Source organism: Chryseobacterium taklimakanense (genome assembly GCF_900187185.1).
Classification (GTDB): Bacteria; Bacteroidota; Bacteroidia; order Flavobacteriales; family Weeksellaceae; genus Planobacterium; species Planobacterium taklimakanense.
This window is the reverse complement of sequence record NZ_LT906465.1, coordinates 632,135-689,805: the sequence shown is the minus strand read 5'-3', so window position 1 is coordinate 689,805 and position 57,671 is coordinate 632,135. Positions and strand designations below refer to the sequence as shown.

47 protein-coding genes and 1 pseudogene (2 of these 48 running past the window's edge) are annotated in these 57,671 nt (G+C 42.1%); 37 read left to right on the top strand and 11 right to left on the bottom strand.

The genetic code is table 11. The features are described from left to right. Positions 1 to 437: the beginning of an alpha/beta hydrolase-fold protein gene (locus tag CKV81_RS03375; protein ID WP_095070413.1), read on the bottom strand. 691 nt of this gene lie to the left of the window's left edge; the window shows 437 of its 1,128 coding nt (coding positions 1-437); it begins with the start codon at positions 435 to 437; the stop codon falls past the left edge of the window. A 175-nt stretch (positions 438 to 612) separates the two neighbouring features. Between CKV81_RS03375 and hemN the strand changes: the two genes are divergently transcribed. From hemN to CKV81_RS03310, 13 genes are all read left to right on the top strand, one after another. Continuing rightward, on the top strand, positions 613 to 1,995 hold the full coding sequence (hemN, locus tag CKV81_RS03370) for an oxygen-independent coproporphyrinogen III oxidase (protein WP_095074196.1): 1,383 nt from the start codon (positions 613 to 615) through the stop codon (positions 1,993 to 1,995). Between the two features lie 218 nt (positions 1,996 to 2,213). Continuing rightward, positions 2,214 to 5,123, top strand: coding sequence for a protein translocase subunit SecD (gene secD / locus CKV81_RS03365; RefSeq protein WP_095070411.1), 2,910 nt, complete (start codon positions 2,214 to 2,216; stop codon positions 5,121 to 5,123). Positions 5,124 to 5,236: 113 nt separating this feature from the next. Beyond that, positions 5,237 to 5,839, top strand: a complete 603-nt coding sequence (locus CKV81_RS03360) for a bifunctional nuclease family protein (protein WP_095070409.1) — start codon at positions 5,237 to 5,239, stop codon at positions 5,837 to 5,839. A gap of 46 nt (positions 5,840 to 5,885) precedes the next feature. Then, the gene (locus CKV81_RS03355; RefSeq protein WP_095070406.1) at positions 5,886 to 7,145 is read left to right on the top strand and encodes a nucleoside permease; all 1,260 of its coding nucleotides are present in this window, start codon (positions 5,886 to 5,888) and stop codon (positions 7,143 to 7,145) included. A 103-nt stretch (positions 7,146 to 7,248) separates the two neighbouring features. Beyond that, the gene (locus tag CKV81_RS03350) at positions 7,249 to 8,427 is read left to right on the top strand and encodes an acetyl-CoA C-acyltransferase (RefSeq protein WP_095074194.1); all 1,179 of its coding nucleotides are present in this window, start codon (positions 7,249 to 7,251) and stop codon (positions 8,425 to 8,427) included. Between the two features lie 151 nt (positions 8,428 to 8,578). Next, complete coding sequence (locus tag CKV81_RS03345) at positions 8,579 to 10,078, top strand: MFS transporter (RefSeq protein ID WP_095070404.1); 1,500 nt, start codon at positions 8,579 to 8,581, stop codon at positions 10,076 to 10,078. A 148-nt stretch (positions 10,079 to 10,226) separates the two neighbouring features. Next, positions 10,227 to 11,153 carry a mevalonate kinase family protein gene (locus CKV81_RS03340; RefSeq protein ID WP_095070403.1) on the top strand — a complete coding sequence of 309 codons (927 nt, stop codon included), beginning with the start codon at positions 10,227 to 10,229 and terminating at the stop codon, positions 11,151 to 11,153. Between the two features lie 60 nt (positions 11,154 to 11,213). After that, positions 11,214 to 12,110 (top strand): UbiA family prenyltransferase, encoded by an 897-nt coding sequence (locus CKV81_RS03335; RefSeq protein ID WP_095070402.1) that lies wholly within the window; start codon positions 11,214 to 11,216, stop codon positions 12,108 to 12,110. Position 12,111: 1 nt separating this feature from the next. Beyond that, the gene (locus CKV81_RS03330; protein WP_095070400.1) at positions 12,112 to 12,948 is read left to right on the top strand and encodes a CPBP family intramembrane glutamic endopeptidase; all 837 of its coding nucleotides are present in this window, start codon (positions 12,112 to 12,114) and stop codon (positions 12,946 to 12,948) included. A gap of 87 nt (positions 12,949 to 13,035) precedes the next feature. After that, positions 13,036 to 14,259: a TCR/Tet family MFS transporter gene (locus CKV81_RS03325; protein ID WP_095070399.1), complete on the top strand. Its 1,224-nt coding sequence runs from the start codon at positions 13,036 to 13,038 to the stop codon at positions 14,257 to 14,259. A 28-nt stretch (positions 14,260 to 14,287) separates the two neighbouring features. Beyond that, positions 14,288 to 14,650 carry a Sec-independent protein translocase protein TatB gene (tatB, locus tag CKV81_RS03320; protein ID WP_095070398.1) on the top strand — a complete coding sequence of 121 codons (363 nt, stop codon included), beginning with the start codon at positions 14,288 to 14,290 and terminating at the stop codon, positions 14,648 to 14,650. 1 nt (position 14,651) lies between these two features. After that, positions 14,652 to 15,215 carry a phosphatase PAP2 family protein gene (locus CKV81_RS03315; RefSeq protein ID WP_095070396.1) on the top strand — a complete coding sequence of 188 codons (564 nt, stop codon included), beginning with the start codon at positions 14,652 to 14,654 and terminating at the stop codon, positions 15,213 to 15,215. A gap of 65 nt (positions 15,216 to 15,280) precedes the next feature. Then, complete coding sequence (locus CKV81_RS03310) at positions 15,281 to 16,456, top strand: thioredoxin family protein (protein WP_095070394.1); 1,176 nt, start codon at positions 15,281 to 15,283, stop codon at positions 16,454 to 16,456. A gap of 30 nt (positions 16,457 to 16,486) precedes the next feature. Here CKV81_RS03310 and CKV81_RS03305 read toward each other — a convergent pair whose 3' ends face one another. Then, positions 16,487 to 16,960: a 23S rRNA (pseudouridine(1915)-N(3))-methyltransferase RlmH gene (locus CKV81_RS03305; protein ID WP_095070393.1), complete on the bottom strand. Its 474-nt coding sequence runs from the start codon at positions 16,958 to 16,960 to the stop codon at positions 16,487 to 16,489. A gap of 31 nt (positions 16,961 to 16,991) precedes the next feature. Between CKV81_RS03305 and CKV81_RS03300 the strand changes: the two genes are divergently transcribed. After that, on the top strand, positions 16,992 to 18,005 hold the full coding sequence (locus tag CKV81_RS03300) for a YihY/virulence factor BrkB family protein (RefSeq protein ID WP_095070392.1): 1,014 nt from the start codon (positions 16,992 to 16,994) through the stop codon (positions 18,003 to 18,005). 9 nt (positions 18,006 to 18,014) lie between these two features. Here the strand turns inward: CKV81_RS03300 and nhaA are convergent, their stop codons facing one another. From nhaA to acs, 3 genes are all read right to left on the bottom strand, one after another. Then, the gene (gene nhaA, locus CKV81_RS03295) at positions 18,015 to 19,169 is read right to left on the bottom strand and encodes a Na+/H+ antiporter NhaA (protein ID WP_095070387.1); all 1,155 of its coding nucleotides are present in this window, start codon (positions 19,167 to 19,169) and stop codon (positions 18,015 to 18,017) included. A gap of 15 nt (positions 19,170 to 19,184) precedes the next feature. After that, a complete protein-coding gene (locus CKV81_RS03290; RefSeq protein ID WP_095070383.1) occupies positions 19,185 to 21,389 on the bottom strand; it encodes a RelA/SpoT family protein in 2,205 nt (734 codons plus the stop codon). Between the two features lie 455 nt (positions 21,390 to 21,844). After that, entirely contained in the window at positions 21,845 to 23,752 is a 1,908-nt protein-coding gene (gene acs / locus CKV81_RS03285) for an acetate--CoA ligase (RefSeq protein WP_095070380.1), read from the bottom strand. A 445-nt stretch (positions 23,753 to 24,197) separates the two neighbouring features. Here acs and CKV81_RS03280 point away from each other — a divergent pair, with 445 nt between their 5' ends. The 4 genes from CKV81_RS03280 to carB all read left to right on the top strand — a co-directional run bounded on the left by CKV81_RS03280 (position 24,198) and on the right by carB (position 30,278). Continuing rightward, a complete protein-coding gene (locus CKV81_RS03280; protein WP_095070377.1) occupies positions 24,198 to 25,088 on the top strand; it encodes an aspartate carbamoyltransferase catalytic subunit in 891 nt (296 codons plus the stop codon). 258 nt (positions 25,089 to 25,346) lie between these two features. After that, the gene (locus tag CKV81_RS03275) at positions 25,347 to 26,453 is read left to right on the top strand and encodes a carbamoyl phosphate synthase small subunit (protein ID WP_095070372.1); all 1,107 of its coding nucleotides are present in this window, start codon (positions 25,347 to 25,349) and stop codon (positions 26,451 to 26,453) included. Beyond that, positions 26,446 to 26,799 carry a four helix bundle protein gene (locus CKV81_RS03270; RefSeq protein ID WP_095070369.1) on the top strand — a complete coding sequence of 118 codons (354 nt, stop codon included), beginning with the start codon at positions 26,446 to 26,448 and terminating at the stop codon, positions 26,797 to 26,799. The genes CKV81_RS03275 and CKV81_RS03270 overlap by 8 nt, the downstream gene beginning before the upstream one ends. 293 nt (positions 26,800 to 27,092) lie before the next feature. Then, the gene (gene carB, locus CKV81_RS03265; RefSeq protein WP_095070366.1) at positions 27,093 to 30,278 is read left to right on the top strand and encodes a carbamoyl-phosphate synthase large subunit; all 3,186 of its coding nucleotides are present in this window, start codon (positions 27,093 to 27,095) and stop codon (positions 30,276 to 30,278) included. A gap of 153 nt (positions 30,279 to 30,431) precedes the next feature. On the opposite strand, the gene CKV81_RS03260 is transcribed toward carB, so the two are convergent. The 6 genes from CKV81_RS03260 to CKV81_RS03235 form a co-directional block, all read right to left on the bottom strand. After that, on the bottom strand, positions 30,432 to 31,010 hold the full coding sequence (locus CKV81_RS03260; RefSeq protein WP_095074192.1) for a c-type cytochrome: 579 nt from the start codon (positions 31,008 to 31,010) through the stop codon (positions 30,432 to 30,434). Positions 31,011 to 31,097: 87 nt separating this feature from the next. Then, the gene (locus CKV81_RS03255; protein WP_157727357.1) at positions 31,098 to 31,577 is read right to left on the bottom strand and encodes a hypothetical protein; all 480 of its coding nucleotides are present in this window, start codon (positions 31,575 to 31,577) and stop codon (positions 31,098 to 31,100) included. Positions 31,578 to 31,625: 48 nt separating this feature from the next. After that, complete coding sequence (locus tag CKV81_RS03250) at positions 31,626 to 32,138, bottom strand: DUF6252 family protein (protein WP_095070357.1); 513 nt, start codon at positions 32,136 to 32,138, stop codon at positions 31,626 to 31,628. After that, the gene (locus tag CKV81_RS03245) at positions 32,135 to 32,623 is read right to left on the bottom strand and encodes a hypothetical protein (protein WP_157727356.1); all 489 of its coding nucleotides are present in this window, start codon (positions 32,621 to 32,623) and stop codon (positions 32,135 to 32,137) included. The genes CKV81_RS03250 and CKV81_RS03245 overlap by 4 nt, the downstream gene beginning before the upstream one ends. A gap of 121 nt (positions 32,624 to 32,744) precedes the next feature. Then, complete coding sequence (locus CKV81_RS03240; RefSeq protein ID WP_095070353.1) at positions 32,745 to 33,389, bottom strand: porin family protein; 645 nt, start codon at positions 33,387 to 33,389, stop codon at positions 32,745 to 32,747. A gap of 114 nt (positions 33,390 to 33,503) precedes the next feature. Next, entirely contained in the window at positions 33,504 to 34,160 is a 657-nt protein-coding gene (locus CKV81_RS03235) for a hypothetical protein (protein ID WP_095070351.1), read from the bottom strand. A gap of 177 nt (positions 34,161 to 34,337) precedes the next feature. On the opposite strand from CKV81_RS03235, the gene CKV81_RS03230 reads away from it, so the two are divergent. From CKV81_RS03230 to arsB, 19 genes and pseudogenes are all read left to right on the top strand, one after another. Next, a complete protein-coding gene (locus CKV81_RS03230; protein ID WP_169842765.1) occupies positions 34,338 to 36,281 on the top strand; it encodes a sensor histidine kinase in 1,944 nt (647 codons plus the stop codon). Between the two features lie 5 nt (positions 36,282 to 36,286). Continuing rightward, entirely contained in the window at positions 36,287 to 38,242 is a 1,956-nt protein-coding gene (locus CKV81_RS03225) for a tetratricopeptide repeat-containing sensor histidine kinase (protein ID WP_095070347.1), read from the top strand. Next, a complete protein-coding gene (locus CKV81_RS03220) occupies positions 38,232 to 38,864 on the top strand; it encodes a response regulator (protein WP_095070345.1) in 633 nt (210 codons plus the stop codon). The genes CKV81_RS03225 and CKV81_RS03220 overlap by 11 nt, the downstream gene beginning before the upstream one ends. 55 nt (positions 38,865 to 38,919) lie before the next feature. Beyond that, positions 38,920 to 39,516, top strand: a complete 597-nt coding sequence (locus CKV81_RS03215; protein WP_095070343.1) for a DUF2911 domain-containing protein — start codon at positions 38,920 to 38,922, stop codon at positions 39,514 to 39,516. A 179-nt stretch (positions 39,517 to 39,695) separates the two neighbouring features. Then, positions 39,696 to 40,721, top strand: coding sequence for a bifunctional transcriptional activator/DNA repair enzyme AdaA (locus CKV81_RS13650; protein ID WP_095070341.1), 1,026 nt, complete (start codon positions 39,696 to 39,698; stop codon positions 40,719 to 40,721). A 92-nt stretch (positions 40,722 to 40,813) separates the two neighbouring features. After that, complete coding sequence (locus CKV81_RS03205) at positions 40,814 to 41,350, top strand: GNAT family N-acetyltransferase (protein WP_095070339.1); 537 nt, start codon at positions 40,814 to 40,816, stop codon at positions 41,348 to 41,350. A gap of 204 nt (positions 41,351 to 41,554) precedes the next feature. Further along, entirely contained in the window at positions 41,555 to 43,138 is a 1,584-nt protein-coding gene (amaB, locus tag CKV81_RS03200; RefSeq protein ID WP_095070337.1) for an L-piperidine-6-carboxylate dehydrogenase, read from the top strand. Between the two features lie 55 nt (positions 43,139 to 43,193). Next, positions 43,194 to 44,531 (top strand): L-lysine 6-transaminase, encoded by a 1,338-nt coding sequence (gene lat / locus CKV81_RS03195; RefSeq protein ID WP_095070335.1) that lies wholly within the window; start codon positions 43,194 to 43,196, stop codon positions 44,529 to 44,531. Positions 44,532 to 44,672: 141 nt separating this feature from the next. Continuing rightward, positions 44,673 to 47,648: an amidohydrolase family protein gene (locus CKV81_RS03190; protein WP_095070334.1), complete on the top strand. Its 2,976-nt coding sequence runs from the start codon at positions 44,673 to 44,675 to the stop codon at positions 47,646 to 47,648. A 15-nt stretch (positions 47,649 to 47,663) separates the two neighbouring features. Next, a complete protein-coding gene (locus CKV81_RS03185) occupies positions 47,664 to 48,947 on the top strand; it encodes an amidohydrolase family protein (protein ID WP_095070332.1) in 1,284 nt (427 codons plus the stop codon). 71 nt (positions 48,948 to 49,018) lie between these two features. Beyond that, a complete protein-coding gene (locus tag CKV81_RS03180; RefSeq protein ID WP_095070330.1) occupies positions 49,019 to 49,249 on the top strand; it encodes a DUF2007 domain-containing protein in 231 nt (76 codons plus the stop codon). Positions 49,250 to 49,389: 140 nt separating this feature from the next. Next, positions 49,390 to 50,796: a TolC family protein gene (locus CKV81_RS03175; protein WP_185116913.1), complete on the top strand. Its 1,407-nt coding sequence runs from the start codon at positions 49,390 to 49,392 to the stop codon at positions 50,794 to 50,796. A 35-nt stretch (positions 50,797 to 50,831) separates the two neighbouring features. After that, on the top strand, positions 50,832 to 51,788 hold the full coding sequence (locus CKV81_RS03170; protein ID WP_095070328.1) for an HlyD family secretion protein: 957 nt from the start codon (positions 50,832 to 50,834) through the stop codon (positions 51,786 to 51,788). Between the two features lie 25 nt (positions 51,789 to 51,813). Continuing rightward, positions 51,814 to 53,067: an ABC transporter permease gene (locus tag CKV81_RS03165; RefSeq protein WP_095070326.1), complete on the top strand. Its 1,254-nt coding sequence runs from the start codon at positions 51,814 to 51,816 to the stop codon at positions 53,065 to 53,067. A 301-nt stretch (positions 53,068 to 53,368) separates the two neighbouring features. Continuing rightward, entirely contained in the window at positions 53,369 to 55,276 is a 1,908-nt protein-coding gene (locus CKV81_RS03160) for an oleate hydratase (RefSeq protein ID WP_095070324.1), read from the top strand. Between the two features lie 64 nt (positions 55,277 to 55,340). After that, positions 55,341 to 56,240, top strand: coding sequence for a 3-hydroxyacyl-CoA dehydrogenase (locus CKV81_RS03155; protein ID WP_095070322.1), 900 nt, complete (start codon positions 55,341 to 55,343; stop codon positions 56,238 to 56,240). Between the two features lie 116 nt (positions 56,241 to 56,356). After that, positions 56,357 to 56,692: an ArsR/SmtB family transcription factor gene (locus CKV81_RS03150; protein WP_095074188.1), complete on the top strand. Its 336-nt coding sequence runs from the start codon at positions 56,357 to 56,359 to the stop codon at positions 56,690 to 56,692. 39 nt (positions 56,693 to 56,731) lie between these two features. Then, a complete protein-coding gene (locus tag CKV81_RS03145) occupies positions 56,732 to 57,571 on the top strand; it encodes an arsenite methyltransferase (protein WP_095070320.1) in 840 nt (279 codons plus the stop codon). Between the two features lie 6 nt (positions 57,572 to 57,577). Continuing rightward, positions 57,578 to 57,671, top strand: a pseudogene (gene arsB / locus CKV81_RS03140) (ACR3 family arsenite efflux transporter) (it continues 947 nt past the right edge of the window).

The window sequence follows — 57,671 nt, the reverse complement described above, 5'->3', positions numbered from 1 at the left end:
TAAAGTACCGGGTAAGATTTGTCCGAGGTTTCATAATCATATGGCAGAAGCGCCCAGACTTTTCGGTATCGGTCGAGTTGTGGAATATAAAAATTCTCGGAAATCAGCTCCACGGTTGGGAAGAATTCTTCCTTGAATGGTCCCCAGTTCAAACGCCATTTTTCTACAATATCAGCGGTTTGCCCCTGCGATTTCTCCGCCTTTCGGTTTGGGGCGATGTTCCCGTAGGCGTCCAGTTCTACGTTTTCCCAGCCGCCCTTGGTGAATTTGTATTCTATTTTTTCCGGGAGGGTTTCGTCATCAATCTCTATGAAAAATGTATCGTGATCACTTTGTTTAAGCTGGAAAGCGCGGTCTTTAGGATTCCAATTGTTGAAATTCCCCGTGATATAAATTTCTCTGTCGTCCACGGCTTCAGTAGAAACGTTAAATCTCATCAGCTAATTTTTTGTGTTGGTAAAGGTAAATAAAATTTGTGGGAGGAGAGCGATGGTGTGGAGGTTGCCGCTGGAGCTGGAGCATGCCTCGGACCCGGCCACGGCACACAATCCACCGTTTTTACAAGTCCGAAAACAGAGCGGCACTCCCAAAACTTATTCGTATTTTTGCGGTATGAATAATTCACTCATCGATAAATATAATATTCCGGGGCCGCGTTACACTTCTTATCCTACAGTTCCGTACTGGGATAACGCCGGTTTTACTTTGGAAAAATGGGAAAATTCCGTGATCAGGGCTTTTAATGAAAGCAATGATGCCGAAGGAATATCCATCTATATTCACTTGCCGTTTTGCGAGGCGCTCTGCACATTTTGTGCCTGCCATAAGCGGATTACAAAGCAACATTCTGTAGAGACACCCTATTTGGAAAGCGTTTTGAAAGAATGGGATTTGTATGTGGAATTATTTAAAAAAGGAAATGAAACGGAGAGCACAAAGCCGAAGATTAAGGAACTTCATCTGGGTGGCGGTACGCCGACATTTTTCTCACCGGAGAACCTTAGAATTTTGCTTGAAGGAATATTTGCAAAATCAGATATTGCCGAAAATCCGGAATTCAGTTTTGAAGGGCATCCGAACAATACGACAAAGGAGCATTTGCAAACGCTTTACGATCTGGGATTCAGGAGATGCAGCTTCGGCGTGCAGGATTATGACCTTAAGGTGCAGAAAGCCATCAACAGGATTCAGCCGTTTGAAAACGTAGAAAATGTCACCAGATGGGCCCGCGAAATCGGCTATACCAGCATTTCCCACGATTTGGTTTTCGGGCTGCCGCATCAGGACTGGCAAAAAATGGAATCCACGATTCGCAAAACGATGGAACTGAAACCCGACAGGCTGGCATTCTATTCTTATGCTCATGTGCCGTGGATTAAAGGAGTTGGGCAGAGAGGTTTTGATGAAAACGACCTGCCCAGCGGTGAAGAAAAACGTAAACTTTACGAAAACGGTAAGCAGCTTCTCGAAGAACTGGGCTACAGGGAAGTCGGCATGGATCACTTTGCGATGGAACATGATGACCTTTATCAGTCGATGCTAAACGGTAAGATTCACCGTAATTTTATGGGTTATTCTTCCAGCAAAACCCTGTTGATGGTCGGTCTGGGAATGTCTGCGATTTCTGATTCGTGGTATGCCTTTGCCCAAAATGAAAAAACAGTGGAAGACTATCAAAAAAGAGTTGCAGAAGGCATCATTCCTGTATTCCGCGGTCATATGCTGGATGCGGAAGATCTGATCATCCGCAAACACATCCTCAATTTGATGTGCCGTCTGGAAACTTCTTGGGATACCCAGAATTTCATTCCTGAAATCGAAAACTCCATCGAAAAACTTAAGGAAATGGAAGAGGACGGTTTGGTGGAAATCTCTGAAAACCAAATTAGAATTACCGAAAAAGGCCGTGCATTCACCAGAAATGTAGCAATGACTTTCGATTTAAGAATGCTCAGAAATAAGCCGGAAACCAGAATTTTCTCAATGACGGTGTAAGGTTGAGGTTGAGAAGAGGCAAGGGTGAAAGATGTCAGAAAATTTAAGGAAAGTTTTGACTTGACAAGAGGTTAAAACTGCTATACTAAATTTATAAAATCCCGGGTTTATTCGGGATTTTTTCTGTTTTTTAATCTTTATAAATCATTTCTTAAAAAATTCTTAATTCGTTTGGAAATCGTTATATTTGCCGACTAAAATTTAATGTTGTAATTAAAATGCAAGGAAAAGGACTTATTACACTGGTAGCCATTGTTCTGGGGCTTATTTGCCTCAACGAACTTCTGCCAACGTGGTATTCAAGTAAAATTGAAAAGCAGGCGACAGCCGTAGCCGGAAACGACCCTGTAAAATACCAGAAAGAAATTGCCAGACTTTCTAAGGACACGCTTAATCTTGGCTTCACAGAGCTTTATTATTCAAAAGCCAAAGAAAAGGAAATGAAGCTGGGTCTTGACCTGAAGGGCGGTATCAACGTACTTTTAGAGATCAACCAGAGAGATTTGGTAAACAACCTTACCAATTACTCTGCAAATCCTGTCCTGATCGAGGCTCTTAACCGTACGGACCAGGTGCAGAAAAATTCTACAAAGTCTTACATCGACAATTTCTTCACTCAGTTTGATGCGGTAAACAAAGAAAAAGGTGCAAACCTGAAACTTGCAGATCCGGAGATTTTTGGTAACACAAACCTTACGGAAATTAAGTACAACACTACCGACGAGGAAGTAAGAAAAATCGTAAAAAACAGAATCGAACTTTCTACCGGAACTGCCTATGAAGTAATCAGAACGCGTATCGACAAAATGGGGGTTACGCAGCCCAACGTGCAGCGTGTACCTGGAACAGGAAGGATATCTGTAGAAATGCCGGGTGTGAAAGACATCGACAGGGTGAAGAAAATGCTTCAGACTTCTGCAAAACTTCAGTTCTGGGAAGTACAGCAAATTCAGGAAGTTTATCCTTATTTCCAGGAGCTCAATGCTTTGATCGCTGCAAAAGGTGATTCGATGGGTGTTGCCAAGACCACCAATTTTGAAAACCTTATTCAGCTCAATACCTTGAAATCAAACGGTGTAGCGAATGTAAAGCTTTCCGATACTGCGGTTGTAAACAAGATCCTTAACAGCCCAATTGCTAAAAGATTGAGGCCAGCCAATATAAAATACACCCAGTTCCAGTGGGGTTACAAACCTGAAGCGGGTGATGAAAATAATTTGGTGCTGTATGCCATCAGAGGAAACATCAATCAGAAAGCTCCTGTTGACGGGGCTGTAGATAATGCTGCAATCAGCTACGACGAGCTTGGCAGAGTGGTGGTAGATATGCAGATGGACAGCAAAGGTGCAAAAGACTGGGCAACATTAACAGAGAAAAACGTTGGCAAACCAGTAGCGGTAACCCTGGATAACGTGGTTTACACAGCGCCAAACGTTGTAAATAAAATTCCAAACGGCAGAACTCAGATTTCAGGAAACTTCTCTCAGTCAGAAGCTCAGGATTTGGTAAATGTTCTGGGTGCGGGTAAACTTCCTGCGGGTGCAAAAATTGTCCAGGCTGAAGTTGTAGGGCCTTCACTCGGTGCCGAATCTGTAAAAGCGGGTCTGTACTCCTTCCTTTTCGCATTTGCAATCATCATTGTTTACCTGATTCTTTATTACGGCGGTGCCGGTGTTTATGCGGTAATCGCGATGATCATCAACCTGTTCTTCCTCATGGGAATCATGGACTCGGTGGATGCTACCCTTACGCTTCCGGGTATTGCTGGTATCGTACTCTCGATGGCGATGTCGATTGATGCGAACGTAATCGTCTATGAACGGACGAAAGAAGAACTGTTCGCCGGCAAAAATATCAAGGAAGCCTATAACGAAGGTTTCAATTTCTCGCTTTCGGCAATTATCGACGGTAACGTAACTTCATTCCTTACAGCGATTGTGCTTTATATTTTTGGTACAGGGCCAATTAAAGGTTTTGCAGTTACTTTGGGTATCGGTATTCTGATGTCAATGTTTACCTGCGTACTTTTAACGAGGGTGATGATTTTCAGCAGACTTGCGAAAGGTAAAAATATTTCTGTCTGGACAGCTTTCTCTAAAAATATCTTCAGACACACCTGGTTCGATTTCATCGGGAAAAGAAAATATGCTTATATCTTCTCTGCAATTCTTACTGTTATTTGTCTGGCCTCAATAGCTACACAAGGATTCAAATATGGTGTTGATTTCAACGGTGGCAGAAGCTATGTCGTTAAATTTGATAAACCCGTGGACGCTTTGGCAGCTCAGGACGCCCTTGAGAAACAGTTTGTAAATAATGAAGGCGAAAAATCTGCGTTGGATGTGAAGACTTTCGGAACAGATAACCAGCTGAAAATTACAACCGACTACAGAATCAACGAAGAAAGCCTTGAAGCAGACCAGGATGTAGAAAATAAATTATTTGCCGGTTTGAAGCCGATGCTTCCTGCAAATGCCAGCCTTAAAACTTTCAAAGGTTCAGAAGATGCGCCTTTCGGAATCACAAGTTCCGTGAAAGTAGGGCCTACGGTTGCTGACGACATCAAAACAGGAGGTGCCATGGCTTTAGCAATAGCCTTGATCGGTATCTTCCTTTATATCTTATTCCGATTCAAGAGATGGCAGTTCTCCACAGGTGCGGTTGCATCATTGGTGCACGACTCGATCGTAATTTTGGGAGCTTATTCTTTACTTAAAAACGTGATGCCGTTCAGCATGGAAATCAACCAGGATTTCATCGCGGCACTCCTTACAGTTTTGGGTTATTCGATCAACGATACTGTAATCATCTTCGACAGAATCCGTGAATATTTACAGGACAGAAAAGCCCTTACGCTTGAAAACCTGTTCAATGATTCGATTTCCAGTACATTGGGCAGAACGTTCAACACGGCGTTCATGACTTTCCTGGTGATTTTGGCCATCTTCATCCTTGGTGGGGAAAATCTTAGAGGGTTTATGTTTGCCCTGTTGCTTGGGGTAGGTTTCGGTACGTATTCCACATGGTTTATTGCATCGGCAGTATCTTATGACCTTTTGAAGAAAAAAGGTGTGGAAGGTTCCGCGAAAGGAATGCAGGACCACAAAAAACCTGAACAGAAAAAATAAGTTTTTAAAATTTCATATTAAAAAGTTCTTCATAAAGAGGAACTTTTTTTATGTAAAATATACATCAAAACAAATCTGCTTCCCAAAACCTATATAATTTTCTATATTTGTGTATGGATTATAAACAACTCATCATACGGGGGATTTCATACAGCCAAACCCAGTCTGGAGCATATGCGCTGCTGCTGGAGCACGAGGAAACTTCGGTGAAGCTTCCGGTGGTTATCGGCAATTTCGAGGCACAGTCCATTTCTTTAGGTTTGGAAAAAGACATACAGCCGCCGCGGCCGCTGACACACGACCTTTTTTCAAAATTTGTTGACACCGTGGGTTATGAGCTGGTCTCAGTAGTGATTTACCAGATTATCGACGGAGTGTTTTTTTCAAATATTAATTTTAAAAATAAGGAATCTGGTGAAGAGTTTGTAATGGATGCCAGAACTTCAGATGCTGTCGCGATGGCGGTACGTTTTGATGCACCCATTTTCACGACATCGCAGGTTCTTAATGAGGCGGGCATTCTTCTTGATCTCGAAGATACGGACAGGGATTTATCTGATATTGAGGAAGCACCAGCAGCAGAGGGCGGCGATATGCAAAATATGTCTGTGGAAGAACTTCAGTCGCTGCTGGAACAGGCTGTGAAGGAGGAAGATTTTGATGCCGCACTCGAAATTCAGGAAGAAATCAAAAGAAGAAAAAAGAAAATCGATTAATATAAATCTGGCTGAAAGCGTGTTGCCCTAAGCCGAACGTTTCAATATGAATTTAAAATTACGACTTACCATTTTAAGTTTCCTGCAATTTTTTGTCTGGGGAGCCTGGTTAATCACCATTGGTGTCTATTGGTTTGGTACAAAACAGTGGGGCGGGGCCGAATTCGGCGCTGTTTTTTCAACTTTAGGAATCGCTTCGATTGTGATGCCGGCACTTACGGGAATTATCGCTGACCGTTGGGTAAATGCTGAAAGGCTTTACGGAATCCTGCACATTCTGTACGGTATGGTGCTGTTCATGATGCCGCAGGTCGCCGATCCGGGGCAGTTTTTCTGGGTTATGCTTGCGGCGATGATCTTTTATATGCCCACCATTTCACTTTCCAACTCAATTGCCTATTACATATTGAAAAACAATAATTATGATGTGGTAAAAGAATTTCCGCCGATCAGAGTTTGGGGAACAATTGGATTTATTGTTGCTATGTGGGTGACGAATCTTACCGGTAACAAAGCTTCCGCGAATCAGTTTTATATTGCAGCAGTTTTCGCAATTATTCTTGGGATTTATGCCTTCACTTTACCGAAATGCCCGCCACAGAATAACATTCCAAAAAATGCCTCTTTGTCTGAAAAATTAGGGCTTAATGCATTTTCTTTGTTTAAAGATTACAAGATGGCGCTGTTCTTCCTGTTCTCGATGTTCCTGGGGGCAGCACTTCAGCTGACCAATATGTACGGCGATACTTTCCTTTCAGATTTTGAAAAGAATCCTTTGTACAAAGAAAGTTTCGTGGTGAAATATTCGACGTTAATCATGTCCATTTCGCAGATTTCTGAAACGCTTTTCATCCTGGCAATTCCCTTCTTCCTGAAAAAATTCGGTATCAAAAAAGTAATGCTGATTTCGATGTTTGCCTGGGTTCTGAGGTTCCTCTTCTTTGCTTACGGAACTCCGGAAGGATTTGGACTGATGCTGATTATCCTGTCATGTGTCGTTTACGGAATGGCGTTCGATTTCTTCAATATTTCAGGATCACTTTTCGTGGAAACCACAACAGATTATAAGATCCGTTCATCGGCTCAGGGATTATTTATGATGATGACCAACGGTTTCGGTGCAATGCTTGGAGGTTTGGGCAGTGGCTGGCTGATTTCACAATATTTTACGCACGAAAACGGTGACAAGATGTGGCATGAAATCTGGCTTATTTTTGCTGGCTATGCGCTGGTGATCGCCATTCTGTTTGCCATAATGTTCCAGCACAAACACAATCCGGCAGATGTAGCAGAGGTAAAACATTAATTAAATGCCGATTAATAAGCACAAAATGCACTTCCCGGAAAGTGCATTTTTTTTTGTATTTTTAGCAAATTTCAATTCAGAAAATCAAAATTTTATATTACAAATGAAAGAGGTATTCATCGTTTCCGCGGCCCGTACGCCGATGGGAAGTTTTATGGGAAGTTTATCCACAGTTCCGGCGCCAAAACTGGGCGCAACCGCTGTAAAAGGCGCTTTAGACAAGATCAACCTTGATCCGAAGCTGGTTCAGGAAATTTATATGGGAAATGTGCTTCAGGCGGGCGAAGGTCAGGCTCCGGCACGTCAGGTAGCATTAGGTGCAGGGCTTTCGGATGCAACTCCGGCGACAACCATCAACAAGGTTTGCGCGTCGGGAATGAAAGCCGTGATGATGGCCGCACAGGCAATCAAAGCCGGTGATGCTGATATCATTGTGGCGGGTGGAATGGAAAATATGTCGATGGTGCCACATTATTATAATGCCAGAAACGCGACAAAATTAGGTGACGTAAAAATGCAGGACGGTATGGTTCTCGACGGGCTTACAGACGTTTACAGCAAAGTTCATATGGGCGTTTGTGCTGAAAAATGTGCTGCTGAATACCAGTTCACAAGAGAAGATCAGGATAATTTTGCAATAGAATCTTATAAGCGTTCTGCAAAAGCATGGGAAGAAGGAAAATTCAACGAAGAAGTTGTTCCGGTAGAAATTCCTCAAAGAAAAGGCGAGCCGGTAATTTTTGCACAGGATGAAGAATATAAAGCAGTAAATTTTGACAGAATTTCAACGTTGCCAACGGTTTTTCAGAAAGACAACGGTACTGTCACAGCTGCGAATGCTTCCACTTTAAACGACGGGGCATCAGCACTGGTTTTGATGTCTAAGGAAAAAATGGAAGAATTAGGGTTGAAGCCTTTGGCAAAGATTGTTTCTTACGCAGATGCTGCACAGGCTCCGGAATGGTTCACCACTGCGCCGGCAAAAGCGCTTCCAATCGCCTTGAAAAAAGCTAATCTGGAAACTTCCGATATCGATTTCTTCGAATTTAATGAAGCATTTTCCGTGGTTGGATTGGCAAACAATAAAATTTTAGGTCTTGATGCAGCAAAAGTGAATGTTAATGGAGGAGCGGTTTCATTAGGTCACCCGCTTGGAAGTTCAGGATCCAGAATCATCGTAACCCTGATCAACGTCCTGAAACAAAACAACGGAAAATACGGTGCTGCAGCCATCTGTAACGGCGGCGGCGGTGCGAGCGCGATTGTGATTGAGAACCTGTAATTTTAGTTTAAGGTTTCATTTAATCACATAGAATAATATAGCGACTAGCTTTAAACCTCAAACTTTAAACTAAGCAACTTTAACAAAATCCATTGAGAATGACTGTATTCTTGATGGATTTTTTATTTTTGTTGAATATATCCCATAAGAAATGCTGGACCCTGAAACCCGAAACTTAAAACCTGAAAACAATATCAAGAATAATCCCAAAATCATGAAAGCCTGGGCGTTTTACGATTGGGCCAATTCGGTTTATTCACTGGTGATTACCTCGACGATTTTTCCGATTTACTATTCAATTCTGACCACAAAATACGAGAAGAAAGAATATCTCGCTGATCAGAAACGGTGGATAGACGTCCCGGTGCGCCATGACATAACGCTTTTTGGTGAAACTTACCATCCGGATGCGGTTTATGGATATTCACTCACGGTTTCATTTTTTATTGTGGTTTTGCTGTCGCCATTTTTATCCTCACTTGCGGATACCATTGGGAACAAGAAATCATTTCTGCAGTTTTTTTGTTATCTGGGAGCCACGTCTTGCATGGGGCTGGCGATGTTTACGGGAATGAACAATGTTTTTCTCGGGCTCCTTTTCAGTATCACGGCGAGTGTCGGATTTTGGGGAAGTTTGGTGTTTTACAATTCCTTCCTTCCGGATATTGCCACGGTGGAGAAACAGGATGCGCTCTCCGCAAAAGGCTATGTATACGGCTACATCGGCTCGGTAATTCTGGTGATTATTTGCTTGGTTTTAATTATGGTTGTAGCTGAAACCCCAAAAGAGAAACTGATTTATACCAGAGTGAGTTTCCTTTTCACCGGCGCCTGGTGGTTCGGATTTTCGCAATATACCTTCAAACATTTGCCGCAGTTTGGAAATGTGAAGGACAAACTCCCGAAAGATCTGGTTTTGCTGAATTATAAAAATATCTTTAAGAGTCATGAGGAACACGGCGGTTTTTTCGACGTTCTGAAAGATAATATCAGTTTTTATATTGACGTTGCCAAACAGAGTTTCAAAGAACTTTTCAAAGTCGGAAACCAACTTTTTGCAAACACAAACCTGAAATTTTTCCTGTCGAGCTTCTTCTTCTACAGCGTCGGGATGCAGACAATCTTTCTAATGGCGACGCTTTTTGGTAAAAGTGAAATCAACCTCGATCAGGGAAGGCTGATTGGGACGCTTTTGGTAATTCAGATTGAAGCCATTATCGGAGCGATTATTTTTTCAAGGTTATCCAAAAAAATCGGGAACAAGAATGTGATTTCCATCGCGGTCATCCTGTGGATCGTGGCGTGTCTTTGGGCTTATTTCCTCAACAAAGAAAATCCAACCGTGGAATACCAGTTCTACGGTGTGGCTGCTATCGTTGGTTTGGTGATGGGTGGTTTGCAGGCGATGTCGCGCTCCACATATTCCAAACTTTTACCGGAAGATTCTATGGATAATACCACCTATTTCAGTTTTTATGATGTTTTGGAGAAACTGGCGATCATCCTCGGAACTTTCATTTTTGCAACACTGATTGAGCATTTCAACAATATGAGGATCGCAGCCTTGGCAATGGTTATTTTCTTTTTTGCAGGACTTATGCTGATTCGTTTTGTGAAAATCAATATTCTGGCGGACAGGGATACTTTGTGATTAATGAACAATTACAGGTAATAATTAGCAATTTTTAAATATTGCCCTTGGAGTTTTTTCTAATGCCTTAATTTTTCGGAATAAATTTTGCTAATATTCAACCGAATAATTTCGTAACTTTGCAGCGACTTTACAACCAAATCACAATATGGCAAATCCTTTATTCTACGCTAAAATTCTTTTATTTGGTGAATACGGAATCATCGAAGATTCTCAGGGTTTGACATTGCCTTACAGTTTTTACAAAGGCACACTAAAGTTTTCAGATCTGGATTCTGAGTTTGAAAAAGAATCCAATTCAAATTTACAGAAATACGCAGAATACCTCACCGGCCTAGTTTTGCCAAATAATTTTGAACTGAACGTTGCACAGTTTAAAAAAGACATCAGTAAAGGACTTTTTTTTGACAGCAACATTCCGCAGGGCTATGGTGTGGGAAGTTCCGGTGCTTTGGTTGCAGCAATTTTTGAAAAATATTCATTAAAAAAATACAGCCCCGAAACCATTTCAAAACTGGAACTGAAGGAACTGAAAAAAGTTTTCGGCCAACTGGAAAGTTATTTTCACGGTAAAAGTTCGGGCATCGATCCGCTGATTTGCTACATGAACCTGCCAATTCTGATCGAAAATAAGGAAAGTGTAGATAAAGTTTCCATTCCGAAAATGGAGGCGGGGAAGGGTGCGATTTTCCTGATTGACTCAGGCATGGTAGGTGAAACCGGTCCAATGGTGCAGATTTTCTTTGAAAAAATGAAAACCGAAGGCTTCCGTAAAACACTGAAAGAGGAATTTATACGCTACAATAACGCATGCATTGATACTTTCCTGAAAAAAGAGATGAATCCGTTTTTCCGCAACCTGAAAAAACTTTCAGTTTGGGCATACGATCACTTTAAACCAATGATTCCGGAGAGCTTGTACAACGCCTGGAAAAAAGGCCTGGACACCAACGCTTATTATCTTAAACTGTGCGGCAGCGGCGGTGGCGGCTATATTCTTGGCTTCACAAAAGATTATGAGAAGGCCGCAGGAATGCTGGAGGGTTTCAACAAAGAAGTAATTTACAGATTCTAAAGAAATTTAAGTATAGGTATGAAGACGCGATTTATCGCGTCTTTGTTTTAAAGACAATAAATGACAGAAGAAAATCCAGTCCTTTACCGCATTTCGCAGTTCGTGAGTCTGCTGCTCGGGGCCAGGATTTTTATGCTTATTCTTTTTGCGTTCAGCCTGTATGTTTCCACTTTTTTCCTTTTTAATCAGGAAGAAAATTTGCGGAAATTTGTTTTTGACTTTAAAGTTCATGGGATTATTTTCTGTTCACTGCTCAGTATTGCGGCGGGCGGCATCATTAACCAGTTTTACGATTTGGAGAAAGACCGCTTGCAGAAACCCTTCAGAACAAGGTTGCAGAGCTTTCTGAAACAGAAATATTTTCTGTACTCGTATATTGCGCTCAATGCGATTTCTTTGGGAATTGCATATCTGCTCTCGCCCAGGATTTTTGTTTTTTTTCTCATTTATCAGTTCCTGATGTGGTTTTACAGCCATAAGCTGAGCAAGGTGCTGGTTCTTAATAATCTCACTTTCGTAACGCTCACACTTTATCCTTTTTTCGGGATGCTGGTGTATTATCAGCATTTTTCATGGAAACTGTTTCTCATGGCAGCTTTCCTATTTTTAATTTTACTGATCATCGATGTGCTGAAAGATTTTCTTACGATGCGGCCCGATACCATCTTTGGTTATCAAACTTTGCCGATTATCGCGGGATTGAAAACTTCTACAGCAATCGTCAGTATTTTACTGGTGCTGAATGCACTGATTTCCTGCCTCATTGTTTATAAAATTCCGGAGCATAATTTTCTGGTCATTTATTTCTCTTTTTCCGCTATACTGCTGATTTTATCAATGTATCCGGTATTTTTCTTTAAATTTAAAAAGATGTTCTGGCTCCTGAATTTGTTGAGGATTTGGGTATTCATTGGTGTGATTTTTATGCTTTTAAACGGAATTTTTGAACGGATTTAATATGGAAAAAGACTGGCTCTCCGTTGCTTCGAACGTCCTGTTCTTCATTATTTTTTATATGCTTTTTTCCGGAGGTTTACAGGCAGTCGGGCTGGCATTTACAGGCGAAAAATTTTTAGAAAGTAATTACGAATTCACGACATTTCAAAATTTGTTCACATCCTTGCTTGATTTGGTTGCTTCCACATTACTGACTTGGTATTTCCTGAAGGGCGCCGGAATTTCTTTTAAGGATTTAGGATTTAAAGTCAGTTTCAATCAGTTTTTACAGGCTTTTGTATTGGGTGGAATTTTTATTGCTTTGGCGTTTGTAACATTTGGAATTCTTGATTTGATTGAAACAAGACCTCTTCCTTTTAATGGTTCAGAATTTCTAGTGGTAACGCTCTTTCTGTTTGTTGCGGCACTGTGCGAAGAGATTATTTTCAGGGGTTTTTTTATGAAAATGATGCAGAAATACGTTGGCGTTTTTTGGGCGGTTATCCTCTCATCACTGATATTTTCTCTTTTCCACGTATTCAATCCAAATGTAACTATCGTTGGCTTACTCGAGATTTTTCTTGCCGGAATTGCAATTGCGTACGCATATTTTAAAACCGGTAATATCTGGTTTGTAACGGTGATGCATTTTGCCTGGAATTATGTTCAGACGCTTCTCGGTTTTAATGTCAGTGGTCAGGATTTTTATTCGTTCCTTGAATTTTCAAAGATCGAAGAAAGTGTTGTTACCGGTGGAAAATTTGGTTTTGAAGGATCGGTTTTTTCTTCATTTGCAGAGGTGATTACAATTTATATCCTTTCGTTTTATAACAGTAAAAAGCTTGGCATATTCCTGTAACTACGAATATTACTTGTTCTTAAAAAACTTCTCCTAATATTTTGTAAATGCTTTAAGATGTAAAATCCTATTTTTGCAACTTGACTTATGAGAAAAAATCAGAAATCAGCTGCCATTGGATTTATCTTTATCACACTCCTGATTGATATTACAGGCTGGGGCATCGTTATTCCGGTAGTTCCGAAGCTGATTCAGGAACTCATTCATAATCCGGACCTGAGCGTTGCTTCACAGTACGGGGGCTGGCTGAGCTTTGTGTATGCCTCGATGCAGTTTGTTTTTGCTTCAGTTTTGGGTGGTTTGAGTGATAAATTTGGCAGAAGGCCAATCATTCTTTTTTCGTTGCTCGGTTTTTCCATTAATTTTCTGATTCAGGCTTTGGCTCCGAGTATTTTCTGGCTGTTTGTCGGTCGTATTTTTTCCGGTGTTACCGGTGCGAGTATTACGACGGCCAGCGCTTATATCGCGGATATTTCTACAGACGAAGACCGTGCTAAAAATTTTGGACTCATCGGCGCTGCATTTGGACTTGGTTTTATCATTGGGCCGGTCGTGGGCGGAGTTTTGGGACATTATGGCCCCCGAATTCCCTTCTATGCGGCATCGGCTTTATGTTTGATTAATTTCCTTTATGGATTATTCATTTTACCTGAAAGTCTGGACAAGAAGCATCGGCGTCCTTTCGACTGGAGACGTGCAAACCCTGTGGGCTCACTGCTTCAGCTGAAAAAATATCCTGAAATCCTTGGACTGATCGTGGCGCTTATTTTTGTATACATTGCCGGACACGCTGTGCAGACCAACTGGACGTTCTTCACCATGTATAAATTCAGCTGGACTGAGAGAATGGTTGGGATTTCACTTGGTGTTTCAGGATTTATGGCCGCTTTGGTACAGGGATATCTCATCCGGTTCATTCAACCGAAAATCGGCAGCGAAAGGAGCATTTTTTACGGGCTTTTGCTCTACTCTCTGGGGATGATTCTGTTCGCTTTCGCCACCAAAAGCTGGATGATGTTTGCGTTCCTCATTCCTTATGGTTTAGGCGGAATTGCAGGACCGGCACTGCAGTCCACAATTTCCGCCCAGGTTCCGAAAAACGAACAGGGCGAGCTTCAGGGTGCCCTGGCGAGTTTGGTTAGTTTAACCGCGATAGTAGGTCCGCCACTGATGACCAATACATTTTATTATTTCACCCACGATGAAGCACCGTTCAAGTTTCCGGGCGCACCGTTTTTCCTTGGTTTTATTCTGATGGGAATTAGTGCGGTTATTGTTTATTATGTTTTTAATAACAGGAAAAAGCCTTAATCAAAAAATTGTTTTGTAATTTCGCACCATGGAATTAGGATTTATGGAGATGGTGGTTATCGCACTGTTAATCATCGTTTTATTCGGACCAAATAAACTGCCCACCATTGCCCGCGATTTGGGTACCGGCGTTCGCAAGATGCGCGGCGCTATGGAGGATATTAAAACTGAAATTATGAGAGAAGCCGACAATCCGGTTTCGGAAATAAAGCGCGAGATCGAAAAAGTAAAAGAGGCGGCAAAAGATTACAATCCGATGACCGAAATCAATCAGGAGCTTAATCAAATCAAAAATTCCGTTGAACTGCAGCCATCTACAGTTAATCCCGAGAAAAAACCATCACTGAAACCGGTTGACGATGACAGTCACGAAGGTCCTGTAAGCAGATAATATGAACGAAATTATCCAGGAAGACAAAGCCGCTTTTCTGTACCTCAATAATCTGGGGAGTACGGCTTTCGACCAGTTCTGGATTATGGTTTCGGGTACTGCGGTCTGGATTCCGCTTTACATTATTCTGGTTTATCTTCTTTACAAAACCTTCGGTTGGAAAAACATGATATATATCGTGATTTTCATAGCGATTGGTGTTACGATATCAGACCAGTTGGCCAGCGTTTTCAAGTATGGGATCGCTCGTCTGCGTCCCTGTCATGATCCTTCGCTCGACGATCTGATGCGGGAGGTGAAATGCGGCGGACAGTTCGGGTTTTATTCGGCACACGCTTCAAATACATTTTTTTTAGCAACGTTTATTACCGTTTTACTCAGAACAACGTTCAGGTATCTCCCGTTTTTACTTTTCATCTGGGCGGCAACTGTGGCTTACAGCCGCATTTATCTTGGGGTTCATTTTCCGCTGGATATTCTGTTCGGCGCAGCAGTAGGCTTTTTTATCGGGGGTCTCATGTCTAATCTCACCTTAAAAACAATTTCGCGAAAAGGCAGAAGATAATTTCGGATTTCGGTAAAAATTCGGTACTTTTATAGGATGTAATTTAAATGTTCGATAATTAAATAATGAGAAAAATCTTTTCACTTTTACTGTGTTTCTCGCTTGCGCTTTCGTATGCGCAGGGAGGGATTAAATTTGACGAGGGCAACTTCAAAACACTGTTGGCAAAAGCAAAAAAAGAAAATAAACTTCTTTTCGTTGACGCTTTCACAACCTGGTGCGGCCCATGCAAACTGATGTCTAAAAACGTCTTCACAACCCAGCAGGTTGGTGATTTCTACAACGCAAAATTCATCAATGCCAAAATCGATATGGAGAAAGGCGAGGGCATCGACATTGCGAAAAAATACAATATCAAGGCTTTCCCGACTTATATTTGGGTCAATGGCGATGGTGAACTGATCCACACCGGAGTTGGTTACTACGAACCGGACGCATTTGTAAAAGTAGGCGAAGAGGCAAACGACCCTACAAAACAGGTGGTGGTCTTAAAGAAAAAATTCGATGCCGGCGATAAAGATCTTACTCTTTTGAAAAGCTACTATAAAGCGATGGCATACAGAGACCGTGAGCTTGCTCCGAAAATTGCTTCCAGATATTTTGCCAATAAGCCTGCGGGAAGTGGCTATGGCGAAGAAGATTTGGGAATGCTGCTGAATTCTGTACAAACGATCGATGACGAATTCTACAAAATATACCTTAGAGATAAATCGCTGATTGTGGCTGCGGCACCAGCTTTCAAAGCTGATAATTTTGAAAAAGCTATAAAGCTGAATACCGTGAGGGCGAAAGCTTACAACAAGGAAACTAAAGTTTTGGACGAAAAAATCTTTATGGATGAAGCTTTAAAACTGATGACAAGGGAAGAAGCGCAGAAACAGCTTAATGCTCTCAAAATGAGATTGGCACTTTCTGCAAAAGATTATGCTGCGTATGAAAAATTGGCTCTGGATTATTACAGGGAAGCTGAAAACTTCGATGCTGATGAATTAAACAGTGCCGCGTGGACTTTCTTTGAGCGAGTAAGCAATAATACTTCGCTGCAAAAAGCTTTGGAATGGGCAAAAATATCAGTGAAGAAAGAGGAAGGATTCTATAACACAGACACCCTTGCAAACCTCTATAACAAAATTGGTGATAAAGCCAGTGCGAAAATTTGGGCGCAGAAAGCTGTAGATTTAGGCAAGGCAAAAGGAGAGGATGTTGCTGATACACAAAAACTGCTCGACAGTATGAAATAAACAGGGGCGGAGGATTTTTCCTCCGTTTTTTTAATCGTTGTGGTAAGGCTTTCCCTGCAAAATTTGGTCGGCCCTGTAAAACTGTTCCACCATAAAGAGGCGAACCATCTGGTGTGTAAAAGTCATTTTTGAGAGTGCAATCTTTTCGTTGGCACGCTGATAAATTTCATCAGAAAAACCGTAAGCTCCACCAATCAAAAAATTGATCTTCTTAACGGAAGAGTTCATCCAGCTGTCCATTTTTTGTGCAAATTCGCGGCTGGTATACTGTTTTCCCTTTTCATCCAGCAGAATCACCAGATCGCTGTTTTCAAAATAATTCTGAAAAAGCTTGGCTTCTTCCTTTTTCAGTAAATCCGGACTTAAATTACGGGCATTTTTCACATCCGGAATTTCGGTCATTTCAAAATTCCAGTGCTTCGGCAGGCGTGCCGTATAATAGTCAATCAGGTTTTTGATCTCCCTGTCGTCGGTTTTTCCGATGCACAGTATATTAATCCGCATTTCTTATCTTTGTTACTGCAAATATACTTTAATGACAGTAAAAACGCCGGGATTTATCCGAAAAATCCACGCATTCCTGGATGGGATTCATATTCCCTTCCTCGGGATTTCTCTGTACAAAATGTTCGAGATTTACATACAGGGGATCTTTAAAAACAAGATCGGCAGAAAGGCGGCGGCAATTTCCTGGAACTTTGTGTTTTCGCTGTTTCCCTTTATCCTCTTTTTGCTTTCAGTTTTGCCGTTTCTACCTCATTACGACAAGCTTCAGTTTTATATTTTTGAAGTGCTGATGCACAAAATATTTCCCGGAAAAATTGAAAGTGATGTTGTGAATTATATACAGCAGAACATTATTCCGAACACGTCCAGCATCAGCAATATTACAATTATTCTCGCCCTTGTTTTCGCTACCAACGGTACTTTTGCACTCATTGACGGGTTTAATGAAAATACCGAAGAAAAACATAATGATGTAAAGGAGTTTATCGTCGCATTCTTCATCACCATCGGCTTTATAAGCGTGGTTCTACTGTCGATTTTCGGGATTTATTACTCGGAAGTTGTGTTAAAGCTATTTACGCCGAGCTATGATATTTCCTGGTTTGTAGACAACCTCTCGAAAATCATTGGTTTCATATCATTTCCGCTGTTTTATTTTATACTTCTAGCGTTTTTCTACTGGATAGGAACGGTGAAGATTACCAAGTTCAAACAGGCGGTTCCCGGAGCCATTCTGACCACAGTCCTGTTCGTGCTCACAACTTATCTTTTTGCCATTTATGCAAGAAATTTTGCCCGCTACAATGTACTTTACGGTTCCATCGGAACGATGATCTTGCTGATGGTTTGGGTAAATGTGAATGTTTACCTCTTACTTTTTGGTAATGAATTAAATCTGGCTATAAGACGCGTCCGCCTTGAAAAACTGATTTCGGACGAGATTAAAAAAGAAGCCGAAAATTTCCACCCTGAACGTTCAGAGGAAAAGATTCCGTCCGAGCATACCATTAATCTTGAGGATGAAGCATCAAGCTACAATTAAAGGTCCCGCTTAAATTCTGTGTTTCTTCTTTTTCGCTATATTTTTCAGCAAAATATAACCAATCAACCCTGAAAGTACTGATGCAAAAAGAATCGCAAATTTGGCTTCTTCCTGCAAATCGTGTTGGCCTTTAAAGGAAAGCAATGCAATGAAAATCGACATGGTGAATCCAATTCCTGCCAAAAATCCGACGCCAATCAAGTGGCTCCAGGTACTTCTGTCTGGCAGTGAACTTAATTTCATTTTAATTGCAATAAATGAAAAAAGACTGATGCCTATAACTTTACCCAAAGATAAACCTAAGATGATTCCCATTCCGAAATTGGTGAAAAGGCCTTCTACCATTCCGGGTTTGAACATGATATTGGTATTTGCCAAAGCGAAAATCGGCATGATGAAGAAACTTACCGGTATGTGCAGTTGGTGTTCCAGTTTTTCAAGCGGTGAAATTTCAGTTGCAGACTCATTGGTTGGTATCGTAAACGCCAGTAAAACACCGGCAATGGTCGCGTGAATGCCTGAGTGATGCATAAAGTACCACAGAAAAGCACCAGGAATAAGATAAAAGATATGTTTGGTAACTTTATAATAATTCAATGCCATCAACAAAAGGATGATTCCGCCGCTCAACAAAAGATAAGTCCAGTGAATTTGGTCGGTATAAAAAATGGCAATCACCAAAATGGCGCCCAAATCGTCTACTATGGCGAGTGCTGCGAGAAAAATCTTGATGGCTGGCGGCACTCTGCGGCCAAGCATCGACACAATGGCAAGCGAGAAAGCAATATCAGTGGCCATGGCAATTCCCCAACCGTTTTCATAAGCGGTTCCGTTGTTGAAAAGTGCGTAAATCCCTGCTGGAACCAGCATTCCGCCGATAGCAGCGAAAATGGGCAGCGAAGCGCTTTTAAATGAAGAAAGCTCACCTTCGATGACCTCACGTTTGATTTCTAAACCCACCAGCAGAAAGAAAACTGCCATTAATCCGTCATTTATCCACATACTTACGGAATACGGGCCAATTTTGGAATCTAAAATATTCTGGAAACCCTCTCCCAAAACTGAGTTGGCAACCATAAGCGAAATCAGTACGCAGATTAAAAGTAAGATTCCCGAGGACTGTGTTTTTTGAAAAAAATTTTTAAAATATTTTGTTAATTCCATCGCTGATTTTAAAGGTTATACGCGCTTTACTTTCGAAACGCCGTTGATGTTTTTAAGTTTTTTGAAGGTTTCTTCAAGCTGGTGTTTGTTTTTTACTTCAAGATTTATGCTTCCGGTAAACACCCCGTCGTTTGAGGAAATTGACATACTCTTCATATCCATGCTCATACTGTTACTGATGACCTGTGTAATGTCGTTGATCATTCCCATTCTGTCCAGGCCTTCGATCTCGATCTTTACACGGTTTTTGAAGCTTTCCGCGTTTACCCATTTTGCAGGCATTACACGATAATCGTACTGTGCCCGAAGGTTGATCGCGTTCGGACAGTTGTCGCTGTGCACCTTTATTCCGTCTGAAATTGTGATGAATCCGAAAATTTTATCACCCGGGATGACGTTGCAGCATTTTGCGAAGGAGTAATTCAGCTTTTCTTCATCTTTACCGAAGACAATCATATCGAGATTGCTTGGCTGCACTTCCTCGTAAACATCGTTCTTAACGGGTGATTTGCGGAATCGGTTCAGTAAATTACTAAGAACATTTTTGCTTTCAATATACTTCCTAAGGTCGCCCGTATCCAGTTTCCCATCCTGAAACGCCAGGAAGAGTTCCTGCGAAGTTTTCAGGTTAAAGAATTTCTGCATCTTGTTCACTTCATCATCATTGAAGTTGAGCTTTGCGTGGCGAAGCTTCCTCTGCAGCATTTCCTTGCCTTCCTGTACCAAATGGTTTTTTTCGGAATTAAGATATGCTTTAATCTTGGATTTTGCCTTCGAAGTTACCACAAACTCCAGCCAATCCGACTTAGGTTTTTGGTTTTGTGATGAGAGGATATCAACCTGGTCGCCGTTCTGCAAAACGTGCGAAATAGGAACGAGTTTGCCGTTGATTTTCGCACCGAGACATTTTGTTCCAAGATCGGAGTGTACTGCAAAAGCAAAATCTAAAGCCGTGGAGCCTCTCGGAAGAATCTTGATTTCACCTCTCGGCGTAAAAACAAAAACTTCTTTAGAGTATAAATTGAGTTTTATGTTATCTAAAAGCTCCGTGGTAGAAAGATTTTGTTGCTGCTCCAGCACCTCGCGGATCTCAGAAACCCACTGCTCGAAATTTCTTTCATCCGGATTTTGCCTGAAGCCTTCCTTGTATTTGTAATGTGCAGCAACACCTTTTTCAGCGATATCGTCCATTCTCTCGGAACGGATTTGTACTTCGATCCACTTTTTATCTGGCCCAAGAACGGTGAGGTGCAAACTTTCGTAACCGGTGGAGCGCGGTTGTGTAATCCAGTCGCGCATGCGCAGCGGATTACTGTGGTAAAGGTCTGTTACGATGGAATAAATTTTCCACGCCAGGAATTTTTCGTTCTTGGCATCAGATTTATAGATGATCCTGATGGCGTAGTTGTCGAAAACCTCTTCAAAAGGCACACCCTGTTTCAGCATCTTCCGGTAGATGGAAGAAATGGCTTTTGCACGGCCTTTGATCGTAAAATTCAATCCCTCTTCCTTAAGTCGCTCCGAAACTTCTTTTTTGAATTCTTCTACGTACTTCTCGCGGTGTTCGTTGGCAATTTCGAGTTTGCCGAGAATTTCATTATAAACATCCGGATTGTTGTATTTTAAAGACAAATCCTCAAGCTCAGATTTAATGTTGTAAAAACCCAGCCTGTGAGCTAAAGGTGAGTAAATGTAAACCGTTTCAGACGCGATTTTTTTCTGTTTGTCGGGTGCCATGCTCTCCAAAGTCCGCATATTGTGGAGGCGGTCGGCAATTTTAATCAGAATCACTCGGAAATCTTCCGAAAGAGTGAGCAGTAATTTCCTGTAATTCTCCGACTGTACCGAAATATTCTGGTGGTTCATCACCGAGATTTTGGTGAGCCCGTTGACGATGTCTGCGATTTTTTCGCCAAAAATTTTCTTGATGTCATCGTAGGTGTATTCAGAATCTTCAATCACATCGTGGAGAAGGGCGCAGGCAATGGAAGTGGCCCCGAGGCCAATTTCGTTGGCTACGATTTTAGCGACTTCGATGGGGTGGTAAATGTAGGGTTCGCCACTTTTCCTGCGCTGGTCTTTGTGGGCATCTAACGCTATATCAAAGGCTTTCCGGATGAGTTTATTCTGTTCCTCATCCAGGGTTCGGTAGGTATTGGCTATCAAATCCCTGTACCTCGCGAGAATCTCCTTGTTTTCCTGTTCTAGATCGTAAACCATCTGTGTGCCTTTAATATTACGAAAATAGGAAAAAGCCCTCAATTTTGCAAGTAAAAAGTACGCTCAATGTGTCCAGCAGGGCATTTTAGTTGTTAAATTTGATGGTTGTATTTTTTAAAATTTATTACAATTTTTTTAGGTATAAATAAAAAATCCGCTATGGGTGTAGCGGATCTGGTATTGAAAAATTTAATTTGATATGAAGAACTATAATTGTTTGTTCCTCTGTAAAAAATTGTTGCAAAATTAAGTCCATTATTTGTTCATTGATATAGTTGAAGTAATATTTAACAAATATTTAATAATTATTTTTGATTTTATTGTGAAATCAAAAAAAACCTGAAGATTAATTCAGGTTTTATATTAAAGCATTATCGAATATTGAGATTTTTTGAGTTTTCACGCCTTCAAAAGGTTAATAAATCCTAATGAAAAAAATTCTTTTCAGCTAGTTGTTAGAGGCGTCCATCCTTAATCTCATCCACAATCTCAGGATTCAGCAACGTCGAAGTATCTCCGAAATTGGAGAAATCTCCCTCCGCAATTTTCCTCAGGATCCTGCGCATGATTTTTCCGGAACGCGTTTTCGGAAGTCCGCTTACGAACTGGATTTTATCCAGTTTTGCAATCGGCCCAATCGTATCGGTAATCATCTGGTTGATTTCTTTTCTTAAATTTTCCTTGTCACGGCCTTCACCGGTTTCTTTCAGAATCACAAAACCATAGAGCGCATTTCCTTTAATATCGTGCGGATAGCCAACAATCGCAGATTCAGCCACGGCAGGGTGCAGGTTGATGCTGTCCTCAATGGGTGCGGTTCCAAGGTTGTGTCCGGAAACGATGATCACGTCATCCACACGTCCGGTAATTCTGTAATACCCGGTTTCATCGCGTAAAGCACCGTCTCCCGTAAAATATTTCCCCGGAAAAGCGGTGAAATAGGTTTCTTTATAACGCTGATGGTCACCCCATATCGTCCGCGCAATTCCCGGCCACGGAAAACGGATGCATAAATTTCCATCCACTTGATTTCCAGTGATTTCATTGCGCTTGTCATCCATCAAAACCGGCTGAATTCCCGGTAGCGGAAGGGTGGCATAAGTTGGTTTTGTAGGTGTCACAAAAGGAATCGGTGAAATCATGATTCCTCCCGTTTCCGTTTGCCACCAGGTGTCCACAATCGGGCATTTTTTCTTGCCGACGTGGTCGTTGTACCAGTGCCAAGCTTCATCGTTTATAGGTTCGCCAACGGAGCCAATCACTCTCAGACTCGACAAATCGTGTTTCTCCACCCATTCATTGCTTTCTTTCGCCAAAGAGCGGATCGCAGTAGGAGCGGTATAGAACTGTGTAACTTTATGTTTGTCGATCACTTCCCAGAAACGGTCGGGTTCAGGATAAGTAGGAACACCCTCGAAAATTACCGTTGTGGCACCGTTAGCGAGCGGACCGTATAAAATATACGAATGTCCCGTAATCCAGCCGATATCCGCCGTGCACCAGTAAATGTCGTTTTCGCGATAATTGAACACATTTTTAAAAGTATAAGCCGTGTATACCATGTAACCGGCGGTTGTGTGCAGCATGCCTTTCGGCTTCCCGGTAGATCCCGAAGTATAAAGGATGAAAAGCGGGTCTTCCGCATCCATGATTTTAGATACAAAATCGCTCGAAGCCTTCGCATACAGCGGTTCCAGCCACAAATCCCGGCCTTCCTTCATCTTCACTTCGCCGCCGGTTCTTTTTACGACCAAAACTTTCTCCACAGTGGGGCATTTTTCTGCCGCTTTGTCGATAATTCCCTTTAAATCAATCGCTTTGTTGCCACGGTAACTGCCATCCGAGCATACAATCAGTTTCGCCCCGCAGTCGTTCACGCGCGATGCCACCGCCGTATCCGAGAATCCCGCAAAAATCACCGAATGCACCGCACCCATCCTTGCGCACGCCAGCATCGTCACCGCAAGTTCGGGAATCATGGGCAGGTAAATACACACACGGTCGCCCTTCTGAATTCCCAGATCGGTGAGAACATTCGCCATTTTGCACACCCTTTCGTGCAGTTCGCGGTAAGTGATGTGTTGCGCTTTCTCCTTGGGGTCGTTCGGTTCCCAGATAATTGCAGTTTTTTCGCCACGGTCTGCCAAATGCCGGTCCAGGCAATTTTTCGTAATGTTCAGTTTGGCGTTTTTAAACCACTTGATTTTGGCTTCCTCCATATCGAAATCCACCACTTTCGTCCAGCGTTGATACCACACGAATCCCTCATCCGCAATCTTGCCCCAGAATTTTTTAGGGTTTTTGATTGATTTTTTGTACTGCTTAAAATAATCGGGCAGATCATCGATATACAAGTTTTTCATATTTTCTTAGTTTTAAAGTTAAATGATTAAGGTGTAAGGTTCAATAATTTTTAATAGTTCAATCGTTTATTATTACAAGGTGTATCATTTCCATTTCATAACGTACGACCCAACGGCTTCACGACTCACATCCTCAAACCCTTAATCCATTTCCCTATATTCCTTTATTTTTTCCTGAATTTCCCCGATAATCACTTCATTATCAATCGTGGATGGAATTTGGAATTCCTTGCCGTCATATTTAATTGGCAATATAGTATAAATTTTAATTTAAAATCTCGTTCACAATTATTTATTAAGCGAAAATTTATATCTTTGCAGCCAATGAATGCAACGAATCCTTTAGACGATTTATCATTCGGCGGCAATGCCGATATCGACAATATTTATTTTATCTAACGAAGTCTTATTGGCTTCGTTTTTTTTATATTAAAACCTACCTATTATGCTCACAATTAGCGACCTGGCGCCGGAAACCATCAAAGAGCTGTTGAACGATGCCGATGCTTTTGCAAACGGAAAAATTTCAAAAGCAAAATCCGAAATTTTTGTTTCCAACTTATTTTATGAAAACAGTACGCGTACCAAAACTAGTTTTGATATTGCTGAAAGGAAACTGGGTTTGCAGGTTGTGCCGTTTGATGTGAGTACAAGCTCTGTAAATAAAGGAGAGAGCCTCTACGATACCGTAAAAACTTTGGAAGCTTTGGGTGTTAATCTTGTTGTGATTCGCCATTTCCAGGATGCATATTATAAGGAGCTCGAAAGCATAGATTTGCCGGTAATCAACGGCGGCGACGGAAAAGGTTCCCATCCGACACAAACAGTGCTCGATCTGTTGACGATCTATCAGGAATTTGGAAAATTTGAAGGTTTGAAGATCGGTATTGTAGGCGACGTAAAACACTCGCGCGTCGCCAATTCCAATGCGGAGGCATTGAGAAAACTGGGTGCGAAAGTTTATTTTTCAGGGCCTTCCGAATGGTTTGACGAAGGAGCGATCATCAACGGAACTTTTGTTGCACTCGACGATTTGGTGAAAGAAGTAGATGTTTTAATTTTACTGAGGATCCAGCACGAACGCCACGGCGAGAAAATGCAGATTTCTCTGGGTAAATACCACAAAAAATATGGTTTAACCAAAGAACGCGAAAAAGCGATGAAACCCGAAGCGATTATCATGCACCCGGCACCCATCAACCGCGGCGTGGAAATCGACAGCGATTTGGTGGAATGTGAAAGATCCAGAATCTTTAAAGCAATGGAAAACGGCGTTTTCGCGAGAATGGCGATTCTGAAACATGCTCTGGAAAGTAAGGGATTTGAGTTTGAATAGAGCCAAGACGGGATAACCGCGAGAGCCAAGGCCCCAAACTCAATTAAAATTGCCGAAAGAATTGAATCTGTTAAATCTGGATAATGCCGGCAAACTGCTGTCTGATTTAATTGAAATACAGAAAATGATTTATACTTTTAAAAATAAATTGCAGTCGTAGACGTGAGTCTCAAATCCGGTTCCGGAGTCTGGAATCTTAATTCCTGATTCTCGGATCTCGGCTCTCGGTTCTCGGTTCTTGACTCTAGAATCTAAAAAATGAAGAAAAAATTAATATTGGAGTCCGGTGAAGTTTTTCACGGAACAGGTTTCGGAACGAATGCCGATACGGAAGGAGAAGTGGTTTTCAACACAGGAATGACCGGTTATCAGGAACTGCTTTCGGATCCGTCCTATGCAGGGCAAATCGTTTGTATGACGTATCCGCTGATCGGAAATTACGGCATCAACCGCGACGATTATGAAAGCATTGAACCGGCTATAAAAGGTTTAATTGTAAAAGAAATCTGCGACCTTCCATCCAATTTCCGATCGCTGCTTTCACTGGATGAATTCTTTAAAGCCAAAAATCTCAGCGGGATTTCAGGAATCGATACGCGACGCCTGACCAGACTAATCCGCGATAAAGGGACTGTCAAGGGAAAAATCGTCAATGCAGAAGCAGATGAAAAAACTGTTGTGGAAGAACTTTCATCCATAACATTTCCTACAGACCAGGTCATTAACGTTTCCACGAAAAGCAGTTATGCAAGTCCGGGACGCGGTTTCAAAGTAGTTTTGGTCGATTTCGGTTCAAAAAACGGAATTCTGCGCGAGCTCAACCAGCGCGATTGCGATGTAACGGTTGTTTCACAAAATGTAACTGCTCAGGATATTATGCTTATGGCACCAGACGGCGTGATGCTTTCCAACGGTCCCGGCGATCCTCAAGATGTGCCGCACGCTCAGGAAATGATTCGCGGAATTCTGGGGAAAGTTCCGATTTTTGGGATTTGCCTTGGCCACCAGTTGATTTCTCTGGCTTGCGGCGCGAAAACTTATAAACTGAAATTCGGCCACCGCGGTGGAAATCATCCTGTTTTGGAATTAAAATCAAACAAAGTCGCGATTACTTCACAAAATCACGGTTATGCAGTGGATCAGGAAAGTTTGAAAAATACCGACCTCGAAGAAACCCACATCGCTTTGAACGACCGTACCAACGAAGGTGTCCGTCACAAAATTCATCCTTGTTTCTCTGTGCAATATCACCCGGAGGCAAGCCCCGGCCCGGAAGATGCGAATTATTTGTTTGATGAGTTTATTGATATGATGGAAAAATTTAAGAGCCAAGAGCCTAGAACCAAGAATCAAGACTATGCATAATTTCGAGAAATTAATTTTTTGGCAGAAATCAATTGTTCTGGCAAAGAATATCTATTTGATATGCCAAAATATTTCTGCCGATGAAAAATTCGGACTTATTTCTCAAATGAAAAGAAGTGTTGTATCAATTCCTTCAAATATTGCTGAAGGAAGTGGACGAAACAATAATAAAGAATTCAATCATTTTCTGGCAATTGCTTTGGGGTCAGCTTTTGAACTTCAGACACAGCTAATTTTAGCAAAAGACTTAGAACTTATTAAGGATGATTTAGCAAGTGAAATTCTTGCTGATTTGCTGGAAATTCAGAAAATGATTTATAGTTTCAAGCAGAAATTAAATTCTTGAATCTCGGCTCTAGCATCTAAACAAAATAAAAGTCTAGAATCTCGGTTCTCGGCTCTAGCATCTAAACAAAATAAAAGTCTAGAATCTCGGTTCTCGGCTCTAGCATCTAAAAATAATACAGTCTTGAATCTCGGTTCTCGGCTCTAGCATCTAAAAATAATACAGTCTAGAATCTCGGTTCTCGGCTCTCGAATCTAAAAATAATACAGTCTAGAATCTCGGTTCTCGGCTCTCGAATCTAAAAATAATACAGTCTAGAATCTCGGTTCTCGGCTCTCGAATCTAAATAAAAAATGAAAAGAACAGATATAAAAACCATCCTCGTTATCGGTTCCGGTCCCATCATCATCGGACAGGCCGCAGAATTTGATTATTCGGGGACGCAGGCTTGCCTTTCACTGAAGGAAGAAGGCTACCGCGTGATTCTCATCAACTCCAATCCGGCTACGATTATGACGGATGTGGAAATCGCTGATAAAGTGTATATAGAACCGATCTCGCTTCAGTTTGTAAGTCATATCATTCGTAAAGAAAGGCCTGATGCGCTTTTACCGACTTTGGGCGGACAAACGGGACTGAATATGGCCGTGGAATTGGAAAAATCGGGAATTCTGGAAGAGTGCAATGTGGAAGTTTTGGGAACAAAACTTTCGGCCATCAACCAGGCTGAAGACCGGGACCTTTTCCGTGAACTGATGCACGAACTCAATGAACCTGTTCCGGAATCCGACATTGTGAACACCGTGGAAGGCGCGCTGAAGTTTGCCGAAGAAATCGGTTATCCGGTGATTGTTCGCCCCGCTTTTACGATGGGCGGAACCGGTGGCGGAATCGCAAATGATGAAACCCAACTGAAAGAAATTGCCGAACTCGGCCTGAAATATTCGCCGGTAACGCAGTGTTTGATTGAAAAATCCATCGCCGGTTTCAAGGAAATTGAATACGAAGTGATGCGCGACGCTAATGACAACGCCATCGTGGTTTGCAATATGGAAAACATCGATCCGGTGGGCATTCACACCGGAGATTCCATCGTGGTGGCGCCTTCGCAAACACTTTCAGACCGGGAATATCAGTTGCTGCGAAATGCTTCTTTGAAAATCATTCGCGCACTGGGAATCGAGGGTGGCTGCAACGTACAGTTGGCCCTGGATCCGCATTCTTTCAATTATTATATCATCGAAGTAAATCCAAGGGTTTCGCGTTCATCGGCGTTGGCGAGTAAGGCGACCGGTTATCCGATTGCAAAAATCGCTGCAAAAATTGCCGTTGGTTTGACTTTGGACGAAATCATGAATCCGGTTACAGGAAAGACTTACGCGTGTTTCGAACCGGCTCTGGATTATGTGGTGACCAAGTTTCCGCGTTTTCCTTTCGATAAATTTGAAACCGCAGACCGCCGGCTTTCAACCCAAATGAAAGCAACGGGCGAAGTGATGGCCATCGGTAGAAATTTTGAGGAATCTCTGCAAAAAGCGATCCGTTCACTGGAAACGGGCATCCGCCATTTAGGTTTAAAGAAAAAACAGGCCGATGCGCTTTTTGCCGATCCTGCTGAAGTGGAACGCAAAATAAAAGTGGCCGACGACGAAAGACTTTTCATCATCGGTGATGCCTTGAGGCGCGGTTACGACTGGGAACAACTCGTGGAATGGAGCAAAATTGACAAATTTTTCATTTGGAAAATGAAGAAACTGGTCGATTTTGAAAAAACGATTTCGGAGAATAAATTTAACAACGAAATTTTACTCGAAGCCAAAAAACTGGGATTTTCCGACGTAAACATCGGCTATCTTTGGGGAATCACCAACCGCGAAGTTTTTGAAATCCGCAAGCAGAACGGTATAATGCCGGTTTACAAAATGGTCGATACCTGCGCTGCGGAATTTGAAAGTGAGACGCCGTATTTCTATGGAACTTACGAGGACGAGAACGAAAGCGTGGTCTCAGGCAAAGAAAAGATCATCGTTTTGGGTTCCGGGCCAATCAGAATCGGACAGGGTGTAGAGTTTGATTATGCCACAGTGCACTCGGTTTGGGCGATTCAGGAGATGGGTTACGAGGCGATTATCATCAATAATAATCCTGAAACGGTCTCCACGGATTTCTCGGTTTCAGATAAACTTTATTTCGAACCGTTGACCGAAGAAGATGTGATGAACATCATCGAACTGGAAAAACCAAAAGGCGTGATCGTACAGTTTGGCGGACAAACTGCGATTAATTTGGCGGATAAACTGGCTGCGCACGGCGTTCAGATCTTGGGAACTTCGCTGGAAGATCTGGACAGAGCCGAAAACCGCGATAAATTTGAAAAAGCACTTCAGGAACTGGGAATTCCGCAACCGAAAGGGCAGACCTCCTACTCCAAAGAAGGCGCAATCGGCATTGCCAATGAAATAGGTTATCCGGTTTTGGTTCGCCCGAGTTATGTGTTGGGCGGTCGCGCGATGGAAATTGTTTACAACGAGGAAGAACTTTCGCACTATATGGAACATGCGGTGGAAGTGGATCCGGAAAAACCGGTTTTGGTCGACAAATACATGACCGGAAAAGAGGTGGAAGTGGATGCGATCTGCGACGGCGAAACCGTGGTCATTCCCGGAATTATGGAGCATATCGAAAGGGCCGGCGTTCACTCCGGTGACTCGATTGCGGTGTATCCGCCACAGAATATCAATGAAAAATGCATGGAGCAGTTAGTAGATTATACCCAAAAATTGGCTAAAGGTCTCAATGTGATTGGTTTGATGAATATTCAATACGTTTTATTTGAAAACCAGGTTTATGTGATTGAGGTGAATCCGCGCTCATCAAGAACGGTGCCTTTCCTTTCAAAAATCACGGATGTTCCGATGGCTAATCTGGCTACCAAAGCCATTCTCGGAGCCAAACTGAAAGATCTCGGTCATGAAAACGGACTGGTTCCTGAAAAAGACGGTGTTTTCGTTAAAGTTCCGGTTTTCTCATTCTCAAAACTCACGAAAGTCGATATTTCCTTAGGCCCGGAAATGAAATCCACCGGCGAAGTGATGGGCAAAGATTCCACGCTGGAAAAAGCCCTGTACAAAGGCCTCATTGGTGCCGGAAGAAAAGTGCCGACTCACGGTTCAATTCTCTTTACCGTTGCTGATAAGCACAAGGATGAAGCCGCTGCTTTGGCCCGCAGATTCCACCAAACAGGGTTCCGGATTTGGGCAACCGAAGGCACGGCAAAACATTTCGAGGAAAAAGGAATTCCGTGCAAGATCGGTTATAAAATCGGGGAGGAAGATGTGAATCTGATCGACCTGATCCAAAAAGGAAAAGTGCAGTACGTCGTAAACACAATGACCAAAGGAAAACAGGCTGAGCGGGACGGTTTCCAGATCCGCAGAATGTCGGTGGAAAACGGCGTTCCGTGTCTGACATCGATGGATACTGTGGAAGCTATTTTGAAGGTGGTGGAAAGTATGAATTTCCAGATGGATGCGATGTGATGCTGTACGATGGAAAATAATAAAGAAGCCGTCTCACAACTGGTGAAAACGGCTTTTTTTTGCGTTTTATCCCGACCTCCTGATGCAAAGAGGTTTTTCGTTTAGACGATTCTCGGCCTGCATCATTTGGTTTTTAACACAATTTTTTTTAATTTATTTTTCAAATTGTTTAGGTGCTGGCACCACATTTTCCACAGGTTTTATCGACTTCAAATAAGCAAAAATAGCCCGCAAATCTTCATCTTTCATTTCGGTATAATTGAGCCATGGCATAGGTGGTAAAAGCGGCCTGCCGTTCTCCTGTCCTTTGTATTTTCCTTGGGTAATCGCGGTTTTGAACTGTTCAAAAGTCCAGCTTCCAATTCCGGTTTCATCCGGTGTGATATTGGCGGCGAAGGAGACTCCCCAAGGTCCGGCGGCGGCCGTCATATCCGGGCTCATCTGTGCAAAACCTTTCTGGGTTCTTTCTTTATCAAATTCAGGTATGGCGTTCTTGCCCTGAAAACCTGAGAGGAGAAGTTCTTCAATCAGTTCCGGACCTTTCGGTCCCATTTTCTTGGGCGTGTGGCAATCGTTGCAGCCGGTGATGGTGACGAGGTATTCACCTTTTTTAACCAGTGAGGCAGAATCCTGTACTGCAAATGGTTTTTGATCCGGGTCGGGAGTAGAGGTTTTCTGGCAAGAAATTAAAAATATAGCTGAAAAGGCGGCGGATATAGATAATGCTTTCATGATTTTTTTTTTAAGGAAAGAAAATCCCGGTTGCAACCCCGAGATTCTCTTCTGAAAAATTATTAACTGTATGAACTATGAAACTAATTAAAAATTAAACTGTTTACTCCAACTTGCTCCATCTGCTGAGAGATTTATTGTCTCATTAACTTCTACATTTCCATTTTTCTCAATCTTGTAAGATCCCGTGATAGCACCACCATAGTTGATGATCTGTCCTCCCGCTGCTAAAGCAAGTACTTTAAAATTTGTTTCCAGAACGTAGGTTTTGGTACTACCTGTAAAATTGGTTTCGTTTAGGCCTACACCTATCTGCCCGTTCTGTGTTACTCCGTTGATCTTCCACACCGAGGTGGTAGCCGCAGCATCCGATGCAGCACAGCTTAAACTTACATAATCATTAGCATCTACACCATTCAGGGTTATGGTGATTTTATACATATCTCCATCCTTAGCTGAACCGCCGCCATCATCATCTCTGCTGCAGGAGGAAATTCCAAACACAAGGCCTACAGCCAATAGAAGCATCATGCTTCTCAACACGATTTTTTTGTACATTGTTTTCATAAATTTATTTTTAATTGTTATTCCTTTTTTTTCCTATAAGATTTCACATTAAAGAACATTTTTCTGTGCTTCTAAATAGAATTCACCGTTTGTGATACTAACCGTCTGCCCAGTTTCGTAATTTTTTCCAACAAATTCAAAAGTTCCTCTCACTTTATTATCCTTAAATTCGGTTATAATCATTTGTCCTGAATGCTTGGGATAAATTTTACTGCTGTTGTTTACATCTTCGCCGTATTGTGCACTGGTCCGTGGGTCGTCTTCGGCAAGAGAATAGGTTCCCACACCTGTGAATTCATTAAGAGAAAATGATAGCATTTCAAAATTTTTTCCGTTGAGGTTAGTTGAAACAACCATAAGTTGAGTAAAATTCTTTTGAGTATCTCCCACTACAGCCTGATAATCTGTCAGGAAGCTTCGTGTTTGGGAGATATCTCCCTTTTTTAGGTTTCCGTTCACCTTCATCCGGATAAAATAACCGCCTGATCCGCCGCCTTCATCTCTGCATGACGAGAGGTAGAAAACAAGACCAAGTGCCAGGTATAGAAGTACGGATCTCATAACTTCAACGTTACCAGGCCATCTTCCATTTCGGTAATATTCTGGCTGGTGTACACGCCGTTAGCTTTTGCATTTATTTTACGCATTAGGTTTTGGGTATCGCCTTGGTGAATGACTGTAATCGTAGATCTCCCACTGCTGTATTTCATTTTAGAGGAGGTTACACCGTCTGTATTTTCTAAAAGGTCATTCAGTTTCTGCAATTTTTCCATCTCCATGCCGGAGACGGTTATTACCGTTTTGTTCGCTCCATTTGTATCAGTGAGGGAAGCTGTTGAGTTTTCTTTTTTCTTGCCAAGCATTCCTGCTAGTTTTCCTCCTGTTTTTCCTGCCCTGTCTGCTGCGTTTGCAGCTCTGTCCACCTTGTAGGTGGCACTTTCTACCTTTCCGGCGAGCCTGTCTATTTTATCGAAGATACTTTGTGCTTTCGCATTTGCCGTGGATGCAGCTGTAAATATTATTGCTGCTAATACTGCGTTTTTCATAATGTGTGATTTTAAAAGTTTACTTATTTCGATTGTTTCTCTGTTTACAAATTTTGACCATCTGGGTTCAGGTTTCAATCGCTGCAAATCAGTATTTTTTTCTACTTATTTTTTGGTAGTTTTAAAATTTATAACCAATACCTGCCTGCAGAAAACTCATGGTCAATTTCTCGTCATTTGCGGGGTTTTTAATCATGTTGGAGAGGCCGAGGCTGTATCTTGCCTCTATGTACACGCTTTTGAAGGCCCTGTAATCTATGCCGAACTGCACGCCAAATTCTGAAGACTTAAGGTTATCGTCCAGGTATTTTTTGGTTTCTTTTTCAAGTTCTTTCAGCTCTTCATCGGTTACCCCAATATCTCCTGAAGTTTTAAACTTTACATTGTTGCTTATTTTTGAAGATAAATAACCTCCCGCAAGAACTCCCAGCTCATAGGTTACGTCATATTTTAGCGAAACAGGAACCACCAGCCGGTGTAGGTGGTTTTTCTGCTTTACTGTAACACTAGCATTTTCGGAAATAGTCTGGCTGCCCAAATTGGCGTAGATTGCCTCTACCTGCGTTGCTAATTTTTCGCTCCAGCGTTTTTCTGCGATAAGTCCGGCGTAGTATCCGGATTTTGGTTCAAAATTTTGATTGGCTCCTTCAACATTTGAGTTGAAGTTTGAGTAGGTATAGCCGGCTTTTAGTCCAAATCTGGTCTGCTGGCTGTACATTCCGGAAAAGATTATTCCGGCAGACAGTAATAAGATTTTTCGAATCATAGCTTTGTTGTTTTTATAAGTTATTTTATGTTCTGTTCAACGTCTTTGTTTATTTTCACGGTCGCAGTTTCATATTCCATAGGGGAGCAGTGCTGAGTACTTTTTCGTAAATCGTTAAAGTTTAATGTCGACGGTTGTTCCGTCTTCCTTTACGGTCACAATCTTTGATTCTACTTTTGAATCCAGATAATTGTAATTATAGCCTTGATAAATGGGTTCCGAACGCATATGATTACCGTATCCGTTGTAATAATCTGTACGGCCTACCTGAACATAGTCCAGACCAGTTCCTACATAGGTGAAGTTGGTTTCGATATAATATTTGCCGGGCTTCATTTGCGGAAAGCTGAATTTTCCACCGCGCCCCACTTTCGCTTCCAAACGGTGGCTGAAAGCGTCTTTCGACAGTACGGCAACGTACTTTCTGCTCTGTGCGTACCGGTCTCTCAATTTTAGATATTCCTTAAAATATTCGGTGTAGGGAAAAAGCATCACTACAGTTCCTTCCGGAGCGAGGTGTTTGGTTCCTGTAACGTCCATTCCGATGATGACGTTCAGATAATTTTTTCTGATGTTGTTGTCAGTATATTCACGGGCAACGGCCGTTCCGTTGATTGTAGATTTTCCCAGTGCCAGCATTTCTTTGGCTTCAGCGCTGTTGAACTGCACTTTTTCCGGCATCACCTCTTTACGGTTATCCGTCTGTGCACTCACCCACGTCGCAGCTGCCAGTATTATCAGGGGCGTCAGCAGTTTTTTCAAAAGTGTCATTTTTTAAGGGGGTTTAATAACCCAAAAATGAGAAACCGTTTTGGGTAATGCCACGCCTCTAATTCAGTATTTTTTTCTACTTGTTTTTAGGTATTTTTTTGATATTCATCTCTTTTTATTTTTGATTAACTTTAAATCAAATTAATACTGGTGATGTGCAGGGTTCTCATTTTTAGTGTGCTAGTCCTATTTAACCTCGTATATGCGCAGAAAACCGACAGCCTGCTGCGTGTTGCTGCCATAGAGAAAGATCCGGTTAAAAAAGCGGAAGTTTATCTGAAGTTGGTTATGTTCACCGCACAAAGAGATTCGGTTAAGGCTCTTTCTTATCTGAAAAAGGCGGAAGAGCTAACCCCCAAAAACCATAAAGTAGGGCAGGCACGCCTACAAAATTCATGGGGTTTCTACGAAATGCCAAAAAATCCGAAAAAGGGAAAAGCACATCATTTGAAAGGATTGGAAATTTTAGGAAACGAAAATTCTGCGGAGGCACAAAATCTGCGCGCTATGCTGTGGACCAATGTAGTAGCCGATGAGCAGCGTATGGGAAATGCGCACGAGGCAATGAAGGTGATGATGAACCACGCGATTCCCGAGTCTAAAAAAGCGGCCGACAAATCTTTTCTCGCAAACAATTATCTTACAGCGGCAATCATTTTCTACAACGACGAAAATTTGGACAAGGCCGTACAATATGCGGAACACGCCATCAATACAGCGAACCAGAAGGGGAATTCCGCTCAGGCAAAGAGTGTTGCGGAAACAGCGCAACTAATGTCTGCAGAAATATTTTTGAAAAAAGAAGACTATCCCAATGCAAAACGCAGACTGGATCTGATGCAAAAATCCTTAGCCGTAAATAACAATCCCGATTTCCATAATGAACTGCTGCACCTACAAAGTGTTTATTTTCTATATACGGGCAATGCAGCTGAATCTTTAAAAAAAGCTTCGGAAGGCTTGAGCTTGGCAGAAAAAAGTCAAAACCCCTACCATCTCACTCGCCTCACCTTTATGAAATCGAAGGCACAGGCAAATTTGGGACTTTATAGCGAAGCTTCTGCAACGCTGAAAAAACTTTTACAAAATAGAGTTTATGTACAGAACCATGCCGACAACCTTGCCACTATTTATGACGAGCTGTGGATGCTCGAGGAAAAACAGGGGAAGTTTAGAGATGCATTTCATTACGCCAAAAAAAGAATTGCCGTTTCAGACAGCATGAAAATTATTGGCCAAAACGAAGCCATCAACGAGATGGAAACCAAGTTCCGCACAGCCGAAAAAGAAAAACAGCTGGCGGTTCAGGAGCTTGAAATCAACAAAAAAAACCAGTATATGCGGACATTTATTATTACAACACTTGTTTTTTTAGGTGCGGGTGTGTTCACTTATTTTTATTTCCGCAACAAGAAAAAACTTTCGGAACAGCGCGAAATCAATCTTCAGCAAAAACTGAAAGAAAAAGAACAGGCGGAACAGCTGAAAGTTACCAAAGCTATTCTGGATGGGGAAGAACGCGAGCGCGAAAGAGTTGCAAAAGACCTCCACGACGGGCTTGGCGGTATGCTGGCCGGTGTGAAAATCAATCTCTCCACCTGGAGCAGTAATCATCTGGAAGAAAACCAATATGAAAGTTTTCACAAAATTCTGAACCAGCTGGATTCCTCAGTTTCCGAACTTCGCCGTGTTGCCCGAAATCTAATGCCGGAATCTTTGCTAAATTTCGGACTCGAAATCGCCCTGAAAGATCTCTGCGAATTTTATATGAAAGACGGCTTAACCATCGATTTTCAGGCGATTAACATTCAGAAAAATCTGCCGCTGAATTTGCAGGTAAACATTTACAGAATCGTGCAGGAACTGCTGAACAACGCTGTCAAGCATTCCAACGCCGATAATATATTGGTGCAGTGCTCGCAGAACGTTGAAGAGTTCTACATTACGGTGGAAGACAACGGAAAAGGCATCACCGAAAGTGAAATGAGCAAAGTGAAAAGTCTCGGTTTGAAAAACCTGCAAAACCGGGTCGATTTTCTGAAAGGTAAAATGGATATCCAGAGTATTCAGAATGAAGGAACCACCATAAATATTGAAGTAAAAACCGGCGCAGTAGCGTAGAAATCATGAAGAATCTATTTTGGTTGCTGCTTTTTCTTGTTCCCTGCGTTTTTCCGGCGCAGGAAAGAGACAGTTTGGAAACCCTGGTGAAAAAGGAGAAAAATGCGTTAAAAAAGGCCGATCTGCTTCTGGAAATTGCCAATTACCTCTCTGATATTGATACTGTGGAAGCTATTTCCTACATCAAAAAAGCCCAGAAACTAATTCCTGAGAACAATAAGTATTTAAAGGGAAAAGTTCAGTTTACCTTTGGGCAGCAGTTTTTTGGGATTGAAGTTGATAGAGCCCAGTATTTTTATAAGAGAGCCATTGATATTCTAAAAGATCAGCAACACAAAGAAGCATTGATTCTTACCGCCAGAGCCTGGCATAACTATGGAACAATGGAGGATTATAAGGATAATTCTGATGAATTTCTTTCGATAATATTAACGAAGTCAATTCCATTGGCAATAAAAGCCGGGAGAAATGATTTACAGGCTCAGTATCTTAATGACATTGGTGCTGAGATGTACGACCGAAAACAATACAAAAAATCAATCGATTATTACGATCAATCTCTGAAGATTATTGAAAAAGAGCCCGCCAACTATATTAACAGTCAGCGTAAAATTGAAATTAATACAAATGCCGCGCAATCTTATTTATATATGAATAATGGGCCTAAGGCCAAAGTTTATCTTTTAAATGCGGAGAAGGTATTGGAAAAATATCCTGACAATCCAATGTCAGTACCGTTTTATCTGGTTTATGCTAAATATTTTCAACTGTATAAGAATTATGAGAATTCTCTAGAGCAGTTAAACAAAGGTTTGAAACAGAAAATAGTACTTCCACATGATTATTTTGGACTTATTTATCAAAAAGCCTTTACTCTTAGGAATTTAAATAGGTCGGAAGAAGGAATAAAGGTTTTAAAATCAGTGATGGACAATCGCAATTTGATGTCAATGAAACTCAATGCACAAATTCTTCATAATGAAATGTCATTACTGTATGCAGATGTTGGCGATTACAAAAACGCTTACCACCATCAATTAGAAACCAAATCCTTAAGCGACAGTCTGCTGGCTGAGGAACGGAATTCGAAAGCGCTGATGATGGAAACCAAATTCCGTACGGCTGAAAAAGAAAAACAGATTGCTAAAAATGAGCTGGAAATCAACAAAAAGAACCAGTATATGTGGATGCTGGGATTCGCAGCATTGCTTTTTCTAAGTTGGGGAATTTACATCTATAACCATCTGAAAAATAAAAGAAAAATTGCCGAACAGCGAGAAATCAACCTGCAGCAACAGCTTAAGGAAAAAGAACAGACGGAACAGCTGAAAGTTACCAAAGCTATTCTGGATGGGGAAGAACGCGAGCGCGAACGCGTGGCCAAAGACCTCCACGACGGGCTTGGCGGTATGCTGGCCGGTGTGAAAATCAATCTCTCCACCTGGAGCAGTAATCATTTGGAAGAAAACCAATATGAAAGTTTTCACAAAATTCTGAACCAGCTGGATTCCTCAGTTTCCGAACTTCGCCGTGTTGCCCGAAATCTGATGCCGGAATCTTTGCTGAATTTCGGGCTGGAAATCGCACTGAAAGATCTTTGTGAATTTTATATGAAAGACGGTTTAACCATCGATTTTCAGGCGATTAACATTCAGAAAAATCTGCCGCTGAATTTGCAGGTAAACATTTACAGAATCGTGCAGGAACTGCTGAACAATGCTGTGAAACATTCGGGGGCAGACAATATTCTGGTGCAGTGCTCGCAGAACGCCGAGGAATTTTATATCACGGTGGAAGATAACGGCAAAGGCATCACCGAAAGTGAAATGAGCAAAGTGAAAAGTCTCGGTTTGAAAAACCTGCAGAACCGGGTCGATTTCCTCAAAGGTAAAATGGAAATCCAGTCCGCAGAAAACCAGGGAACCTCCGTTAATATAGAAATCAACACCCATGTCGCATAACATCAGCATCGTCATCGTCGACGACCATCCCATCGTTATTCAGGGTCTGAAAATGATGCTTGAAAATGAAAAATTTTTTAGTATTGTCGCTACTTTTAACGATGGTGCCGGAATTCGGAATTTCATTAAAACCAATGAAGCGGATATTGTGCTGCTGGATATTACACTGCCCGATTCCAACGGTATAGAACTCTGCGCGGAAATTAAGAAAATTTCGCCCAAAACATCGGTTATTATGCTCAGTAACCGTTCAGAAAGAAGCATCATCATGCAGTGTATTCAAAACGGAGCCAGCGGTTATCTGCTGAAGAATGCTACTATTGAGGAACTTCACGGCTGCATACGTGGCGCGCTTTCGGGCAACATAGTTTTCTGCAACGAAGTGAAGGAAATCATCAGTAAACCGTGTCAACGTGAACTTTCGGGTATTCCCCGCCTTACCAAACGGGAAAAGGAGATCCTGAAACTTTTAACCGAGGGAAAAACCAGCATCGCCATCGCCGAAGAACTTTTTTTAAGCCCGCTCACCGTTGATACCCACCGCAAAAACATCATCCACAAATTTCAGGTGAAAAATGTAGCCGAACTCATCAGTGTGGCAAAACAGAATAATATAGTTTGAACTATTAGGGTTTCTCAGATGCAAATTTTGAGTTATCTTTAGCAAAAATAATTTTATGAAAAGACTCCTTATTACAGCCTTGTTCGCCATTTCCGTTTCCGCTTATTCCCAATGGACTCTCCCGGCAGCAAGTCCAAGAGCCACGGTTGAACAGCAGTTTTCAATGTCAAAAATCACGGTAGATTACGGAAGACCGGGTGTGAAAGGCAGAAAAGTTTTCGGTGATCTGGTTCCGTACGGTAAAGTTTGGCGCGCCGGTGCGAATTCTTCCACAAAAATTGAATTTCGCCAGTCGATTAATTTCGGTGGAGTGACGGTTCCGGCCGGGAAATATGGGCTCTACATCCTGCCGAACGAGAAAGACTGGAAAATCATCCTGAACAGCGATTCGCAAAGTTGGGGAACGGCTTATGATGCCAGCAAAGATTTATATTCCGTGGTTGTACCGGTGCAAAAAATGGCCGACAGACAGGAGTTTTTTGAGATTGCTTTGCAGCCGCTGGATGACAACGCAATTGACTTGGTTTTCAAATGGGACAATGTAAAAGCTGTCGTTCCCATGAAGACCGGCAATCCTGAAAATGTTGCGAAAATTGTTGACAAACTAAAAGAAATCAGGGAATTGGAGCGTAGCGCAGCAGCGAAAAAATAGAATACTTTATTTATAGCACATCAATAGGAGCGGGCTTTAGCCCGCTTTCAGTTTTGAAAAAAAGAACATGGCTCCAGCCAAATCCCCAAAATGGTTGTTAATTTTTCGGTTGTTGAATATTTTTAATACCGATAACTTTGAACAATAAATCTTAAACCGTGACCCTTTCCCCACAAATAATGTACAAAGCGTCCTGCGACAAAAACCCCGAATTCGAGGGTGTTTTTTGGATGGGCGTGAAAACCACCGGAATTTTTTGCCGCCCAACCTGCACCGCCCGTAAACCGAAATTTGAAAACGTGGAATTTTTCACCAATACCAAAGACGCGATGCTTAAAGGTTACCGCCCATGCAAAGTTTGCAAGCCACTGGAAAATCCGGATCAAACACCTGTAGAAATTCAAAAATTATTAAATGAATTGTCTGAAAATCCGGGGTTGAAATTCAAAGATTATGATCTGGTGAAGCGTGGTCTGGAGCCGGCAACAGTCCGCCGCTGGTTTCAGAAACACCACGGGATGACTTTTCAGGCGTTCCAGCGGATGCACAAACTGAATTCGGCCTTCAAAAAACTGAGTTCCGGGGAAAATGTAACGGAAACGGCTTTCAACAGCGGTTATGAGAGTTTGAGCGGCTTCAATGACAGCTTTAAAAACATCTTCGGCGTTTCGCCAACAAATTCAAAACACGAAAAAGTAGTCGACCTGAAACGCATCGAAACCCCGCTCGGAACGATGATAGCCTGCGCCGATGAAAACGGCATCTGTATGCTGGAATTTTCCGACCGCAAGGCGCTCCCGACCGAACTGAAAGAAATCTCAAAGCATTTTAATGCCAATATTATTCAGGGAGAAAATCCGCATTTCAGGACTTTGGAAAGCGAACTGGCGGAATATTTTGAGGGTAAAAGAAAAGAATTTACGGTACCTCTGTCGCCGGTGGGAACGGAATTTCAGAAAAGCGTCTGGGAAGTTTTGCGCAAAATCCCGTACGGAACTACGCGCAGCTACCTGGAGCAGGCTCAGATTTTAGGAAACCCGCAAGCCGTTCGCGCTGTTGCCAACGCCAATGGCCTCAACAAGATTTCCATCATCATCCCGTGTCACCGCGTAATTGGGAAAAATGGAAAACTCATCGGCTATGGGGGCGGAATCTGGCGCAAACAGAAACTTTTGGAGCTGGAAAAAGCGATTCTTTTTAGGTGAAAATTGAATGTTCAGAATAGAAAACTTTCTTAATTTAGCTAAGTTTTCTTCAGAGCATTCATAATCCAACCCTACAACTCAAAACTTAAGAAATGAATTTCCTTCAGCCCACCCTCGAAAACGACAAAGTAATCCTGCATCCACTACAGGAATCTGATTTTGAACGGCTTTATGAAGTGGCTTCGGATCCGCTGGTTTGGGAAATGCATCCCAACAAAAACCGCTATGAACGGGACGTTTTCCGTAATTTTTTTGAAGGGGCGATGTCTAGCGGAGGTGCTTTTTTAATAATCGAGAAAGAAAGTGGCGAAGTGGCAGGAAGCACACGTTTTTACAGTTGGGACCAAGATGAAGGTTCGATTTTTATTGGCTATACCTTTTACGGCAGGAAATTTTGGGGCTCGAAACTCAATCCGCAGGTAAAGAAAATGATGCTGGATTATATTTTTGATTATGTGGATCTGGTGAAATTCCACGTCGGTGCTGAAAATTGGCGGTCCCGTAGGGCGATGGAAAGATTGGGCGCAGAAAATAAAGGCGAAATTGTAATCCCGTACCACGGCGAACCCGACCGCAATAACATAGAATACTGGATCCGGAAAGAGGACTGGAAAAAAAGAGAGGCATAAAGTCTCTTTTTTTGTAAACTAAATGTTTCTCAATAATAAAAGATCGGAAAATTCTCAGTGAAAATGAACTGAGTTTATCCTTTTCAGGAAATTTGGCCGTTGCGGTATTTCATTACAACTTGAAAAGATTTTGCCGGATTAGCATGCAAATTTTTTTATTTACCGAATAGTTTTTATCTTTAAAAGCGAACCAAGAAATTAAAAATGGCAAAAAAAGACAAAGATTTCGGTATTGAAAAATCACTCAAAAAATTAGGAATTAAATCAGAAAACAAAGGCGTTTCCAGCGGCGGAAAATATTTCGCAGGCGGCAGCGTGATTGAAAGCTATTCCCCAACAGACGGAAACCTAATCGCAAAAGTGAAATCCGGCAACGAAGAGGATTACGAGAAAGTTGTAGAAACCGCAAAACAGGCATTCCTGGAATTTCGCCAAATGCCCGCTCCGAAGAGGGGAGAACTGGTGCGCCAGTTTGGGATGAAGCTGCGTGAGTACAAGGAAGATCTGGGAAAACTGGTGTCGTACGAAATGGGGAAATCCTTGCAGGAAGGCCTGGGCGAAGTGCAGGAAATGATAGACATCTGTGATTTTGCAGTGGGGCTTTCGCGCCAGCTTCATGGTTATACAATGCATTCGGAAAGGCCTTTGCACCGCATGTACGAGCAGTATCACCCGCTTGGGATTGTGGGTATTATTTCCGCGTTCAATTTTCCGGTGGCAGTTTGGAGCTGGAATACGGCTTTGTCGTGGATCTGCGGCAATGTCACCATCTGGAAACCTTCTGAAAAAACACCGCTTTGCGCGATTGCGTGCCAGAATATCATTGCAGAAGTTTTAAAGGAAAATAATTTACCGCTGGGCATTTCGGGCATGATCGTCGGCGATCACACCATTGGCGAAAAAATGGTGGCAGACAGAAATGTCGCTTTGGTTTCCTTCACCGGTTCTACAAGAGTCGGAAGAATAGTTGGCGTAAAAGTGGCCGAACGTTTCGGGAAATCTATTCTTGAACTGGGCGGAAACAACGCGATCATCATCACTGAAAATGCAGATCTGGACATGTCGGTTATCGGTGCGGTATTCGGAGCCGTAGGAACTGCAGGGCAAAGATGTACATCCACCAGAAGACTCATCATTCACGAAAGTGTTTATGATGAAGTGAAAAACCGCCTGGTACAGGCGTATGGTCAATTGAAAATAGGAAATCCTTTGGACGAAAAAAATCACGTTGGCCCCCTAATAGACGTTGATGCAGTAAAACAGTACGAAGCTGCAATAGAAAAATGCAAAAAAGAAGGCGGTACGTTTGTGGTAGAAGGTGAAGTGCTTTCGGGGAAAGATTACAAATCGGGCTGCTACGTAAAACCGTGCATTGCCGAAGTGGAAAATTCTTACGAAATCGTGCAGAACGAGACCTTTGCACCGATTTTATATTTAATGAAATACAGAACTTTGGATGAAGCCATCGCAATGCAGAACGACGTTCCTCAGGGGCTTTCTTCTGCGATTATGACGCAAAATCTTCGCGAAGCCGAACTCTTTCTTTCTCACGCCGGCTCCGACTGTGGCATTGCAAACGTGAATATCGGAACTTCCGGTGCGGAAATCGGTGGCGCTTTCGGTGGAGAAAAGGAAACAGGCGGCGGCAGGGAATCAGGCTCCGATGTCTGGAAATATTATATGAGACGCCAGACCAATACCATCAATTACAGCACCGCATTGCCACTTGCACAAGGAATTAAATTCGACCTTAGCGGAAAGAAAGAAAATGAAGTGGACGCGGTGTAAAACTCAGCCTTAACCTAATCTCATCAAATTTAACCTCAAAATCAAACTTATCAATATGAATGCTTCAATCGAATCACATCCTGAAATTACCAACAAAGTAAAAGCCACGCTGTCGCGCCATATCCTTGCCGACGGTTTCGACTTCGTTATGGATCTTGAAAAATCCCATGGCTCGTGGATCCATGACAAAATTTCAGGAAAAGATTACCTCGATATGTTTTCGATGTTTGCTTCGGCGTCCATCGGCTACAATCACCCGTATCTGGTACAGCATACTGACTGGCTTGGAAAAATGGCCATTAACAAACCGACTTTGGCGGATGTTTATTCCGAAGAATACGCTGATTTTATGGAAGTTTTTGAAAGAGTGGCGATTCCGGAGCATCTCCAGTACGCCTTCTTTATTTCGGGTGGAACTTTAGCCGTAGAGAACGCAATGAAAGCCTGTTTCGACTGGAAAACGCGTAAGAATTTTGAAAAAGATTTAAATATTGAAGGGGACATCTGCATCCATTTTCGTCAGGCATTTCACGGAAGAAGCGGTTATACATTAAGTTTAACGAATACTTCCGACCCAAGAAAATATCAGTATTTCCCGAAATTTGACTGGCCAAGAATTATCAATCCGCATTTGAATTTCCCCATTACGGATGAAAATCTGGAGGAAACGATTAAAAATGAAAACCTCGCACTGCTGCACATTCAGGAAGCTATTGTGACGAATCCCGACCGTGTGGCGTGCATCATCATAGAACCCATTCAGGCGGAAGGCGGCGATCACCATTTCCGTGACGAATTTTTTACAGGTTTAAGAAAAATCTGTGATGAAAATGAAGTGCTTTTAATTTTTGATGAAGTACAGACCGGCATTGGTATCACCGGGAAAATGTGGGCTTTCGAGCATTTTACAGCGAAACCGGATATCATTTCTTTTGGTAAGAAAACTCAGGTTTGCGGCGTTTTGGCGAATAAGGAAAAATTTGATGAAATTCCGCAAAACGTGTTCCGAGAAAGCTCCAGAATCAATTCCACTTTTGGCGGGAATTTCATCGATATCATGCGCCTTAAACTGATTCTTGAAGTCATTGAAAACGAAAACCTTGTAGAAAATGCAAGAGTGGTAGGCGACTATCTTTTAAACGGATTGAAAAACTTCGAAGCAAAATATCCTGAGCAGATCTCGGCGGCAAGAGGCCGCGGTTTGATGTGTGCCATCGATCTTCCGACAGGTGAGGTGAGAGACCGCATGCGCGAGGAGCTTTACAAACAGAATGTTATTATCCTTTCCTGTGGCGACCGCTCCATCCGTTTCCGTCCTCACTTGAATGTGAATGTGGAGGAAATACAGATTGTTTTGGATAAGATTGAAGATATTCTGAAAAGAGGATTTTAAACAAAATAGTTTAAAATTTCATAAAATGATAGTAACCGGGCAAATAAGTCCGGTTATTTTTATAAGGCATGCTGTTTAGATTTATTATTATTTATATATTTGATAATTCACTGAAGAAAACGATCTTAATTTAAAATAAATATGTTGAAAAGAGTCCTCATGGTTCTTTCCTTTAGCGCCGTTGTCGGCATCCACGCACAGGTAGGTTACTGGCCAAATGACACTAAGGGAAAAGACAAAAGCGTGTACGCTGTGAAAAACATCACCCTTTACCAGGATTACAAAACCAAAGTTGAAAATGCCGTTTTGGTATTTCAGGAGGGTAAAGTGATCGCTTCTGGAAAAGTGGCGATCCCTAAAGATGCGGTGGTTTTGGATGGTCGCGGATCTTATGTTTATCCTTCATTTATTGATCCTTATGCCAATGTGGGTGTGGAGAAAGCCAAAAGGAACGAGTACAATCCCGGCAGCTTATATCTGCCTGCCGACGCGACTTCCGCAGCGTACAATGACGCAGTGAAAGCAGATACAAGGGCGGTAAATACCTTCACGAACCAGCTGAAGGATTATCAGGATTATCTGAATCAGGGTTTCGGTTCGGTCTTGAGTTTTAATGAAGACGGCATCGTACGCGGCTCAGCCGTTTTAATCGGCCTTGGCGAAGGTTTGGCCACTGATAAAATCCTGAAGGAAGACGCTGCGTTTTTGCTTTCTTTTAACAAAGGAAGTTCAAAAATGGCTTATCCAACTTCGATGGCTGGCTCTGTCGCGCTGATTCGTCAGGCGTATCTGGATGCGGAATGGTACGCAAAAGGCGGTTCAAATATTCAGAAAAATACAAACCTGGAAGCTTTTAACAAATACAAAAAATTGCCGACCATTATTGAAACTTCAGAAAAATGGGATGTTCTGCGTGCTGATAAGATTGGTGATGAAGCTGGGCAGCAGTTTGTGTTTTTAGGATCTGGAAACGAATATCAGCGGGCTAAAGAGATCAAAGCGACCAATGGGACATTAATTCTTCCTTTGGAATATCCGAAACCTTACCAGATACAGGATGCTTTGGATGTTGAAGATCTGGATGTTGCAGACTTAAAACATTGGGAACTGGCGCCTTACAATGCGGTATTTTTGGCAAAAGAAAAAGTGCCCTTTGCCCTTACGATGTATAAACTGAAGGACAAAGGTTCATTTCTTGAAAAGTTGAGAGATCTGAATAAGAAAGGCCTTTCAAAAGAGGAAATTTTACAGGCGCTGACTGAAAAACCGGCGCAGCTTCTTCAGGCAAATGATCTTGGTAAGCTGACAAAAGGTGCTTATGCTAACTTCATTATGACCTCGGATGATTTATTCAGTAAAGAGTCCGTAATTTACGAAAACTGGGTTCTTGGCAAGCAAAATGTTATCAACAGGATGCCGGAAACTGATGTTCGTGGCGAGTACAAAGTTACGGTCAATAATCAGCCTTATGATTTGAAGATAAAAGGAAAAATCACCAGGCCTGAAGCTGAAATCTCCCAGGGTGATAAAAAGGGTAAAGTAAAGCTGGCTGTAGCCGACTATAAGATAGCTATGGAACTGAAACTTCCGAACGATTCGCTGCAAAATTACCGCGTGATTTATCCAATCACGGATTTTAAGAGCAGAAACGGATTTGCGGTGAACAAAGACGGAAACAATGTGCCATTCAGCATAAATTATGTTAAAGGTTTTGAACCTGAGGCTAAAAGACAAGTTCCTGACAAAACTGACGAACCGGGCAAAATTTGGTATCCGTTTTCAGCTTTTGGAAGTGAAACGCTGCCGGTGCAACAAGATTATTTGATAAAAAACGCCACTGTATGGACCAATACATCAAAAGGTATTGTAAAAAACCTTGATGTAAAAGTTTCTAAAGGGAAAATCGTACAGGTTGGTGAAAATCTTTCATCCTCTGGCGCAACGGTGATCAATGGGGCAAATATGCACCTTACCAACGGAATTTTTGATGAGCATACACACATTGGCCTCTCACGAGGAGTGAATGAAGCTGGCTCCAACAATTCTGCTGAAGTGAGGATGAGTGATGCGCTCAATCCGGATGACGTCAATTTCTACCGTCAGTTGGCGGGAGGTGTTACTTCCGCTCAGCAGCTCCACGGGTCGGCAAATCCGGTGGGAGGGCAGTCATCGGTTGTCAAGTTTAAATGGGGCGAGAATATGGAGAACATGAGGTTCCCCGATGCGAAAGGCTACATCAAATTTGCTTTGGGTGAAAACGTGAAACAGAGTAACTGGGGCAATAATCCGAACCGCTTTCCGCAATCGAGAGGCGGTGTAGAGCAGGCTTTTGATTTTTGGTTTACCAGAGCGCAGGAATATCAGAAAGAAAAGGCGGGCAATAAAAATTATAGAAAAGACCTTCGTCTCGAAACAATGGCAGAAATTCTGAATGCTCAGCGCTTTATCACGTGCCACTCTTATGTTCAGAGCGAAATCAATATGCTGATGAACGTTGCGGACAGATTTAATTTTAAGGTGCAGACGTTTACCCATATTCTTGAAGGGTACAAAGTTGCTGATAAAATGAAAGCTCACGGCGTGAATGCATCTACATTTTCCGACTGGTGGGCGTACAAAGAAGAAGTTCGTGAGGCCATTCCTTACAACGCAGCGCTTTTGCTTCAGGCAGGGGTTAACACAGCGATTAATTCCGATGACGCTGAAATGGCGAGAAGGCTGAATCAGGAAGCCGGAAAAGCCGTGAAATACGGTAATGTTCCGCAGGAAGAGGCCTGGAAAATGGTAACGCTGAATCCGGCAAAAATGATGCAGGTTGACCATAGAGTAGGCTCAATAGAGACTGGCAAAGATGCCGATTTGGTACTTTGGACCGATAATCCTTTGAGTATTTATGCTAAGGTTGACAAGACTTTCGTTGACGGGATCCTTTACTATGACGCTTCAACCCAAGCTATGAAAGACAGGATGGTAAAAGATGAAAAGAACCGCCTGATCCAGAAAATGCTCTTCTCAGATGATTCGAAAAAAGGAAATACACAGGCTGTAAACAGGGAAGTAAAAGTGCTTTACCACTGTGACACCTTAGAAGGCGAGGAGCATAACCACGAACACTAAAATTTATTTCAAAAAATGAAAAAATCAATATATAAAATATTTGCTGCGGCAGTTTTCGTTTCGGGATTAGCTTCAGCGCAGCGTCCTGCACCGGCACCCAAACAAACGGTTCCGGTGGCAATTACAGGAGCTACAATTCATACGGCAGCCGGAAATGTATTGCAAAACGGAACGATTGTTTTTGAAAACGGCAAAATCACTTCGTTGAACGGTGCCGTTCCTTCCAATGCAAAGGTGATCAGCGCCGCAGGGAAACACGTTTATCCCGGTTTTATCCTGTTGAATAATTCTCTTGGTCTGGTAGAAATTGCCGCCACCAACGCGACTGTAGATTACCGCGAAGCCAACGCTTTTATGCCGGAAATACGTACGTTGATTGCGTTCAATACCGACAGCCACGTAATTCCCGTGATCCGTACCAACGGTGTCCTGCTGACGCAGCCGGTAATGGCAAGCGGTGTTTTGAAAGGAACGTCTTCGGTAATGAAACTGGACGCATGGAACTGGGAAGATGCCGTGGTTTCCAAAGATAATGTGCTGCATGTTTCGTGGCCTGCAAACAGAAAATCGACCGATGAAAAGCGTAACAGGGAAATGAAAGAGCGCCGCGATGCTGCATTGCTGGAACTGAAGTCACTTTTTCTGAGAGCGAAAACTTATGTTCCCAAATCCGGAATTAAGGATTATAAACTTGAGGCCATAGAGCCCGTTTATACCGGGGGAAAAACCGTATTTATCGAGGTTCCCGGTGCCAATGAAGCTTTGGAGGCGATTAAATTTGCGCAGGACAACGGATTCAGGAAGACGGTCCTCTTAGGCGATGCGAGTTTAACGGGTGTTTTGGATGACATTAAAAAATCGGGGTTTCCGCTGATTGTGACCAATCCGCACTCGCTTCCGCCAAACGATTCTTCTTCGCCCATGTTATCCTACGCGTTTGCAAAAATGGTTTCAGACAAAGGAATTCTGCACGCTTTAGATTACAGCTCCGGCAAAGATTTTTCAGATTCCCGAAACCTGCCTTTCCTTGCCGGAACTACTGTAGCGCATGGCCTGGAAAAGGAAAAAGCCCTGCAAAGTATTACACTTAACGCTGCAAAAATTCTGGGTATAGACAAAGATTACGGCAGTCTTGAAGTAGGCAAAAGTGCCACCCTTTTTATTTCTGACGGTGATGCACTGGACCAACTCACCAATAATGTTACAGAAGCATTTATTGACGGGCGGCAACTGAATCTCGACAATCAGCAGAAAGAGCTTTACAGAAGGTACAGAGAAAAATATTCCTCTGAAAATTAAATTATTTTAATAAAAAAATAGAGATTTTATCAAAAATTTTGTAATTTTAAGCTCCAAAATGTAGGAAGAAAATGAATAAAACAACTAAAGTTTCAGTATTTGAAAGCGAAGTACCGCAGGAAATACAGCTGGTAAAATCTAAACTGGCCGATGCCGGTATTGAAAACACGGTTGAAAACAAATATATGACCTTCACCACGACGCCGACGGCGAATACTTTGAAAATAATGGTAAGCCTCGAAGATGAAAAAAAGGCATTTGAAATCATTGATGCCTGGCTTCAAAAATCGGATAATGTTTAACCCAAAACAATTTCATAATTTTAAATTTTACTACTTTGACCGGAACATTTGGGGTTCCGGTTTTTTTTTTGACATTTATCAAAGGAATTTTTCTCCAGCGGTCGGAAATTTGCACGTTCAATTTTACAAACAAACAGTAAATGAAAACTATACACAAATTCCTTATGGGCGCAGCTTTTTCGTTGCCGCTCACGCTTTATGCGCAGCAGGCACCTACGCTGCAGGAACTCATCAGCAGTGCGCTGCAGAGTAATGAAACGCTGAACCAGCAGGTTTTAGAAAACAAATTCACGAAACTGGACGACGAAAAGCTGAATGATGTGTTTCTCCCAAAAGTGGAGATTACCGGGAAAACAGGTTACATGTACACTTCGGCGCATATCAATTCACCGGAAATTAAAGTTCCGGCAGTGCCTCCGGTTTTTCCGGGAGCGGTGGTACCTGAGGGACAGCTGAGCAATAATCTCAACATTTCCGGTCTTTCTGCCTCTGCAAAAGCCGAAGCGAGTATGGTGATTTATTCCGGCGGAAAGGTGAAATATCTGAAGGAAGCCAACCGCGAAAAAAATCTTTCAGAAGAAGTGATGATGCAGAAAACCAAGGACGACGTCATCACCGAAATTTCCAAAGCATACGACCAGTTGTCGCTGGTTTACGAATCCAAAAAAGTTCTGGATCAGTCCAAAAAACGTTTGGAAATCAATAAAAAAACGGCCGACAAAGCCTTGGGTTACGGTCTGATTACGCCTTACGACCACAAAAAAATCGAACTTGCACAGGCCACTTTGGATTCTAAAATGGTGGAATATGAAGGTAAAAAGGATCTTCTGATCACTCAGATCCATCTGTTGACCGGCATTGAAAGGGAGCGTATTGCCATGATTGAACACGATCTTCAGCCAATAAACTATGAAGTTCTGAACGAAACCGTAGAAAACAGGGCAGAGGTGAAAGCGCTTCAACACGGCATTAACGCGACAGATTATAAAATTAAAGCCGAAGAGAGATGGTGGGTTCCGAAAGTGCAGGCGCAAACTTCGCTGTCGTATTTCGGGCTTTACAACAACCGCATTTCAACCTCGGATGAAATTTTTCCCGGCACGGGAAAAAAACTCGATTTGCATCCCAGTGCCATAAACGTAATTCCCATGTTTACCGCAGGAATTGGCTTTAAATGGGAGGTTTTCGACGGTAATGAAGGCAAACACGCCATTGAGAAAGCCAAAATAGATAAAGAAATTCTGGAGAGCAAACAGAAAGACGCAATTAAAAAATTGAATTTGAATCTCGCCAACAACCAAACCAATTACAACATCGCGAACGCACAAATCAAACTAAAAGAAAAGGCAAGACAAATCGCGGCCAAAGGTTTGGAACAGGTGGAAAAGGAATTCAGATACGGCACCAAAACCTCCGCCGCGCTTATCGAAGCAGAAACGGATTTACAGAATGCCGAGCTGGAACTGCAGACCGCGATTTTCAATCAGAGAGTTTCCGCCATTGAACTGATGAAATCTACACAAAACCTTAATCCTGAAAATCTTTAATTATTTAAAAAAAAATTAAAAAACAAGCAAACGAAATGAAATCTACATCAAAAATACTTTCTGTTCTTACACTCTTTACTTTAGTGAATTGCAGCGAAAAGCCCGCAGAACGTGCCATTGAAGGTAAAACGAGAAAAGAACTCGTCACTTTTTCACCAAAAGTAACCGGGCGGATCCTGGAAATTTATGTGGAAGAAGGGCAAACCGTAAAAGCCGGTGATACGCTTGCAAAACTTGATGTACCTGAAGTTTCTGCAAAAATTGCACAGGCAAAAGGGGCGACTTCCGCAGCCAAGGCCCAGGCTCAAATGGCAAGAAACGGTGCGACCGCCGACCAGATGCGACAGTTGAGAGCCAAACAAAAAGGGCTTCAGGAGCAGTATCAGTATGCGCAGAAAGCCTACAACAGGGCTAGGAATATGTACCGCGACAGCTTGCTTTCGCCACAAAATTATGATGAAGCCTTCGCGAAATACCAGGGTGCCAAAGCACAGTTGGACGCTGCAAACGCCGAACTGCATGATGTGCAGATCGGTACACGTTACGAAAAAATAGAAATGGCGGAAGGACAGGCCAATCAGGCGATGGGTGCGCTGCAGGAAGCGAATGTGGCTTATTCTGAAAGATATGTGATCGCTACAAACGATATGGAAATCGAAACGGTTTCTTTGAACAAAGGCGAACTTGCGACCGCCGGTTTTGCACTTTTTTCAGGCTATATTCCCGACACGACTTATTTCAGATTCACCGTTCCGGAAAGTAAAATTTCAGCTTATGAGAAAGGGAAAACCGTGAAAATGGTCGTAAATTACAACCAAAAAGAAATTACCGGGCGCATTGTTTCCATCAAACAACTGGCAAAATACGCCGATATCACGACGGCTTTTCCGGATTATAATCCTGAAGATGCGGTTTATGAGATTAAAGTAATTCCGGATAATCGGGCCCAGTTGGGTAATATTCTGGTGAACTCCAATGTGGTTTTAAAATAAGTGACGGAATTATTATTCTATTAAAATGAAACAGTTAAGATATTTACTGAGAAGAGAATTCCGGCTCTTTTTTACCAATAAAACCATGCTTTCGGTGTTTTTTATGGCACCGGCATTCTACGCATTGCTTATTGGGTTCACTTATAAAAAAGGGAAGGTTGAAAACATTCCGGTGATCCTCATCAACCACGATAAAACGCCGCTTTCCGACCAGGTTACCCAAATGTTTGAGGACAACCACACCATCAAAGTCCTGAATTATATCGATGAGCCGGCTCCCCTGAAAGATGAGGTCATCAAAACTGAAGCTGCCGCTGTTGTCATCATTCCGGAGCGGTTTGAAGCGCTGATGCTGCAGAAAAAGTATCCGGAAATTACGGTTTACATCAACACGTCCAATGTCCTCACCGCGAATTTTGCTACGAAAGCGATACAGCAGATCCTGGGAACATTTTCGGCAGGAGCAGAGATCAAGGCGCTGCAGAGAAAAGGAATGAATGCAGAAATTGCGAAAACCCAATACGAACCGTTTAAAGCCAATTACATCACGCTGTTCAACACCACGAGCAATTACCTGATTTTTATGTGGCCCGCGATGATGGCGGTGGTACTGCAGCAGGTCATTTTGATGGCTATGGCCGTGACTTTTGCAGAGGAGTTCAAGCGCGACAGTTTTAAACGTGATTTTGCCGGTAAACACAAATATGCGGTGTTGGTGATGGCTATAAAATGCCTCCCGGTGTGGATTTTTGCCAATTTCAACATCCTGTTTTTCTACCTGTGCAGCCTTTATTTTAAAATTCCGTCACCGGTGAATGTGCCCAACTTTTTCCTGCTGACCGCAATTTTCGTGGTGGCATCAACCAATTTGGGCGTGCTGTTCAGTATTTTGGTTCCTGACGCGCTGAAGGCGACACAATATCTGATGGTGATTGCTTCTCCGGCGTTCATCGTCAGTGGATTTACGTGGCCAACGTCGGCGATGCCTCAGTTTGTGCAGTATTTCAATTCCATTATTCCCCTGACGCCTTATCTTGAGGCATTGAAAATCATGGTTGTGGAGCGTGGTTCAGATTATTTAACCCAAAAATACTTCATGCATCTTTTAATTTTGGCGTTAGTGTATTTTGTATTAGGCTGGATTGCGCTTAAAATTAAAATCAATTCACTCTACAAAAAGTACCATATATCAGAAGATGATGAAAGCGATGATTATGATGAAATTACAGCATCAGAAATTAATCTTAACGAAAACGGCTCAACACCGCAAGAAATATAAAGTTTTCATTTCTTTATAGTTTGTTTGTTCGTCCGGGAAGCAATTTCCCGGACGTTTTTTTAGTTTTTGAAAGGATGTAGGAAAGAAATGTAATCTAAATTAATGGCTAAGAATTTTTTAACCAGTTGAAGTTCTGGCACACTTTCTCTAACCTCTAACCTCTAACCTCTAATCTCTAACTTCTAACCTCTAACTTCTAACCTCCCACTTCTCACTTCTAATCACTTTTTGACAAATGTCAAAAGATTAAAAAACCTGCGGTTGTACCTTCGAGTCATCATTAATCAACAAAAAATTAATTATGAACACAACCGAAAATCACAGAAAAGTCAATCATCAACCCGATGCAAGCCAAACTCGCCTGCAAAATGTTCCCACCAACACAATGCCTTTTCCCGATCAGATTGGGAATTACCAAAGAAATATCGGACTTCCGGAAGGCAAATTTAAAGACAGCAAAGTTTACATTGTCGGCAGCGGAATTGCCGGACTATCTTCTGCCTATTATTTCATTCGCGACGGGCAAATTCCTGCCGGAAATATTACTTTTTTAGAGCAGTTGAACATTGAAGGAGGTTCTTTGGATGGCTCGGGAAACGCGGAAACAGGATATATCATTCGCGGCGGCCGTGAAATGGATTTTACCTACGAAAATTTCTGGGATATGTTTCAGGATATTCCCGCTTTGGAACTTCCGAAACCTTATTCCGTGCTGGATGAATACCGAATTGTAAACGACAACGACCGCAACCATTCCAAAGCAAGGCTCATTCACAACAAAGGCGAAATAAAAGATTTCAGCAAATTCGGGCTCAATAAAAAAGATCAGTTGGCGGTGATGAAACTTTTGCTCGCGAAAAAAGAAGATTTGGACGATTTAACGATTGAAGATTGGTTTTCCGAAACCTTTTTGGAAAGTAATTTCTGGTGGTTTTGGCGCACCATGTTTGCTTTCGAAAACTGGCAGAGTTTATTAGAACTAAAACTCTATTTTCACCGTTTCCTGCACGCTATCGATGGTTTGAACGACCTTTCGTCGCTGGTTTTCCCGAAATACAACCAATATGACACGTTCGTAGTGCCTTTAAGAAAACATTTACAGGAACTCGGGGTTAAAATTCAGTTTGATACCGTGGTAAAAGACCTAGATATCGAAATCGCAGGCGATAAAAAAACCGTCAGAAATATCATCACGGAACAGAACGGTTCTGAAGTGAAAATTGCCGTGCGTGAAAATGATTTTGTGATCGTCACTACAGGATCTATGACGGAAGACACGCGCTATGGCGACAATGATACGGCACCATTGGTAGATTTTACCAAAGAAAATTCCGGCAAATCAAAAGGATGGACGGTTTGGAACAATCTGGCAAAAAAATCTGAAGTTTTTGGCAAACCTGAAAAATTCAATTCCGATGTTTCCAAATCGGCGTGGATGTCGGCAACGCTCACCTGTAAACCGTCTGCTTTCGTCGAAAAACTCAAAGAGTATTCAGTGAACGATCCATATTCCGGCAAAACCGTTACAGGCGGTATTATTTCGATTACCGACAGCAACTGGGTGATGAGTTTTACCTGCAACAGACAGCCCCATTTCCCGAATCAGCCGGATGATGTTTTGGTCATCTGGGTGTATGCTTTGCTGATGGATGAAAAGGGAAATTATGTTCAGAAAACAATGCCGGAATGCACCGGAAACGAGATTTTGGCAGAGTTGGCCTATCATTTAGGAATTGAAAATCAACTGGATAATATCATAGAAAATACGATCGTGAAAACCACTTATATGCCGTATATCACTTCGATGTTTTTGCCGCGTGCCAAAGGCGACCGTCCACAGGTTGTTCCCGATGGCTGCGTAAATCTGGGATTGGTCGGACAGTTTGTGGAAACCAATAACGATGTGGTTTTTACAATGGAAAGTTCAGTGAGAACGGCGAGAATTGCGGTTTATGAACTTCTTGACAGCAACAAACAGGTCCCTGATATCAATCCGCTGCAATACGACATCCGTCATTTGTTAAAAGCCGCCAATACTTTGAACGACGGCAAAGGTTTTCCGGGCAGCGGAATTCTGAATAAAGTTTTGAAGAATACCTATTTCGAGCATATTCTGCCGGAAATTTCGCACGACGAACACGATGGTTTTTTCGCGCAGCAGTGGGATAAACTGAAAGGTCTCTTTGAGCATAAGCAAGAAGGGGAGTAATTATTTAACCTGAAAAACCTGTGAGGTCGTGAATACCTGTAAGGTTTTCTAAAATTTAAAAAAAATGACAACAATAAAAAAAATCACCGTAGCCGGAAGCGGCGTTTTGGGTTCGCAGATTGCTTTTCAATCCGCACTGCACGGCTATGACGTGACCATTTACGACATCAACGGCGAAGCAATTGAAAAATCCAAAAAACTGATTGATACTTTTCTGCCCCGATACAAATCGGACCTTCAGATTTCATCTGAAAAACTGGAAGAAGCCTATCAAAAACTGCAGTTTTCCATCAGCCTTCAGGAAGCGGTTTCCGAAGCGGATCTGCTGATTGAAGCCATTCCGGAAAGTATCGGTATTAAAAAGGAATTTTACAGAAATTTATCCAAAATCGCTCCCGCTAAAACCATTTTTACCACCAATACTTCCACACTCTTGCCGAGTTTATTGATGGATGAAACCGGAAGGCCTGAAAAATTTCTCGCTTTGCATTTCGCCAACGAAATCTGGAAACACAACACGGCGGAAATTATGGGCACCGAAAAGACCAATCCCGAAGTATTTGAAACACTCGTGGAATTTGCAAAATCTATCGGAATGATTGCGCTGCCACTGAAAAAAGAACAGCCGGGCTACATTCTTAACACGCTTTTGGTGCCGCTTTTGAGTTCGGGAATTCTGCTGTATGCCAAAGGAGTTGCCGACATTGAAACCATCGACAAAACCTGGATGCTCGGAACCGGTTCGCCAATAGGACCGTTCGGTATTTTGGATGTAGTGGGTTTGGGAACGGTGTACCACATTTTCAAAACCGAGGCGGAACGCACCGGAAATGAGGAAAAAATGAAGTTTGTCAACGTGCTGAAAAATCAGTTTATAGATGCCGGAAAACTCGGCGTTTCAAGTGGCGAAGGCTTTTATAAATATCCCAACCCGACTTTTCAGGGTAAAGGTTTTTTGAAGTAGAAAATCATAAATTCAAAGTAAAAAAAGTTGTTCATTTGGGCAACTTTTTTGTTTTTTCTAAAATAATTTTTTCGTTTAAATTTTATATCGTAATATTGCAATATGAAAATATAAAAATGGGCGTTACCAAAACACAGCATTTTACCGACGAGCAGAACGAAATTGCCACTTTGCTGAAAGCCCTGGCGCATCCTGCGAGAGTTGCCATTATCGAATATCTGCTTTCGGTTGACACCTGCATCTGCAACGATATTGTGGCCGAAATCAACCTTGCGCAGCCGACCGTTTCGCAACATTTAAAAGAACTCAAAAATGCAGGCATCATTCAGGGGGAAATTGAGGGAAAATCTATCTGCTACTGCGTAAATCCTGAAACCCTTAAGAAACTTGAGCATTTTGTTGACCGGCTTTTCCAAAAAATCCACCCGCTGGAAAACGGGAAATGCTGTTAATATTTCAATTCTGAACATTCACTTTTCAACTCAAAATTTATGGAAACGAACGAACAAATTAAGGAAATGGTAAAGCAAAAATATTCTGAAATTGCTTTACAGGACAAAGAAACCAATGCTTCTTCCTGTTGCGGCGCAGGCGGATGTTCCACGGAAGTTTATAACATTATGAGCGAAGAATATGATGAACTGAACGGCTACAACAAAGATGCGGATCTTGGTTTAGGATGCGGGCTTCCTACCAATTTTGCCAAAATAAAGAAGGGTGATACGGTTGTGGATTTGGGCAGTGGTGCAGGAAACGACTGTTTTGTAGCGCGTGCCGAGACAGGCGAAACAGGAAAAGTTATCGGGATCGATTTTACCGAAGCGATGATTGAAAAAGCAAGAGCAAATGCTGAAAAATTGGGCTACAATAATGTGGAATTTCGCCACGGCGATATTGAAAAAATACCGATAACCGCCAATGTTGCGGATGTTGTGGTGAGCAACTGCGTAATGAATTTGGTACCCGACAAACCAAAGGCTTTTTCTGAAGTTTTTCGCATTCTGAAACCAAACGGCCATTTTTCAATTTCTGATATTGTCATCATCGGCGACCTTCCCGAAAAAATAAAAACCGTTGCAGAAATGTATGCAGGATGTGTCGCGAGTGCCATTCAGAAAGAGGAATATCTAAAAATCATTCAGGATGCGGGATTTAAGAACCTTAGTTTACAAAAGGAAAAAGCGATTATCGTTCCTGATGATATTCTTAAAAATTATCTAAACGAAGAAGAAATCAAGGTCTATAAAAATTCAGACACAAGAATTTTTAGTATTACGGTTTATGCCGAAAAACCTGAAAACTGCTGCGCACCAAATTCTGGTTGCTGCTAACAGATTATGAAACCAAAACTTAAATTTTTAGACCGCTATCTCACGCTTTGGATTTTTCTGGCGATGATTTTTGGCGTTACTTTGGGATATTTTTTCCCAA

Bases quoted from the DNA above. Each gene is read 5' to 3' on its own strand.
- CKV81_RS03220 (WP_095070345.1), top strand. From the start codon at position 38,232: ATGTCGCATAACATCAGCATCGTCATCGTCGACGACCATCCCATCGTT.
- lat (WP_095070335.1), top strand. From the start codon at position 43,194: ATGAATGCTTCAATCGAATCACATCCTGAAATTACCAACAAAGTAAAA.
- CKV81_RS03270 (WP_095070369.1), top strand. From the start codon at position 26,446: ATGCATAATTTCGAGAAATTAATTTTTTGGCAGAAATCAATTGTTCTG.
- CKV81_RS03360 (WP_095070409.1), top strand. From the start codon at position 5,237: ATGGATTATAAACAACTCATCATACGGGGGATTTCATACAGCCAAACC.
- CKV81_RS13650 (WP_095070341.1), top strand. From the start codon at position 39,696: ATGTACAAAGCGTCCTGCGACAAAAACCCCGAATTCGAGGGTGTTTTT.
- CKV81_RS03350 (WP_095074194.1), top strand. From the start codon at position 7,249: ATGAAAGAGGTATTCATCGTTTCCGCGGCCCGTACGCCGATGGGAAGT.
- CKV81_RS03310 (WP_095070394.1), top strand. From the start codon at position 15,281: ATGAGAAAAATCTTTTCACTTTTACTGTGTTTCTCGCTTGCGCTTTCG.
- CKV81_RS03205 (WP_095070339.1), top strand. From the start codon at position 40,814: ATGAATTTCCTTCAGCCCACCCTCGAAAACGACAAAGTAATCCTGCAT.
- CKV81_RS03245 (WP_157727356.1), bottom strand. From the start codon at position 32,623: ATGAAAAACGCAGTATTAGCAGCAATAATATTTACAGCTGCATCCACG.
- CKV81_RS03255 (WP_157727357.1), bottom strand. From the start codon at position 31,577: ATGAAAACAATGTACAAAAAAATCGTGTTGAGAAGCATGATGCTTCTA.
- CKV81_RS03235 (WP_095070351.1), bottom strand. From the start codon at position 34,160: ATGACACTTTTGAAAAAACTGCTGACGCCCCTGATAATACTGGCAGCT.
- CKV81_RS03175 (WP_185116913.1), top strand. From the start codon at position 49,390: ATGAAAACTATACACAAATTCCTTATGGGCGCAGCTTTTTCGTTGCCG.
- CKV81_RS03280 (WP_095070377.1), top strand. From the start codon at position 24,198: ATGCTCACAATTAGCGACCTGGCGCCGGAAACCATCAAAGAGCTGTTG.
- secD (WP_095070411.1), top strand. From the start codon at position 2,214: ATGCAAGGAAAAGGACTTATTACACTGGTAGCCATTGTTCTGGGGCTT.
- carB (WP_095070366.1), top strand. From the start codon at position 27,093: ATGAAAAGAACAGATATAAAAACCATCCTCGTTATCGGTTCCGGTCCC.
- amaB (WP_095070337.1), top strand. From the start codon at position 41,555: ATGGCAAAAAAAGACAAAGATTTCGGTATTGAAAAATCACTCAAAAAA.
- CKV81_RS03225 (WP_095070347.1), top strand. From the start codon at position 36,287: ATGAAGAATCTATTTTGGTTGCTGCTTTTTCTTGTTCCCTGCGTTTTT.
- CKV81_RS03155 (WP_095070322.1), top strand. From the start codon at position 55,341: ATGACAACAATAAAAAAAATCACCGTAGCCGGAAGCGGCGTTTTGGGT.
- CKV81_RS03160 (WP_095070324.1), top strand. From the start codon at position 53,369: ATGAACACAACCGAAAATCACAGAAAAGTCAATCATCAACCCGATGCA.
- CKV81_RS03165 (WP_095070326.1), top strand. From the start codon at position 51,814: ATGAAACAGTTAAGATATTTACTGAGAAGAGAATTCCGGCTCTTTTTT.
- acs (WP_095070380.1), bottom strand. From the start codon at position 23,752: ATGAAAAACTTGTATATCGATGATCTGCCCGATTATTTTAAGCAGTAC.
- CKV81_RS03180 (WP_095070330.1), top strand. From the start codon at position 49,019: ATGAATAAAACAACTAAAGTTTCAGTATTTGAAAGCGAAGTACCGCAG.
- CKV81_RS03325 (WP_095070399.1), top strand. From the start codon at position 13,036: ATGAGAAAAAATCAGAAATCAGCTGCCATTGGATTTATCTTTATCACA.
- CKV81_RS03260 (WP_095074192.1), bottom strand. From the start codon at position 31,010: ATGAAAGCATTATCTATATCCGCCGCCTTTTCAGCTATATTTTTAATT.
- CKV81_RS03150 (WP_095074188.1), top strand. From the start codon at position 56,357: ATGGGCGTTACCAAAACACAGCATTTTACCGACGAGCAGAACGAAATT.
- CKV81_RS03335 (WP_095070402.1), top strand. From the start codon at position 11,214: ATGACAGAAGAAAATCCAGTCCTTTACCGCATTTCGCAGTTCGTGAGT.
- CKV81_RS03250 (WP_095070357.1), bottom strand. From the start codon at position 32,138: ATGAGATCCGTACTTCTATACCTGGCACTTGGTCTTGTTTTCTACCTC.
- CKV81_RS03345 (WP_095070404.1), top strand. From the start codon at position 8,579: ATGCTGGACCCTGAAACCCGAAACTTAAAACCTGAAAACAATATCAAG.
- CKV81_RS03170 (WP_095070328.1), top strand. From the start codon at position 50,832: ATGAAATCTACATCAAAAATACTTTCTGTTCTTACACTCTTTACTTTA.
- CKV81_RS03300 (WP_095070392.1), top strand. From the start codon at position 16,992: ATGACAGTAAAAACGCCGGGATTTATCCGAAAAATCCACGCATTCCTG.
- CKV81_RS03190 (WP_095070334.1), top strand. From the start codon at position 44,673: ATGTTGAAAAGAGTCCTCATGGTTCTTTCCTTTAGCGCCGTTGTCGGC.
- hemN (WP_095074196.1), top strand. From the start codon at position 613: ATGAATAATTCACTCATCGATAAATATAATATTCCGGGGCCGCGTTAC.
- CKV81_RS03185 (WP_095070332.1), top strand. From the start codon at position 47,664: ATGAAAAAATCAATATATAAAATATTTGCTGCGGCAGTTTTCGTTTCG.
- CKV81_RS03305 (WP_095070393.1), bottom strand. From the start codon at position 16,960: ATGCGGATTAATATACTGTGCATCGGAAAAACCGACGACAGGGAGATC.
- CKV81_RS03330 (WP_095070400.1), top strand. From the start codon at position 12,112: ATGGAAAAAGACTGGCTCTCCGTTGCTTCGAACGTCCTGTTCTTCATT.
- tatB (WP_095070398.1), top strand. From the start codon at position 14,288: ATGGAATTAGGATTTATGGAGATGGTGGTTATCGCACTGTTAATCATC.
- CKV81_RS03275 (WP_095070372.1), top strand. From the start codon at position 25,347: ATGAAGAAAAAATTAATATTGGAGTCCGGTGAAGTTTTTCACGGAACA.
- CKV81_RS03215 (WP_095070343.1), top strand. From the start codon at position 38,920: ATGAAAAGACTCCTTATTACAGCCTTGTTCGCCATTTCCGTTTCCGCT.
- CKV81_RS03355 (WP_095070406.1), top strand. From the start codon at position 5,886: ATGAATTTAAAATTACGACTTACCATTTTAAGTTTCCTGCAATTTTTT.
- CKV81_RS03240 (WP_095070353.1), bottom strand. From the start codon at position 33,389: ATGATTCGAAAAATCTTATTACTGTCTGCCGGAATAATCTTTTCCGGA.
- CKV81_RS03290 (WP_095070383.1), bottom strand. From the start codon at position 21,389: ATGGTTTACGATCTAGAACAGGAAAACAAGGAGATTCTCGCGAGGTAC.
- CKV81_RS03145 (WP_095070320.1), top strand. From the start codon at position 56,732: ATGGAAACGAACGAACAAATTAAGGAAATGGTAAAGCAAAAATATTCT.
- nhaA (WP_095070387.1), bottom strand. From the start codon at position 19,169: ATGGAATTAACAAAATATTTTAAAAATTTTTTTCAAAAAACACAGTCC.
- CKV81_RS03315 (WP_095070396.1), top strand. From the start codon at position 14,652: ATGAACGAAATTATCCAGGAAGACAAAGCCGCTTTTCTGTACCTCAAT.
- CKV81_RS03340 (WP_095070403.1), top strand. From the start codon at position 10,227: ATGGCAAATCCTTTATTCTACGCTAAAATTCTTTTATTTGGTGAATAC.